Annotated in this window: 60 protein-coding genes, 1 tRNA gene and 5 pseudogenes (1 of these 66 running past the window's edge); 28 read left to right on the forward strand and 38 right to left on the reverse strand. The window is 43.4% G+C overall.

What is annotated here, in order from left to right; translation table 11 throughout:
- On the reverse strand, positions 1-2,830 hold the 5' portion of the coding sequence (locus OCU36_RS07190) for a UvrD-helicase domain-containing protein (protein ID WP_261837388.1). Its footprint begins 62 nt before the window's first position; 2,830 of the gene's 2,892 nt are visible here — the first part of the coding sequence; it begins with the start codon at positions 2,828-2,830; the stop codon falls past the left edge of the window.
- A 153-nt stretch (positions 2,831-2,983) separates the two neighbouring features.
- Positions 2,984-3,139, reverse strand: a pseudogene (locus OCU36_RS07195) (HNH endonuclease); the annotation flags it as partial.
- A gap of 247 nt (positions 3,140-3,386) precedes the next feature.
- On the opposite strand from OCU36_RS07195, the gene OCU36_RS07200 reads away from it, so the two are divergent.
- A protein-coding gene (locus OCU36_RS07200; RefSeq protein WP_261837389.1) for an IS3 family transposase occupies positions 3,387-4,537 on the forward strand; the annotation gives its coding sequence in 2 pieces (ribosomal slippage) (positions 3,387-3,630 and positions 3,630-4,537; 1,152 coding nt in all).
- Between the two features lie 223 nt (positions 4,538-4,760).
- On the opposite strand, the gene OCU36_RS07205 is transcribed toward OCU36_RS07200, so the two are convergent.
- Complete coding sequence (locus OCU36_RS07205) at positions 4,761-5,591, reverse strand: EAL domain-containing protein (RefSeq protein WP_261837390.1); 831 nt, start codon at positions 5,589-5,591, stop codon at positions 4,761-4,763.
- A 339-nt stretch (positions 5,592-5,930) separates the two neighbouring features.
- On the opposite strand from OCU36_RS07205, the gene OCU36_RS07210 reads away from it, so the two are divergent.
- The 3 genes from OCU36_RS07210 to OCU36_RS07220 all read left to right on the forward strand — a co-directional run bounded on the left by OCU36_RS07210 (position 5,931) and on the right by OCU36_RS07220 (position 8,484).
- Entirely contained in the window at positions 5,931-6,851 is a 921-nt protein-coding gene (locus tag OCU36_RS07210) for an IS5 family transposase (RefSeq protein WP_261837391.1), read from the forward strand.
- 135 nt (positions 6,852-6,986) lie between these two features.
- Entirely contained in the window at positions 6,987-7,715 is a 729-nt protein-coding gene (locus tag OCU36_RS07215; protein WP_261837392.1) for a Crp/Fnr family transcriptional regulator, read from the forward strand.
- On the forward strand, positions 7,708-8,484 hold the full coding sequence (locus OCU36_RS07220; RefSeq protein ID WP_261837393.1) for an EAL domain-containing protein: 777 nt from the start codon (positions 7,708-7,710) through the stop codon (positions 8,482-8,484). Before OCU36_RS07215 ends, OCU36_RS07220 begins: the two co-directional genes overlap by 8 nt.
- Positions 8,485-8,575: 91 nt before the next feature.
- Here the strand turns inward: OCU36_RS07220 and OCU36_RS20070 are convergent.
- The 4 genes and pseudogenes from OCU36_RS20070 to OCU36_RS07235 all read right to left on the reverse strand — a co-directional run.
- Positions 8,576-8,690, reverse strand: a pseudogene (locus OCU36_RS20070) (transposase domain-containing protein); the annotation flags it as partial.
- The gene (locus OCU36_RS07225) at positions 8,678-8,935 is read right to left on the reverse strand and encodes an IS66 family insertion sequence element accessory protein TnpB (RefSeq protein WP_261839706.1); all 258 of its coding nucleotides are present in this window, start codon (positions 8,933-8,935) and stop codon (positions 8,678-8,680) included. The gene OCU36_RS07225 and the pseudogene OCU36_RS20070, both read right to left, overlap by 13 nt.
- Before the next feature lie 1,123 nt (positions 8,936-10,058).
- Positions 10,059-10,499: an RNase H family protein gene (locus OCU36_RS07230; RefSeq protein ID WP_261837394.1), complete on the reverse strand. Its 441-nt coding sequence runs from the start codon at positions 10,497-10,499 to the stop codon at positions 10,059-10,061.
- A gap of 76 nt (positions 10,500-10,575) precedes the next feature.
- Positions 10,576-10,791 (reverse strand): AlpA family transcriptional regulator, encoded by a 216-nt coding sequence (locus OCU36_RS07235; RefSeq protein ID WP_019350943.1) that lies wholly within the window; start codon positions 10,789-10,791, stop codon positions 10,576-10,578.
- Between the two features lie 118 nt (positions 10,792-10,909).
- Here OCU36_RS07235 and radC point away from each other — a divergent pair, with 118 nt between their 5' ends.
- The 7 genes from radC (at position 10,910) to OCU36_RS07270 (ending at position 15,523) form a co-directional block, all read left to right on the forward strand.
- Positions 10,910-11,380: a RadC family protein gene (radC, locus tag OCU36_RS07240; RefSeq protein ID WP_017104402.1), complete on the forward strand. Its 471-nt coding sequence runs from the start codon at positions 10,910-10,912 to the stop codon at positions 11,378-11,380.
- Positions 11,377-11,805: a DUF2787 domain-containing protein gene (locus OCU36_RS07245; protein WP_261837395.1), complete on the forward strand. Its 429-nt coding sequence runs from the start codon at positions 11,377-11,379 to the stop codon at positions 11,803-11,805. Before radC ends, OCU36_RS07245 begins: the two co-directional genes overlap by 4 nt.
- 49 nt (positions 11,806-11,854) lie before the next feature.
- Positions 11,855-12,295 (forward strand): DUF2787 domain-containing protein, encoded by a 441-nt coding sequence (locus tag OCU36_RS07250; RefSeq protein WP_261837396.1) that lies wholly within the window; start codon positions 11,855-11,857, stop codon positions 12,293-12,295.
- A 176-nt stretch (positions 12,296-12,471) separates the two neighbouring features.
- Entirely contained in the window at positions 12,472-12,723 is a 252-nt protein-coding gene (locus OCU36_RS07255; protein WP_102494738.1) for a hypothetical protein, read from the forward strand.
- A 148-nt stretch (positions 12,724-12,871) separates the two neighbouring features.
- Positions 12,872-13,207: a hypothetical protein gene (locus tag OCU36_RS07260; protein ID WP_004734952.1), complete on the forward strand. Its 336-nt coding sequence runs from the start codon at positions 12,872-12,874 to the stop codon at positions 13,205-13,207.
- A gap of 107 nt (positions 13,208-13,314) precedes the next feature.
- The gene (locus OCU36_RS07265) at positions 13,315-14,064 is read left to right on the forward strand and encodes a hypothetical protein (protein WP_065678388.1); all 750 of its coding nucleotides are present in this window, start codon (positions 13,315-13,317) and stop codon (positions 14,062-14,064) included.
- Entirely contained in the window at positions 14,051-15,523 is a 1,473-nt protein-coding gene (locus OCU36_RS07270) for a hypothetical protein (RefSeq protein WP_261837397.1), read from the forward strand. The genes OCU36_RS07265 and OCU36_RS07270 overlap by 14 nt, the downstream gene beginning before the upstream one ends.
- A gap of 39 nt (positions 15,524-15,562) precedes the next feature.
- Here the strand turns inward: OCU36_RS07270 and OCU36_RS07275 are convergent, their stop codons facing one another.
- A complete protein-coding gene (locus OCU36_RS07275) occupies positions 15,563-16,201 on the reverse strand; it encodes an inovirus Gp2 family protein (protein ID WP_261837398.1) in 639 nt (212 codons plus the stop codon).
- Between the two features lie 392 nt (positions 16,202-16,593).
- On the opposite strand from OCU36_RS07275, the gene OCU36_RS07280 reads away from it, so the two are divergent.
- Positions 16,594-17,289, forward strand: a complete 696-nt coding sequence (locus tag OCU36_RS07280; RefSeq protein ID WP_261837399.1) for a hypothetical protein — start codon at positions 16,594-16,596, stop codon at positions 17,287-17,289.
- 2 nt (positions 17,290-17,291) lie between these two features.
- Entirely contained in the window at positions 17,292-17,549 is a 258-nt protein-coding gene (locus tag OCU36_RS07285; RefSeq protein WP_261837400.1) for a hypothetical protein, read from the forward strand.
- A gap of 38 nt (positions 17,550-17,587) precedes the next feature.
- Here OCU36_RS07285 and OCU36_RS07290 read toward each other — a convergent pair whose 3' ends face one another.
- From OCU36_RS07290 to OCU36_RS07305, 4 genes and pseudogenes are all read right to left on the reverse strand, one after another.
- On the reverse strand, positions 17,588-17,779 hold the full coding sequence (locus OCU36_RS07290) for a helix-turn-helix transcriptional regulator (RefSeq protein WP_261837401.1): 192 nt from the start codon (positions 17,777-17,779) through the stop codon (positions 17,588-17,590).
- A gap of 178 nt (positions 17,780-17,957) precedes the next feature.
- Positions 17,958-19,145: pseudogene (locus OCU36_RS07295) on the reverse strand (tyrosine-type recombinase/integrase).
- Positions 19,146-19,304: 159 nt separating this feature from the next.
- A tRNA-Val gene (locus OCU36_RS07300) sits at positions 19,305-19,381 on the reverse strand.
- Between the two features lie 263 nt (positions 19,382-19,644).
- On the reverse strand, positions 19,645-20,313 hold the full coding sequence (locus OCU36_RS07305) for a DUF2726 domain-containing protein (RefSeq protein ID WP_261837402.1): 669 nt from the start codon (positions 20,311-20,313) through the stop codon (positions 19,645-19,647).
- 273 nt (positions 20,314-20,586) lie between these two features.
- On the opposite strand from OCU36_RS07305, the gene OCU36_RS07310 reads away from it, so the two are divergent.
- Entirely contained in the window at positions 20,587-20,772 is a 186-nt protein-coding gene (locus OCU36_RS07310) for a hypothetical protein (protein ID WP_017059179.1), read from the forward strand.
- 115 nt (positions 20,773-20,887) lie between these two features.
- Here OCU36_RS07310 and OCU36_RS07315 read toward each other — a convergent pair.
- The 11 genes and pseudogenes from OCU36_RS07315 to OCU36_RS07365 all read right to left on the reverse strand — a co-directional run.
- Positions 20,888-22,342 (reverse strand): annotated as a pseudogene (locus tag OCU36_RS07315) (diguanylate cyclase); the annotation flags it as partial.
- A gap of 154 nt (positions 22,343-22,496) precedes the next feature.
- Complete coding sequence (locus OCU36_RS07320; protein WP_261837404.1) at positions 22,497-23,057, reverse strand: hypothetical protein; 561 nt, start codon at positions 23,055-23,057, stop codon at positions 22,497-22,499.
- A gap of 23 nt (positions 23,058-23,080) precedes the next feature.
- The gene (locus tag OCU36_RS07325) at positions 23,081-23,239 is read right to left on the reverse strand and encodes a hypothetical protein (RefSeq protein WP_017096334.1); all 159 of its coding nucleotides are present in this window, start codon (positions 23,237-23,239) and stop codon (positions 23,081-23,083) included.
- Positions 23,240-23,521, reverse strand: a complete 282-nt coding sequence (locus tag OCU36_RS07330; RefSeq protein WP_249633093.1) for a hypothetical protein — start codon at positions 23,519-23,521, stop codon at positions 23,240-23,242.
- A 2-nt stretch (positions 23,522-23,523) separates the two neighbouring features.
- The gene (locus tag OCU36_RS07335) at positions 23,524-23,739 is read right to left on the reverse strand and encodes a hypothetical protein (protein ID WP_261837405.1); all 216 of its coding nucleotides are present in this window, start codon (positions 23,737-23,739) and stop codon (positions 23,524-23,526) included.
- A gap of 2 nt (positions 23,740-23,741) precedes the next feature.
- Positions 23,742-24,854, reverse strand: coding sequence for an ExeA family protein (locus OCU36_RS07340; protein ID WP_261837406.1), 1,113 nt, complete (start codon positions 24,852-24,854; stop codon positions 23,742-23,744).
- Positions 24,826-26,583, reverse strand: coding sequence for a DDE-type integrase/transposase/recombinase (locus OCU36_RS07345; protein ID WP_261837407.1), 1,758 nt, complete (start codon positions 26,581-26,583; stop codon positions 24,826-24,828). Before OCU36_RS07345 ends, OCU36_RS07340 begins: the two co-directional genes overlap by 29 nt.
- 6 nt (positions 26,584-26,589) lie before the next feature.
- Positions 26,590-27,558 (reverse strand): MarR family transcriptional regulator, encoded by a 969-nt coding sequence (locus OCU36_RS07350; RefSeq protein WP_261837408.1) that lies wholly within the window; start codon positions 27,556-27,558, stop codon positions 26,590-26,592.
- Entirely contained in the window at positions 27,559-27,894 is a 336-nt protein-coding gene (locus OCU36_RS07355; protein WP_261837409.1) for a helix-turn-helix domain-containing protein, read from the reverse strand.
- Between the two features lie 2 nt (positions 27,895-27,896).
- Positions 27,897-28,232 carry a hypothetical protein gene (locus tag OCU36_RS07360; RefSeq protein ID WP_261837410.1) on the reverse strand — a complete coding sequence of 112 codons (336 nt, stop codon included), beginning with the start codon at positions 28,230-28,232 and terminating at the stop codon, positions 27,897-27,899.
- A 21-nt stretch (positions 28,233-28,253) separates the two neighbouring features.
- Positions 28,254-28,472 carry a hypothetical protein gene (locus OCU36_RS07365; RefSeq protein ID WP_017096342.1) on the reverse strand — a complete coding sequence of 73 codons (219 nt, stop codon included), beginning with the start codon at positions 28,470-28,472 and terminating at the stop codon, positions 28,254-28,256.
- Between the two features lie 72 nt (positions 28,473-28,544).
- On the opposite strand from OCU36_RS07365, the gene OCU36_RS07370 reads away from it, so the two are divergent.
- Complete coding sequence (locus OCU36_RS07370; RefSeq protein ID WP_261837411.1) at positions 28,545-29,189, forward strand: helix-turn-helix domain-containing protein; 645 nt, start codon at positions 28,545-28,547, stop codon at positions 29,187-29,189.
- A 141-nt stretch (positions 29,190-29,330) separates the two neighbouring features.
- Here the strand turns inward: OCU36_RS07370 and OCU36_RS07375 are convergent.
- Positions 29,331-29,837, reverse strand: a pseudogene (locus tag OCU36_RS07375) (GGDEF domain-containing protein); the annotation flags it as partial.
- 260 nt (positions 29,838-30,097) lie between these two features.
- On the opposite strand from OCU36_RS07375, the gene OCU36_RS07380 reads away from it, so the two are divergent.
- Positions 30,098-31,204: a M20/M25/M40 family metallo-hydrolase gene (locus OCU36_RS07380; protein ID WP_261837413.1), complete on the forward strand. Its 1,107-nt coding sequence runs from the start codon at positions 30,098-30,100 to the stop codon at positions 31,202-31,204.
- Positions 31,205-31,356: 152 nt separating this feature from the next.
- Here the strand turns inward: OCU36_RS07380 and OCU36_RS07385 are convergent, their stop codons facing one another.
- Positions 31,357-31,779, reverse strand: coding sequence for a DUF3859 domain-containing protein (locus OCU36_RS07385; protein ID WP_261837414.1), 423 nt, complete (start codon positions 31,777-31,779; stop codon positions 31,357-31,359).
- Between the two features lie 65 nt (positions 31,780-31,844).
- Positions 31,845-32,213, reverse strand: coding sequence for an ATP-binding protein (locus tag OCU36_RS07390; RefSeq protein WP_261837415.1), 369 nt, complete (start codon positions 32,211-32,213; stop codon positions 31,845-31,847).
- A gap of 274 nt (positions 32,214-32,487) precedes the next feature.
- Between OCU36_RS07390 and metA the strand changes: the two genes are divergently transcribed.
- Together metA and pilW are read left to right on the forward strand one after the other, a co-directional pair.
- A complete protein-coding gene (gene metA / locus OCU36_RS07395; RefSeq protein WP_261837416.1) occupies positions 32,488-33,429 on the forward strand; it encodes a homoserine O-acetyltransferase MetA in 942 nt (313 codons plus the stop codon).
- A gap of 169 nt (positions 33,430-33,598) precedes the next feature.
- Positions 33,599-34,351, forward strand: coding sequence for a type IV pilus biogenesis/stability protein PilW (gene pilW, locus OCU36_RS07400; protein WP_261837417.1), 753 nt, complete (start codon positions 33,599-33,601; stop codon positions 34,349-34,351).
- Positions 34,352-34,439: 88 nt separating this feature from the next.
- Here pilW and rlmF read toward each other — a convergent pair whose 3' ends face one another.
- Complete coding sequence (rlmF, locus tag OCU36_RS07405; protein ID WP_261837418.1) at positions 34,440-35,747, reverse strand: 23S rRNA (adenine(1618)-N(6))-methyltransferase RlmF; 1,308 nt, start codon at positions 35,745-35,747, stop codon at positions 34,440-34,442.
- Positions 35,748-35,751: 4 nt separating this feature from the next.
- A complete protein-coding gene (locus OCU36_RS07410) occupies positions 35,752-36,249 on the reverse strand; it encodes a M48 metallopeptidase family protein (protein ID WP_261837419.1) in 498 nt (165 codons plus the stop codon).
- Positions 36,250-36,386: 137 nt separating this feature from the next.
- Between OCU36_RS07410 and OCU36_RS07415 the strand changes: the two genes are divergently transcribed.
- The 3 genes from OCU36_RS07415 (at position 36,387) to OCU36_RS07425 (ending at position 38,047) form a co-directional block, all read left to right on the forward strand.
- Positions 36,387-36,623, forward strand: coding sequence for a glutaredoxin family protein (locus tag OCU36_RS07415; RefSeq protein ID WP_004741645.1), 237 nt, complete (start codon positions 36,387-36,389; stop codon positions 36,621-36,623).
- A gap of 86 nt (positions 36,624-36,709) precedes the next feature.
- The gene (locus tag OCU36_RS07420; protein WP_261837420.1) at positions 36,710-37,291 is read left to right on the forward strand and encodes a DUF1415 domain-containing protein; all 582 of its coding nucleotides are present in this window, start codon (positions 36,710-36,712) and stop codon (positions 37,289-37,291) included.
- Positions 37,292-37,471: 180 nt separating this feature from the next.
- Positions 37,472-38,047 carry a nucleoside triphosphate pyrophosphohydrolase family protein gene (locus OCU36_RS07425; RefSeq protein ID WP_261837421.1) on the forward strand — a complete coding sequence of 192 codons (576 nt, stop codon included), beginning with the start codon at positions 37,472-37,474 and terminating at the stop codon, positions 38,045-38,047.
- A 117-nt stretch (positions 38,048-38,164) separates the two neighbouring features.
- Here OCU36_RS07425 and btuD read toward each other — a convergent pair whose 3' ends face one another.
- From btuD to cobT, 8 genes are all read right to left on the reverse strand, one after another.
- On the reverse strand, positions 38,165-38,923 hold the full coding sequence (btuD, locus tag OCU36_RS07430; RefSeq protein ID WP_261837422.1) for a vitamin B12 ABC transporter ATP-binding protein BtuD: 759 nt from the start codon (positions 38,921-38,923) through the stop codon (positions 38,165-38,167).
- Positions 38,910-39,905: a vitamin B12 ABC transporter permease BtuC gene (gene btuC, locus OCU36_RS07435; RefSeq protein WP_261837423.1), complete on the reverse strand. Its 996-nt coding sequence runs from the start codon at positions 39,903-39,905 to the stop codon at positions 38,910-38,912. The genes btuD and btuC overlap by 14 nt, the downstream gene beginning before the upstream one ends.
- Before the next feature lie 127 nt (positions 39,906-40,032).
- The gene (locus OCU36_RS07440) at positions 40,033-41,061 is read right to left on the reverse strand and encodes a succinylglutamate desuccinylase (protein WP_261837424.1); all 1,029 of its coding nucleotides are present in this window, start codon (positions 41,059-41,061) and stop codon (positions 40,033-40,035) included.
- 270 nt (positions 41,062-41,331) lie between these two features.
- Entirely contained in the window at positions 41,332-43,158 is a 1,827-nt protein-coding gene (locus OCU36_RS07445) for a M3 family oligoendopeptidase (protein ID WP_261837425.1), read from the reverse strand.
- Positions 43,159-43,204: 46 nt separating this feature from the next.
- Positions 43,205-43,822 carry a histidine phosphatase family protein gene (locus OCU36_RS07450; RefSeq protein ID WP_261837426.1) on the reverse strand — a complete coding sequence of 206 codons (618 nt, stop codon included), beginning with the start codon at positions 43,820-43,822 and terminating at the stop codon, positions 43,205-43,207.
- A 9-nt stretch (positions 43,823-43,831) separates the two neighbouring features.
- Positions 43,832-44,425, reverse strand: coding sequence for a bifunctional adenosylcobinamide kinase/adenosylcobinamide-phosphate guanylyltransferase (gene cobU / locus OCU36_RS07455; RefSeq protein ID WP_261837427.1), 594 nt, complete (start codon positions 44,423-44,425; stop codon positions 43,832-43,834).
- Between the two features lie 25 nt (positions 44,426-44,450).
- Positions 44,451-45,257, reverse strand: coding sequence for an adenosylcobinamide-GDP ribazoletransferase (locus OCU36_RS07460; RefSeq protein WP_261837428.1), 807 nt, complete (start codon positions 45,255-45,257; stop codon positions 44,451-44,453).
- A complete protein-coding gene (cobT, locus tag OCU36_RS07465; RefSeq protein WP_261837429.1) occupies positions 45,257-46,285 on the reverse strand; it encodes a nicotinate-nucleotide--dimethylbenzimidazole phosphoribosyltransferase in 1,029 nt (342 codons plus the stop codon). Before cobT ends, OCU36_RS07460 begins: the two co-directional genes overlap by 1 nt.
- Positions 46,286-46,682: 397 nt before the next feature.
- Between cobT and OCU36_RS07470 the strand changes: the two genes are divergently transcribed.
- Together OCU36_RS07470 and OCU36_RS07475 are read left to right on the forward strand one after the other, a co-directional pair.
- Positions 46,683-47,378, forward strand: a complete 696-nt coding sequence (locus tag OCU36_RS07470) for an NAD(P)H-binding protein (RefSeq protein WP_261837430.1) — start codon at positions 46,683-46,685, stop codon at positions 47,376-47,378.
- Between the two features lie 185 nt (positions 47,379-47,563).
- Positions 47,564-48,937, forward strand: coding sequence for an L-cystine transporter (locus OCU36_RS07475; protein WP_261837431.1), 1,374 nt, complete (start codon positions 47,564-47,566; stop codon positions 48,935-48,937).
- 159 nt (positions 48,938-49,096) lie between these two features.
- On the opposite strand, the gene OCU36_RS07480 is transcribed toward OCU36_RS07475, so the two are convergent.
- Positions 49,097-49,618 (reverse strand): DUF2058 domain-containing protein, encoded by a 522-nt coding sequence (locus OCU36_RS07480; protein ID WP_261837432.1) that lies wholly within the window; start codon positions 49,616-49,618, stop codon positions 49,097-49,099.
- A 603-nt stretch (positions 49,619-50,221) separates the two neighbouring features.
- Here OCU36_RS07480 and sbcB point away from each other — a divergent pair.
- The 5 genes from sbcB to purT all read left to right on the forward strand — a co-directional run bounded on the left by sbcB (position 50,222) and on the right by purT (position 55,252).
- Positions 50,222-51,646, forward strand: coding sequence for an exodeoxyribonuclease I (sbcB, locus tag OCU36_RS07485; RefSeq protein WP_261837433.1), 1,425 nt, complete (start codon positions 50,222-50,224; stop codon positions 51,644-51,646).
- A 25-nt stretch (positions 51,647-51,671) separates the two neighbouring features.
- On the forward strand, positions 51,672-52,043 hold the full coding sequence (locus tag OCU36_RS07490) for a CidA/LrgA family protein (protein WP_261837434.1): 372 nt from the start codon (positions 51,672-51,674) through the stop codon (positions 52,041-52,043).
- A gap of 2 nt (positions 52,044-52,045) precedes the next feature.
- On the forward strand, positions 52,046-52,723 hold the full coding sequence (locus OCU36_RS07495) for a CidB/LrgB family autolysis modulator (RefSeq protein WP_261837435.1): 678 nt from the start codon (positions 52,046-52,048) through the stop codon (positions 52,721-52,723).
- A 298-nt stretch (positions 52,724-53,021) separates the two neighbouring features.
- Positions 53,022-53,909, forward strand: a complete 888-nt coding sequence (gene cdd / locus OCU36_RS07500) for a cytidine deaminase (RefSeq protein ID WP_261837436.1) — start codon at positions 53,022-53,024, stop codon at positions 53,907-53,909.
- Between the two features lie 167 nt (positions 53,910-54,076).
- Positions 54,077-55,252 (forward strand): formate-dependent phosphoribosylglycinamide formyltransferase, encoded by a 1,176-nt coding sequence (purT, locus tag OCU36_RS07505; RefSeq protein ID WP_261837437.1) that lies wholly within the window; start codon positions 54,077-54,079, stop codon positions 55,250-55,252.
- Between the two features lie 109 nt (positions 55,253-55,361).
- Here the strand turns inward: purT and OCU36_RS07510 are convergent, their stop codons facing one another.
- Entirely contained in the window at positions 55,362-56,015 is a 654-nt protein-coding gene (locus tag OCU36_RS07510; RefSeq protein ID WP_261837438.1) for a thiopurine S-methyltransferase, read from the reverse strand.
- Positions 56,016-56,291: the final 276 nt, after the last annotated feature.

The raw sequence follows: 56,291 nt of genomic DNA on the forward strand, positions 1-56,291 counted from the left end.
TATATGTCGAACAACTCCAGAACTGACCGTACTTCCCATTTCTTAGCTTCATCTCACTTCCACAACGCTTGCAGAGAGGGCGAATGTCGCCACACTCTTCGTTGATGCACTCCTGAAAGCCAGGCTTAGTTGTACTGCTCATTGGGCTGCCACACTGGCTACAAGGGGTTTCTTTGTGCTTACAACGAGGATAGAACGAACAAGACAAGAACTTACCGTAGCGACTAACGCGCTCTTTCAATATTCCTGTTTTACAGCTGCTACAAGAAATTTGTTCAAACAGTTTCTGTACAAACGATGCATCAAATTCATCGGTATCTACGTAGTATTTGTTCTTTATGAGTTCGACAACAAAATCACTGACATCCGTCATATCTGCTAATAGGTACGCTCTATGTTTTGCTCTGGTTAAAGCGACATAAAAAAGGCGCCTCTCTTCAGCAAATTCGTAATCATCACCTTTAGGCAATAGCGCGTCCACCAGCGGAGGGGTTACTTTTTGAGACGGGAAACCATTCTTACCCGTTATTAATCCCATAATGATGACATAATCGGCTTCTTTACCCTTAGAGGCATGGAATGACTGACAATTAATTTGTAATGATGGGTATTGTCTATTAATTTCTTGAAGCTGCTGGTAATCAGGCATTTGATGCCAAAACCTGGCTAGGAGATACACCTTATTCTGCGCTGGTTTACCTGAGGTATGAACGCAAGCCAAAACAGCATTAAGCGCTTTTTCTAGGGGAGATACACTTTGTTCATTTCTACCTTGTCTGAGTATCGATACAGCAGGCTTGTTAACCTTAATCAGGGACTGAATGTCTTTTTTGATTTGTACTGGGTTTCTGGTGACAAATTGCGTTGCCACATCTCCAATCGCACTGTTAAAACGAAACGTTAAATCCAATTTTGTTTCCGAAGTCGCACCGAAATACTCAACAAAATTGGTAGTCAGCTTAACGTCTGCGCCACTAAAGCGATAGATAGCCTGCCAATCATCCCCAACGCAAAACAGCGAGGTACCAGGCAGTGAATCACGCAACGCCTTGACAAGCCTAGCTCTGGGCTCTGAGATGTCTTGAAACTCATCTACTAAGATGTATTTCCAGGACGAAACAAACTGTCCGGTTTGGACATACATCAATGCTTTACTGATCATGTCATTGAAATCTATCCACTGCTTTTCACGAAGAAACAGCTCATACCGATTGTATAGTGGATACAACAGCTCTAATGCTTTCTCTGTTTGCTTAGGATCGATTGAATTTCTAATGACGTTCTCTATCGCAACATCATCAAGACAAGCTGCTTTGTACATATCCACCAAAGCACTAAATAATTTAGCCAATTCTGTTACTTGGCCTAACTGGCGAAGGTTATTAAGTAAATCCTGCGGAGGGATGGGGTTAAATTCGACTTCACGCTCCAACAATTTATTTTCAAGCACCTGAAGAAGCTTTCCAACTTTATGCTGGTGGTAGAACACCTCAACATAACCAGTCTGGTATTGCTTGTGCGTTTGGCGTTTCCATTCAATCGACTCTTGATAGCGAACTTTATCAATCCACGGGGCTGTATTACCGTGCTCATCAGTACCGTAGTATTCAATGTAAATATCGTGGTCTGGTAAATAAAAGTCTGGGTGATATTGACGATATTGATCTGTACTTACGTCAAATCGATAGCTCGCCTCATACTCATAATTAATTCCTTTTCTAAATAACCAGTTAGCAATGACAACCTCACCGTAACTCTTTACCTGATCCCCTTTCAACGAACGGATGTCATTATCAGTTAAGTACTGTAAATACTCACCTTCACTTTGAAACTCAAAAGGATTCTTATCAACAAAATAATACGAGCTGAAGTACTCAAGTAAAGACTCACGATAGCCATCATCAAGCATGAGTTGCTCTAGGTTATCGTTCATCCATTTTGATTTAGCTTTAATGTCGTCTTCAAATGGGGATAGGTTTGGTTTTGAACCTTCGACTTCGGCGATAATTTTCATACCTAAGCTATGGAAGGTGCTGGCTCCCACGTCATCAAAACCCAGTTTGTCTTTGATGCGCTCGTCCATTTCCTTAGCTGCAATACGCCCGTAAGCCAGTAGCAAGATATCATTTGCAGTCGCTTGATCACTATTAATCAGATACCCAGTTCTACCAACCATAACACTCGTTTTACCGGTACCCGCCCCGGCTAAAAGCAGATTGTTGTCGTTATCCGTAATACAAGCGATTCGCTGCTTCTCTGTTAACGGATTAGATTCGACGTTGTCGAAAAACATTCCGTATTCTGTTAGCTGATTTTTAACGTAGGCATCGCGTATATTCTCAATATCTGACGGCTTCCAGGCACAAATTACATCGAGTGTGTGAGCGACCTGTTGGGCTAGTTCGCTTAACCCTAAAGCTGACCGCCATCCCTTCCACCTTTTCGCTTCTTTATTTGCGATGGTTTGAAAGCTTCGAGTTTCAGACGTTCTAATAAAACTTGCGGCAGAGGCATTTTCCACTTGGTCCAAAAATGGAATCAGTTTCTGAGCGTTACTGTTGGCCCAAAAAGGAAAGAAAGTGTGTTTGTGTCGATGTGTAAATAGGTAGCTCAACATCGGAACGGACAAACCGGCGTTATTTGTTTCAAACGACAAAACGCCACCTGAAAAGCCTAATTTGGCTACTGGAGGAGCAACTATCGTATCCCACTTGTACAACGTTTTTATATTGTCTTTGAAGATGGTAATACCGTCTTCGTTAACGTTTACCTGTTGTCGCTTGCCAAGAAGGTGTGCCAAAAAGTTGGTTTTGAGGAGAAGTTTCGTCATTAAAAATACAATCGCAAAGTTGGAATGATAACGTTATATGCAACTGTAGTTTACATGACAAAGTATGAACTATAGTGATCTACATCGGTATTGAAGGGAATAGAGCTCTGACTTTTATCCAGAGCACTCTGAAGGTATTGAGCAAGTATTCAATTAGCGTCCTTTAAATAACTCGCCTCGATGATAACGAAGGTATGGTCTGTGATCCGGCATGATTCTAAATGCCATATCTTCCTTCAAACCGATCACATCCGGGGACTCCAAGTAGCTTGAAATGAGTACCTTTCCGTGATCATCAACGGAGATGAAACGCTTTATCTACAACAGTGTTTTCGTTGTAACAGGAGGTATTTTCAGACTTAAACTGACCCATATATCAATCTCATTCGTTGATACATGAGTCGGTTGGAGATGATGATAAGTCTTAATAATTGTGACTTGGGTTGCTGCGCGTTATTACGGTAGCAAACCAGGGTTATGCCTTTGAACGTAACTGATCCGCACCAAAAGTTTTGGACACTGAGTTAAGTGAGTACAATCACTAACGAGGTGAACAATGACAACTAAGAAAACACGAATCAAACATGCTCCTGAATTTAAAGCTGAAGCACTTAAGTTAGCAGAGAAAGTGAGGGGCGCTGCGGCTGCACGGCAGCTATCGTTATATGAATCCCAGATCTATGGATGGCGTAAAGCCGTCAAAAAAGACGCGAAAGTCAGTGATAGAGAAAGAGAGCTCGCCACCGAAAATGCCAAACTCAAACGATTATTGGCAGAGCAAGCTGAAGAGCTAGATATCGTAAAAAAGGCCGCCACCTACTTCGCGAAAAATCTAAAGTAGATTGCTATGAGTTTATGCTCAAACACCTTATGCAATATAGGATTGTCCGTATGGCTAAGGTGTTTGGGGTTTCTCGAAGTGGGTTTTATTACTGGATTGATAATCGCAATAAAGTCACTCAACGAAACGAGCACCGCAAGCAACTTGATATCAAAGTTCGCGAAGTCTTTGATGATAAAAAGGAACGTGATGGTGCAAGGCGTATTCAAAAAGAACTTGAAGAAAATGGTAATAAGCACGATGTAAAAACCATCGCCGCGAGCATGAAGCGTCAGGGACTCGTTGCGAAGGCCGCCCGTAAGTTCAAAAGCACGACAGACAGTAAGCATAGGCTTCCCGTTGCCCCGAACTTGCTTGACCAAGACTTTAATGCGACAGCCCCAAATCAAAAATGGGCTGGAGATATCACCTATCTCGCGACTAGCGAAGGCTGGATGTATTTAGCTGTTATTATCGACCTGTATTCACGGCAAGTCGTTGGTTGGTCAATGAGTACAAGAATGACCGCAACTCTTGTCTGTGATGCGCTATCAATGGCTTTGTTCCGCAGAGGCATGCCAGAAGGAATGATTATCCACAGTGATAGAGGCAGCCAATATTGCTCAAAAGACTACCGAGACTTAATCGCAGCTCATAATTTAAAACAAAGTATGAGTAGGAAGGGAAATTGCTGGGATAACGCCTGTGTTGAAAGCTTTTTCCACACAATGAAAGTAGAAGCCATCCAATACGAGCCGATAATGACGCGAGAAGAGATGCACCAAGCGCTTTTTGAATATATCGAAGTTGATTATAATCGAACAAGAAGGCACAGTGCTCTTGGGTATCTAAGCCCAGTTAACTTTGAAAAACAATATGTCGCTTAATGCGGTGTCCAGTCTGACTGGAGCAGATCACATATCAACGACTCCACTTGTGCATACAGCGTCATTAGTTAATAACTAAGCGCTCGGATACCATCCAGTATTAGAGAAAGTAAAATCAGGGGATAATCTACAGCTCAATGTTAAACATTACGTGGTCAAACATCCTCACTGATTTTAGAGCTTGGAGGATAGCTAATCATCCAAAACTTCAAGATACAAGTGGTCAACTAAAAAGCGATTCGGGTTCCATGTTGTTATCGTATAAAGTTATTGCATTTTCAACAAATCGTTGAGTTTGTAGCATCGAAAGTGGTTTAGAGAAATAGAACCCTTGAATCAAATCACAACCTAACATCTGCAACTGACGAAACTGATCGTAAACTTCTACACCTTCCGCCACCACTTTGATATTGAGACTGTGCGCGAGTTCGATTGAACTTCTAACCGCGGCCATGTGTTTATAGCTACGGAGCATCTGCTTAACAAAATTCATATCAATTTTAAGCTCTGTAAACGGACCTTCAACTAACCGAGTAAGGGAGGAGTTGCCAGTTCCAAAGTCATCGATTGAGAGCTGTATTCCTTTCATTCTAAGGCGACTCATTACCTTAAGTAAGTCACAATTTCTTTTCGGTGCTCGAATTTCAGTGAGTTCCAATATCAAATTGCTAGGTGGAAACGCAAACTTGCTTAAAGCATTAATCACTGCCTGTATAAAGCCACATTCGGTCAATACCAGAGCTTCTACATTGACACTAACACTGAGTGAATAACCGCTCTCGTGTAGCTTTTTAACAGCAGATAACGCTTTTTCTAGTACGATTTTAAATAGATCGTAACTTCGACCAACTTGGTGAACTACGTCTAAAAAGTAGAATGGTGATAGGATCCCATAATTTGAATGATTCCACCTGACCAAGGCTTCTAACCTGACCGTTCTCCCTGACTTTATAGATGCTTGAGGTTGAAAATAGACATCAAACTGATCATTAACAAATGCAACGTTAATATCCGACTCTGTGGGAGAAAACTGAACGATATGATCTTTATTCATATACAACCCCTTGTCTCAAAAATTCAGTTTGCATATCTTCGCTGCATCTGTATGTTCCCTAAAGAACACTTCCAAAATTAATTACGTGTTAATTTCCATAAAATCAAAAAATGGCTTTGTTATGGAATTCAATGGAACTAAATCAAAAACCTACGGCCCGCTCAGCTACGTCCACTACTTCTCGTAGAACTATACCTAAACATCTTACAAAACAAACAATTGCAATCAATCAATAGTAAACCTTGGTTCATATAGCTATGGGCGTTGTTGCGTAATTCAATGGAACTAAATCAAGAACCTACGATCTGAGCAGCTACGTCCACTCTATCTCGTAGCCCTATGCCTAAACCACGTTACAAAACAACTAACTGGAAGCAATACAACCAATCACTCATTAACCGTGGTTCTCTGACCTTTTGGATTGATGAAGAAGCAATAAGCGGATGGGCGCAAAGCAAACAGAATAAGCGCGGGAGGCCGCGTCGGTTCAGTGATTTAGCTATCACGACAGCACTCATGGTCAAACGAGTTTTTTCTATGCCATTGAGAGCGCTGCAAGGATTTATCGACTCGATATTTAGGTTAGCCCATGTACCGTTAAGTTGTCCGCATTACACCTGCATCAGTCGTAGAGCCAAGCAAGTTGAGGTTTCATTTAAGACTAAAACGAGAGGAGCGATACAGCACCTAGCTATTGATGCTACTGGCCTTAAGGTTTATGGCGAAGGTGAATGGAAAGTCAAAAAACATGGGACGGATGGCAAGCGTAGAGTCTGGCGAAAGCTGCATATTGCAGTCGATACCAACACTCATGAGATCATTGCCGCCGAGCTAAGTTTATCGACGGTTACAGATGGAGAAGTACTCCCGAACTTACTGAAACAAACACGCCGAAGTATCCTTAAGGTGTCTGGTGATGGCGCTTACGACACGAGAGCGTGTCACGCTGCTATTAAGATTAAGGGAGCTATTGCGCTTATTCCCCCAAGAGAAGGGGCTGCCTTTTGGGAGCGTGGTCACCCTCGAAATCTCGCCGTGGGTTGCCAGAAATTATACGGCTCAAATAAGTATTGGAAAGAGCGGTATGGATACCACAAACGTTCACTCTCAGAAACAGCGATGTATCGAGTTAAACAGTTGCTAGGAGGGAAACTGAGCTTAAGAAATTACAATGCCCAGGTGGGTGAAACTTACGCGATGATAAAAGCGTTGAACAAGCTTACTGGGTTAGGTATGCCTGAAACTTGTCGCATTGACTAAGAAACAAGCGAAACGGGTTGGCTCTATCTCTAAATTTAATTACGCAACAAAGCCATAGCTATGTTCTCTAGGGAACATATAGACACCTATTTAATTGTTACCATAGCCAGAAATAACCTAAGGTTTTAGTCACGAATGAATATAGAAGAAATAATATGGCCGTGCTTGTTGCCTACACACCTAAAAACCGCATTACTTGATATTTCAGTCATCGTCACAGATTTTAGTGGTATCAAAATCAATATTGATTATTTACAACTTGACGGTGTTTTTTATATCCATTCTGGAAATTTGCTTGTGGGTTACAGCGCAGAAGAAACAAATACCTCTCTCGGTACTATTTTTGGCCAAAGCACTTGGTTGGGTTCTTCAAGTCTGTTCTCTACGAACAACTTCATTTTCTTAGCTGAAGAACTAACGCCAATAACAATGCTTTACTTTCCAAAGGCCAAGATAGAAAGTATAGCGGAACAAGAACCTAGCCTCTATAAGATGCTGTTTGAAATAATGAAACAAAATGCACCTAGGTATCTACTCTCATCTCTTAGTTTCATTCACGGAAAACACATAAAGCTCGCTTACACCTTATATAACTATCTAAAGCTAGCGACTAACGAAACCATGTTCGTCCCGACGGCTCTTACTATATCCCAACAGCAGTTAAGTACGATAACGGGAATTTCTCGACCTAGAGTCAATGAAGTTCTTAAATCTTTTGAAAAAGAAGGGATCATTTATATTCAGAGAGGAAAAGTCATCGTGGAGGACCAAAAAAAATTACGAAAAAAATTCCAACACATAAACATTTTATCGAACGTCTTAGTAGTCAAACCCATGGAAAATAGCCAAGTTAATTATGAATAATCCAACAAGAGCTCACCTAAAAGAGTGTATAAAAATGGGTGAATTTAAGCCATATTATCAGCCATATTTTCAAAGTAATTCATCTGTCATAAAAGGTGTTGAATTGTTGGCTCGATGGATCGTTTCCGATACATTAGTGCTTACATCAAAAGAGTTCATCCACTATATTGAAAAACACGAACTCACCGCCGAATTATCTTTATCATTGCTCAGACAAGCATTGCCGACTCTCAAGAAATTGGAACAAAGTGTCGTACCTTTCTCAGTATCAATTAATATCTCTATAGTTCAACTTCGTGATGCAACCTTCATCGAATCATTTTTGGATTTACTTGCTCACCATAACTTCCCTGCCCACAAAATAATTTTAGAACTATCTGATTGCAGAGATTTATATGATAACCCTTTAATCAATGATTCAATCAATAACCTTAAAGATAAAAATATAGCGTTTGCTATCGATAGTTTTGATCTAAGCAACACATCGATAAATAAGCTATCTTCACTTTTATTCAATGAATTAAAAATCGACTTTTCAAATATTAATGACGTAAGTGACCCAATAATGATGAGTGTTTTCTGGCAGACATTGGTTTCCGTTGCTACTAACATGGAACTTACGATAACCGCAAAAGGAATTGAATCTTTGAATCACGCTTCTATTGCAAAAAGCTTAAAATGTCATTATCAACAAGGCTATCTTTTAGCCCGCCCAATGGCTGATTGCATACTGGATTATATTATTGAGAACAAAAGTAAAGGCAATTAATAATGTTAGTTGAGGTTTAGCTCTATCGATACTGGAGATCTGAGGTATCCGCCTCATGAACCCACGGGGCAACTTGTCAGTGTTTGAAGTTCTAAGGTAGGAGTGCGTTGATATCAGGCTCAGATTTCGCCAGCTTCTTCATGCACTATGATTATATAGTCATAGAGGTTAAGACCATTGGCTTTCGCGGTCTCTATGATGCTGTAATGAGTTCAACAAGATAGGTTACTGGCGGGCCTTGAGGAATACTCAGCTCCACATCATTGATGAGAAGTGTCATGTTAGCCGTAGCTATCTGCGCCTGATACTTCGTTGTCTTTTCGATAATTTCGGCTCTAACAAATCCGACAGATTCCGATTGGTTTGCTGGTTGGAGTTGACGCCGCTTGGCGAAGAACGTGGATGAACTCACGCGCTGTGTGTTATTGCTGCTTTCATATTGTTCAGACAGTGCTTACCATTCTAGGTTAGTGCGTCGTTTTGCCATTTCAACTATCCTTTGGGTTGGAGAGTTGATCTTATTTTTCGTGCTGAAATATTAGAATGCGGGTTTATGTTGCGCTTACGATCTGAGAGCTCGATAAATGTTTCCATCAATTTTTTACTGATATGGAACTTTAGATTTTAGTTCTAAACATATCTGAGATGAATGTAAATTCCTCTTGAGTAACAAGTTCTCGCTTAGAACTGATCTTTTTTTCAATCTCTTTATTTAAAATTTTTAAATCGTTTTCGTTAAGCTCATTCAACAGTTTTAATACTTTTTCAACAACAAGACAGTAACCATCCACAACAAAAACCCAACCGCAAATTAATTTAGATACAATTTTACTACATAACTTGTATGCTAAGTGTCCCCTAAAGAACATTGACAGCAGATAAGCATTATTTCCTCATTATTGCGAAAGCTCTCATAATTAGACGCAAATACAATGAGGTAGACCACCTCACCGTCTTTGATCTAACGAATATCACTTAACACACATTTCGAACAAATAAACGCCTAAAGATTTATAACTAATGTGAATGGGAGGTTAAGATTAATAACTGACTCTAATCCATGCCTTGTGACTCTTGTTGATTAGTCTGATTTTGTGAACAACTTCTATATATGACTTTAATGAGTTCCGTTTCACTTGATGGTCGACCACTATTTTTGAACTTGACCAATACAATTCACCTAAAAGTCACCAAACATTCCTCGATAAATTGCAGAGTATTTTACCGAATAATAGTATGCACATAATATCTAGCCATACCATTCAGATCGAATAACCATTTGCTTGTATTTCGAAAAATTAAAGTTCAATTTTAATAATCATGAAATTACTAACACTCAGTCTTAGTAAACACCGCAATACTTCCTTTTATCCTAGTTTGTTGAGTGACATATTTATGATACGGTAGCAAACGAGCCTTATGACCTGATTTTATACTCATGGTGCGCATTTATTCCTGAAATGAAATACCGTTGCTAGAGTAACTTTCTTAGGAAAAATCATCTCTTTTCCTTTTAGTCGCTTCTCTCCTATAGCGAGTTATAAATAGAAAAAACCATCGTGGACTGACAAAAATCACAGCCTAGTTCTAGCCATATCCCCCGCTCTCCCCATCTGTTCAAAACCCCAGACCTTATGTGCACGCCTTACTTCAACAAACTTACTCGCACGAAGCTTATCGATTCTCTTCCACAAATGACTATTCGCTACTGGCTTCTTATCAGATTTTCGCCACCCCTTTGCTTTCCAGTTATCTAACCATTCATTGAACCCTTTCACACAATATTCACTACTCGAATACAGGCAGTCTCCATCTCTGGCATAAGCTATAGCTTCTATCAATGCGATAAGCTCTAACTCAGCACTATCGGCAATCTCACCGACTAATAGATTATTTTCGTCAACTAACTGCCCATCGTAGTTATAAACACTGATACCAATCCCACCCTGTAGGTTTGATACGTTTCCTTTTGATGTTGCGATACCGATATAAATTGCACAGTTTTCTTCATTCATGGTCTTGCTCCTTTGTTCGAGTTTTGGCCTACCATTTTGGTAATGCCTTAATTGGTGCAGTGGCGTTAATTCAGTCTTAATGGCTTGGTCTTTCAGCCAAGCGCATTTCCATCCAGTTATTCACCTCTTCTTCTACCCAAGCGACCGCCCTATCTCCCAAGCTTACCGATACAGGAAAATCACCTTCGTCCATTTTTCTGTATATCGCCGAACGGCTTAATGCGGTTTTCTCAATCACTTCTTTTAGCTTTAAAAATCTCATGGGACGTTCTCCTATGTCTGTGGTCCTCATGGGATAAGGAGATAGTGTTAAAAAAAATGAGGCTGGCTCGGCTTACTCTGATTCAAACCTTTTTGAGGTATATGTCATTAAAGTGAATGACCTAAAGCCTGATTAAAGGAGAACCAAAATGAGAACACTTTCACCACCACTACTCTCGCAGCAAGAGCATGAACATCGTGTTCTAGAAAAAGCCGCTGAGATATTAGAAGATCGTTATGTACGAGGAGATGTATTTACCAATCCACAAGCTACCCGAGACTATTTGCGATTTAAGATAGGCGGCAGTGAACGCGAAGTGTTCGCCGTCATGTTGCTAGATAACCAACACCGATTAATTGAGTTTGAGGAGTTGTTTCAAGGGACGATTGATGCGGCAAGCGTCTATCCAAGGGAGGTAGTAAAGACTGCTCTTAAAGCCAATGCGGCGGCGGTTATCTTTGCTCACAACCATCCATCAGGCGATCCTGAGCCGTCCCAAGCAGACAGGCGCATCACGACCAGATTGCAAGATGCTTTAGCGCTCATTGATGTTCGAGTTCTGGATCATATTGTTGTTGGGGAACAATGCACGTCGTTTGCGGAAAGGGGCTGGTTATGATTGAGAAACACTATGGTGACATCACCCTCAATAGCAAACTCCACCAGCAGTTAGAGCAAACCATCGCTCGCTACTCAATTCCTAAAGACACGACACGCATTGCACTCAACTGCCGAAATACAAGCTACTACAAAACAAAGGAAGGGGTCGCCCCTGTAGAGATTCAGTTAAAGCGGGAGAATTCACGCTCTGATTGGAGCTTGGTTTTCGTGGCCAATTTTACTTATCAAGACCAAACCACCGACTCGCTCGATGTGTATCTCTATTTCCACCTACTTAATCACTGGTGCTATCAACCAGATGCGGGGGCAGCGAGCCTGAGCCACCCTGTCACAACAAAAGTGTTCCAAGCCTGGATGTGCGCTTTCCATGATCATTTAACTCAGCATGTCTTCGATGACATACAGCTCACTCAAGTCCGCTAAGGCTAACCAATCACCCTACTCGTTCACCTAAACTCAAGGAGGCATCATTATGTCTACTCTGCTCTTTCACCCATCCAGTTTACCCGTGTCAGACAAACTTCATGCACTGTTAAACAACCATTTTCAACAACAATTAACCCAGAGTGAGTCAATAGCCCAAAGTACTTACCTGACGTTCAACTTTCGAGATAGTTCATACAGCTCAGAGGCTGGTGGATTTCACCCTGTTGAAATCGCGATAACACAGATCTCCAGTGGTCTATGGAATGTCGAATACATCACTGATTTTGCTTACGTTGGAAATGTGTATCCAGAATTGGCGCGATGTCTAGACTTTGATTTTCGAGACCAAGCGTTCTTTACAGAGTTCGGGGGATGGAGCCCAATCAAGGGTAACTATTCCGCTGTAGAGATGTTCGAGCTTTGGCAGGATAACTTCTTAAGCTACATCGATATGGAAGCGTTTGACTCTATATCTATCACTTCGTAATGAGAGAACAACCCGTCCGGGTCTATGTCACGATACAAAGGCACCGGACCACTACAGCCATCAAAAGTCGTGCTTCGGAGAGAGCTAACCCTATATGTAGCAAGGCCTGAATGACTTTTCATCATAGACTCCCACCCCACGACTTATCACGACATTACCGATAAGTGGTACCAATCATGCCCAATATCTCCCCATTAAAAGAGCAGCTCACAAAAGCGCTTATCAGAGCCGCTCTCGCGAGTTGTCATTACCTTAATGAACAGTATCAGCACTTTAAAAAGGAGGTAGAGCAAAGCTCAGATCACGAACTGTTTGAATTCGTTCAACGCCTTTCTTCGGCTCACCTAAAACGGCTCTTAGCCACTATTGAGTTGATGAATAGAGGTTACCTACTAAGTGAAATTCTAGAAGCAGCAAAGGATAAATAATGGCCTTTCCCGAGGTCATTTAAATTCAAATATACAGCCCATTTCACATAATCATTATCCGCCATTTGAGTGAGACGTTATTTGTCTCACCCATCCTTATCCTAATGCCATCAGTGATGGTTCATAGACACCCAACTAAGGATTCACAATGACCACAAGTAATGTACTGCATCATACCAATGATGAAGAGCTCATCGCTTTAATCCAACGAAAAGAGTCGTTCACCTTAACTCGGGTAAAAAACTTCTCTCAGACGGTGAAAAAGATTGAACGGCTTATAGAGGCTCAAAATCTATCTTGTCGAATATACACAGCAGGTCGCTCTACAACGATGGCTGCCACTTTGGCTTCCGGTCCTGCTGTCATTTTTGGCCTAGCTTCAGCCGCCGCAATATCGGCGCATAATTTAGCCACAAGAAACCCAGACTATGAAATAGCTAAATACCCTTTCGCAGACAAACTCGTCATTAACTACAAGAAGTAATCGTATCAGGCTGTGTGGCCACCAGCCGATCCCTAATCACGTTGATTCTTTAGCTCATCACTCAAAAGTGTTGAGGTGATTGATCACGTTTAAATTTTGGTGGTCCCATGCCCTCTAAACCCAACAAGCAACGCATCGAACATATTGAGTTGGTGTTTGAAGTTTACTCTCTCATCCCAACTCAACGAAAGATCACAGTTAGTGAAATTCATGAACGATTAGCGAGTACTGGGATTAAGCGTTCGAAACGTACCGTACAACGCTGCTTGAATATTCTGACGGATTACCTAGATATTGAAAAAGACGATAGAACCCTGCCCTATAGCTATCATCGAAGACCCCAACCAGGTGTATTCATGGGCCCTAAAGAATCTGTACTTCTTGAGTTTGCTTTTGAGAGTTTAAAAGCAGCACTTCCTGAAAGTTATCTACCAAGTATGCAAGGCGCATTTGCACCCTTTTTGCTAATGGACCACAACCAAGGTCCACGTATTGATATTCGATACACGTTAATAAATCAGAAAGAAAATTATGACGAAGCTCTTTTTGACAAGCTTTGTCTAGCAATCTATTACCAGCGTGAAATTCGCCTCCATCTCAACAGCGAACAAACTCTCCAGTATGTCTGTCCACTTGGGCTTGTGTTAGAGAGTGAAGCCCTTCAATTGATCTACCAATTCGAAAGCCATGTTTGCGCCATCCCTCTCAATCAAATTCAAGACATCTACATCAGTACATTCGGGTTTACCTATCCAAAGGGATTTTCACTATCTGAGGTCATTACACCTAAACGAGAACCAACACTTATAGCCAAATGTTCAAACAACCACACAAGGAATGATCATGAAAAATACTAACTTACTCAGAACAACTCTCGTCAGCTCTATCGCTTTCGCTCTGACAGCTTGCGGAGGTGGTGGCGGTACTAATCCAGGTACTCCGTCTGCTCAAATCGCAGGTGTGGCTATCGATGGCTATGTCGAGGGTGCTACTGCGTTCCTAGATTACAACTTCAATGGTGTACAAGACGATAATGAACCTAGCTCTACCACAGATCAGAACGGTCGTTTCGATTTTGCTATTGAAGAAGATGACTTAATCTGTAAAGAGTACTCGCCAATTATCGTCGATGTGCCTGCTGGCGCGTACGATAGCGATTATGGGTTAGTTAATAAACCTTATCGCTTAACCTTTCCGCCCTCATTCTCATCTGGCAACGTAGGCGAAGATGTATTTGCTACGACTCCATTCACTACCGTAATTTGGTCAGCTGTTGAAACAGACCTATTACAAAGTGGCGTAAGCAACTGTAAAGAGTTGGCTGCGAATACTGAAGCGCAAAACAAAGTTGCACGTCTAGTCGCCGAGAAGGAATACGAGTTGGGTAACCGCTACAACATTCCGGCTAACGAGCTATACGCAGACTTCATCGCTTCTGGTAACACCGAGCAGCATCAACTAGCCCAGCTTCTAACCAGCGGTCTAGCAAAAGGCTACGCTGAAACTTCAGCTCTAGTCGATGCGAACCCTAACGCTTGGAAAGCTACAGTTGAGTACTACGTTGAGAAAGACGACGCAGGCAATTTCACTAAGTGGTATCGTGAAGAACGCGTGTTTGATGCCGACACACATTCTCTACGTGTATTTGAAGTAACTGCTGACTTAGAAACTATAGGCCGTCTCATCGTTTACCGTAACAAAATCAAAGCCGAAGAAGGCGCAGTGCAAAAATACACTGATGACCTAATCGACTACCTACCAGAAATCAGCAAATACGGTTGTGGTTTAACTAATAATTACGTACAGAACTCAAAAGACTACGGCAACGACACCGTTACATTCTCTGTATCAGCTTCTGTTCTAGTTGACGACCATACTGCATGTGCAGATCCACTCGTGTACTCTTCTAGCGTACCTTACGCTAACGTCATTCGTGAATTGAAAGACGGCAATGTGTTACTACAAGCTGGTATGTGGGGTTTTGACTTTGGTGACAATGCTGTTATCGATGACCTAATCAACGATGGTTTGTACTCTAACATCACAGACCCAACAGTGCTGGACCAGTTCTCAACTTGGAACTACTCACTGGACTCAACGGAATCTTACGGGGCATCACGTTGGACACGTACATCACTTGTAAGTACAGCTGAGAAAAATGTCATCACAGACGTGAACAGCAAAGGTATCTGGATTATACGTACCACTTACCCTAACGGCACTCACCAAACCCAGTGTGGTGACTCTCTAGATACTTTAGTGGACGTGGCTAATATGGGTATGTGTGAAGAACTGCCCATAGTGCCTGCTAACTAATCATAACGAGTCGAGAGGGGATGTATCCCCTCTCTTTTTTTATTTTATTGAGCAACCAAAACTTCTGTTTCCAGTACCAAATTGCTTGGTGCGTACTTTGGCAAAGTAACTGAGACGACGAAATAGCTCGTCAAGAACAGAAGAAGACCTAAGGCTATTTACATCGATGTGGTATACACAATTGTCAGGAAAGTGCACTAAACGACCGCCATCATCAAGATCAGTATCTAATGCCCGACACCATGCCGTTTTAATTTTGTGAGATAGGTTGTTTCGGTTAGAGAATGACCCCAGGCTGTTATATACATCCTTGTTAAACAGCAGAACAAGGTGATAGTGATGATGTAACGCTTTATCTTTTTCCTTCACCCATACATACCTTAATCGACATTTCCGTTTCGGTTTCCCTGCTCTTGCTTTCCTTCTTAAATCAGCCTGTATTTGCGCATCCAACGAAGCAATGAAGTTTTTCATCAAATATGATTCTTCCATCACCATAAAAAGCGGTAATCGCAAATCAACTCTTACCGCCATCGTTCTAGGATGATCATCCAAAGCTAAATCCAGCGTGTCATAAATCCTTTGTAGATAATCAACTAACAGGCCTTCTTTCTGTTTCAAAACAGGTAGGCCATTGAACTCATCGTTATGAGTGACTTTCTTTTTTAGTGTTTTCATTTTCTATACCTCTGGTTAATTCGGTATAGAAAGGTGGATGATTGTTAAAAATAATTTCACTCCACCATAGAGGTATATTAACCATAACCGCAATCCCCAATCTCAACTTTGGATAAGGAAAGACTTGTTCCTTACCCACCTCAAAACTAGACCTGGCAAAACACTTCAGATGAGCGTAGTAGTGTAAGTTACCGGCCAATCCGTTCAAAACTGATAACTCTGAAGTTATCTAACTCCCGCTCAAGAGGCTACGTCGTGCATAAACCTAGGTACAGTCGTAAATGAAACACTTTGAACTAGCTCTATATACAATCCAAAAACACTGTAAAATAATTATAAAACAGCTTATAAATCAACCAACAATCACACAAAAATACTACTAAGTAATCACTATGCCAAGATTTGATAAACCGATAGAAAAAGTAATGTACTTTGAGTTCCTTGAACAATATGACATATATCAACTTGCGGGAATTTCCCAACATCTAAATCACAAGCAAAGCGCTGACTTTAATTTTCAATCAAGCCAAAAATTAACTTCGGAAAGGTATAAATCAGAAATAGTGGGGTACTTCAAGAATGCATCGGACATGCTAGGCGGGTTACACAATACACCAGAGTCAAAAGTCAGAACGATTGCCTATGATGTACTTTCATTGAGCGATATGCGGTTTTCCACCACAAAAGACACTCGACTTATAATCTACATATTTACAAAAATTGTGACAAATAACCTCATTCAACATCTACCAGAAACACCGCCAAACACTATCACCGATATTAATTCGATGCTGAATTACCTCATCAATGCATTCATCTCATCACAAATACAAGTCGAGAAAAAAAGAGAGTTAATCAATAGTATAATTGACGTGTACTACAGCTCATCAGAAGCGTTTAAATTTAACTGGCTTGACGATAAAAATGATGACCAGGTGGCGTGGGTAGTTGACTATTTCCCCAAAATATCCTCAGTAAAGAGCATCGTTGCTGAATTGCCAAACGTAATGAACATCAATGAAAGTCACACTAAAATCGTTCCGGCTATTTTTCATTCACTAGATATTAGCGACGCTGAAAAAAACTGATCATGATGAACTTCAAAAGAGCATGGTCGCAGAAGAAATATAGGGAAAAAACCACAAGGGAAAACAAAAAAGCCTTAAATATCGTTGTTGACGAAACGGTATCAATCCAGCTTCATCAGCTTTCCAAACAATTTGACATGCCCATCAACCAGGTAATCACTTTGATGACCAATCAGTTTACTAGTAAATCTGAAGAATTAATGAGAAGCATTGAAGAAGATAAAAAAAATAAAGCCACACAATTCTCTAAGCTTCTATAGCATGCTTGGAGAGCTATAAAGCTCTCCAATATTTAATTTCACCTGTTTAGCACTCGTTGGCGAACCCAGTCTTGAACCTCACCTTCTACCCATGCGACGGCTCTATCTCCAATTGGCACCTGTGATGGAAACTGCTGTTTTTCTATAGAGCGATACATTCCCGACCTTGATAAGCCAGTCATTACTAGTACTTCATTGAGACGAATTAAGCGAGTGGTTACGTTTGGCATATTGACACCTTACAAGTGAGTGGATTTCACTTAAATGACATATGTCTGAAATTATTTAGGTTATATGTACCATAGAAAACCGTACTCTACGTCAAGCCAATGCCTTTCAATCTATTGCAGGCCTGAAGTTACACTGTAACTCTTATTTGCTGGAGCATCAAATCACAATACATACCTATTAACCCACTACCTTCAGGCTCTTTTTACCACTCATCGACAAGCTCCCCGAAGCAGCTTCTTCGATATGATCACTCCACCACGCCATGAGAACTTTACGGCGTTCAAGGTAGTCAGTTCGGTTGTATGCGCTTCTTACCTTATCTCTATCCACATGAGAAAGTGCGGCTTCTATAATATCTGGATCGAAGTTTTGCTCATTTAAGGTGGTACTGGCTAATGCGCGCAAACCGTGAGAAGTTTGCCTACCCTTCATGCCCATTCATACCAATGCCTTGTTTGCAGTCTCTTTGTTGATGTGATTGTTGTTACTTTTGTCAGCAGGGAAAAGGTATTCACTATCACCCGTGATGAAATCAATCGTTTCTAATAGGTCTAAAGTTTGTTTTGTTAAAGGAACAGTGTGTACTCTACCTTTTTTCATTCGTTCAGCTGGGATAATCCAAAGCATCTTTTCTCTGTCAATTTCATCCCAACGTGCCCCAGCCGTTTCAGTCGGTCTTGTCATGGTATGAAGTTGCCATTCTAGCAAGCAGCGAGTGATGGGTTTAATGGATGCGTAGTTGATTGTTTTGAGAAGCTCTGGAAGCTCATCAGGGGCTAACGAAGCTTGGTTGGTTACCTTAGCAGTCTCAAATGCTTTACCAATGCCAGCAAGCTTGTTGTGTTCAATCACACCCGTGTTGACTGCAAAGGTCATTATCTCATTGAGGTTACGACACAAACGCCCTACTGTTTCTAATTTACCTTGATTCGCAATGGGTTTAATTGTTTTTATCGCTTGTGGTGCCGTAATGTCACCAAGGGGGAACTTACCAAGATCAGGTAAGAGGTACTTCTCAATTCGTTGCTTTAGCTTCTTAGCCGTTTGCTCTTTGACGCTTGTTCTCTTCACTTCAATCCAGTCATCAAATACCGACTGTAACGTATTCGCCAATTCTAACTGTTTTTCTCTAAGAGTAGTGTCACGGTGCTCTTTAGGGTCAATACCATCAACAAGTAGTTCTCTCGCTTCAATAGCTTTGGTTCGAGCTTTGGCTAGTGAGACGTCAGGGTACTTACCTAAGGCTAGGTTCAAGCGCTTTCGTGAAATGGGATGATAATAAGAAAAACGCCATAGCTTTGTTCCTATAGGCTTAACCTTCAATGATAATCCATCATCGTAACCCCCCTGAAGTAACCTCGAAATTGCTTAGATCTTAAAAGACTACTTCAGAGATTACTTTAAACGGTGGATTTTACAACACATCACGGGATCTCTTGGGACCAAGAAATGGCTAAGAGCCTGATAAAACAAGGAATTGCAGGTACAAAAAAGCCCACACTAGGTGGGCTTTCTTTTTGAATTTGGTGCCCGCTACTGGACTCGAACCAGTGACACCTTGCATGTCATGCAAGTACTCTAACCAACTGAGCTAAGCGGGCAATGCTGTGAAACTTATCTAACCGCTTTACTAAGTGGCTAACGCTTCAGAACGAGATGGATAATAACGAGTGAATGGGTAGCGTGCAAGGATAAATTTGCACAAAATTGATCGTTTGCTTTTAAAATAAACAATCAGGATAAATTTCAAACACATTCCAGATCAACGACTTGAATTCGATCACATTTTAAATCCATTTGAGTATTTCGATAATGAGACGTGCTTGGTGCCTTTGTGACCTCCGATGGCACATTTTATCCGAAATTAGTCTTGTTCCTCTTCGGATTCAAACACCACATTATAGTTCTCGGTATAAGTACAGTTAGGCTGGCGACTGCAAGTGAAAAATCGTCGACCTTTATGGTCACCTTGGCTTGCAAGCTTGATGATCATCGGGCTACCACACTTTTTACAGAATCGAACTTCTTTGGATGGTTCGATTAAATCGATGTGCGCTGCCAGTAACCTCTTCAAACGGCTCACTTGGTAGCTGTGCTTAATTGAAGCACCAATCAGGGGTAAACCTGCCGATTTACAGACGTGAATCAGTAGCTTTTCGCGGTCGACTTTCCCTTTATTGAGTTCTTTGCCGTTATCAAGTTCAATGATCACGCGAGGTTCTAACGTTCGCGGATCGCAAACAACAAAGTCGAAATAGCTACGTGAGATCTTGTTGTTGGCGATAAACCAATTCTTCTTGTTGTTCGTCTTAGCAGGAACAAGTACGTTCGACATGCTGACTTTCGCAAACACTTCCCCATGGTTACCCACAGCAGATTTTAACGCATTATAGAATGTCGCCTGTTGCGCCGACATCAACGCACCTTTCTTTTGATAAGCGTGGTCTTTGGTGTCATCGTGTTTCACCACATACTTTTGAATAAAGTAAAAGAACACAACCAGAACAATTACAACGATAAAAATATTAGTCATTTTCCAACACAATCAAGTCTGTATAGGGATTAAGAGAGTGGCTAGCGTATGTAGAAAAGCATCACCTGGCAAGCAAAAGAGCGAGAGTTGCCAACCAGAATCACGACCTTTGAGCGCAGTGCTTAGCGAGAGGTCGCTCCTTCGCCAGATGCACCTCTCCTATTTTGATAATCAAATCATCAATTACACTCTAGATTGATTTAGATCAATTTACCTAGATTTGTGATCAACTAGCCTGAAAAACGTTAGGCAAATGTTAATAAGGAAATTGATATGGAACTTAAACAAGACCCAAGATGTTATACCGACGTATGTGTAGATGGTAAATGGTTCCACTATGACCACTGCGGAACCCAAGCCTATATGTTAAAAGGCGGCGCTTCGGCAGTGATTGAACTCGCTAGCGAACCTGCGACAGAAGGCGAATTGGTTGAAATGCTTCAAGGTGTCGCTAAGTAATCCAGCAAGCCAAATCAAAGTATGAATTAAGCGAATAAGAGTAGATAGCTCTATTAGTTCAGGTAAGTGCTGAAGTTCAGGTTCTTGATTACAGGGGTCAACCAAGTTTAGGCACTCAAATGATAACGACTTTATTACGCCCTGACTGCTTAGCTTGATACAAAGCATCGTCTGCCGATTTCAAGTGTTTCTTATAGGTTCGGCTATTCAACTGTTGCTCCGTTAGATGAGTCGTCGCACCAATCGATGTGGTTAATTCTAATTGGCCAGAATGCGTTTCAATCGGTCGGTCAGCGATCGTTTGTCTTATCAGCTCAAGCTCTTTAACAGGCTCTTGATTCCCAGCTAGCAACAAAACAAACTCTTCCCCACCCCATCTTGCCACTACATCGTTTGTTGATAAGATTTGATCTAAACGCTTAGCGACTTCCACCAACACTTGGTCACCGATATCATGCCCATAAGTATCATTTACTTGTTTGAAGCGGTCCAAATCTAGAATAGCGAGCGTATACCCGAACGACGACAAATGGTTCGGCAACGGCTGAGTTAACCGTTGTTCCAAGTAACGCCTATTGTATAAGCCTGTCAGTTCACATCTTGTTGATTGCTTGAGTAACTCTTTATTGGTCTTCTGGATCGAGCGTAACCTAATCAAAAGTAATGCGGCGCTGATCATCACCATGATACCCAACGCAACAACGATTCGATTCCGTAACTGCTGCTTATCTAATGTCAGCTCACCCAACTCTTTTTCTGCGTTAAGCAGTTCGTTTTCTTGAGCTAATGATGCTGTAGCAAATTCTTGCTCGAGTAAAAAGATATCACTCTGGCGCTTATCAAATAGCAGCGCTTTGTTACCCTTGTAATAGAGTTTGAAGTAACGGAGCGCGTTCTCGCTGTCGCCTCTCGAATCATAGTATTCTGCAAGGGTTCTTAAGCCGAGGACCTTCCAGCTGCGAGTCCCCACAACATCGAACATTGCAGACGATCGTTTAAGATCAGCAAAAACAAAGTTATCTCGGTTCAAACCAATGTTCGCTAAAGCTCTGTTTAAGTAACACTGACCCAGCTGAAGTGTATATTTGTCCACGCCCGGGTATCTAAGACACAAGTTTGCGACTTGCCGTGCTGACTCAAAGTTCTGTTCCGCCAACAACACATCACTCTCTGCCTTTAATAGGATGATTTTGTATCGCTCACTCACGTTATCGCCATTGAGTTTCGCCGCACTTTGATATGCTTCTCGACCTTTGACCAAATCACCACTGCGCAGATAAGCAAAAGACTCATTCACATGCAGCACGCCGATGGTAGACGCTTCAAGTAGTCCGCTCTTGTAATAGAGTTTTTTGGCTCTTTTAATCAGCTTGAGCGCCTTAGGCCAGTCTTCCAAATAGATATAAAGCAGTGCCATATTTGACACTAACTTGCTGTTGTAGATGTGTTGAGGGTACTTCTTACCAAGGTCTAAACCTTTATGGAAAAAGTATTGAGCTTCAGGAAAATCATTGCGGATATTGTTAATAACACCAGCCGTGTTATAGGCCTTAATCAACAACTCTTCATAGTTGTGCAGCGCCGAGATAATACTCGCGAAATTTCAAGATAATTAGATTTTTTTGAATCCCGTGCAATGGGATGAGCATTGCACCTGAGGAAGTGAATATACAAAAAAGCACGAGCCTAAACTCGTGCTTTTTTAAACTTAATTTTTAGTTAAATTAGAGAGAGAATCCAAATTTCTCTTCGAACGTTTTCTGATAAGCACGAAAATCATCACTTCGAAGTTCACCGAAGACCTGAGTAACGCCACTTCCCAGACCATACCTTCCTTTTGGTGAGCTTGTCCCTGATTGAGAAACGATCACATAGTCCTTAAGCAGCTCGATAGTTTCTGCGGGGATCTCTTTTATCTTACCTACTATGTCATCATGCAATAAATTGATAATTTGTTGCTTGATGTCTTCAATTTCTTCTTGCAGCACTTTCAAATCAAGTACGCTTGTACTTGAAATAAAGGTTTCAAGGTTACGAATGACTACCTCACAAGCCTCTAGCTCCGCTGTCGCTCTATCAAACATCGATTTAGCTTCTGCTACATCATCTTCTGAAAAGACTTGGTGTAGTGCGTTCTGAGCGTCCGTTACATTACGTTCAAGCTGCGTATGCTTTTGCTTACGTTCACGTAATTGGTCTGGTTTTGCACTTCTGCGATCATGGTCAAGAGCTTGTCTTTGCTCTTGAAGTTTAGATAATTTAAGTTTTAGCTCTTGGATTGACATGTTTTATCCTTAACAGGTTACATTTAATGAGTTGTTTTAGTGAATTGCTTTGTTTTATTTTCATGGTCGAATGCTTGATTTTGTAGTTCGCGCAAAAGCTCAAGCACTTGCTTAGCTCCTAAAGCGGACACACGACAAGCAAGTTCGTGACTTTCAGCAGCGCTAAGAAGTGGCTTTTTCATTTAAACCTCTCCCGTGCGGTCTTGATAGCATCGAATTTCATTCCCCATACGAATCAGTCCTTCAGCGACTTGCAAGCAGCCTGTCAGCCCCTCGATAGGGGTGTGTTGGAGTTGATTTGCAGCATGAACGTGCAATAAGTAATCCTGTAACAAAGTCAGTATTGCCGTTCCATCCTCAATCATCGATGTAGGACTTCCCAATAGCAGCTCGTCTGAATATTGGTGAAGCTGCGTCCAACTGAGGTCTATATCAACGTTTGTTTTGTTTGATTGCGTATCCATACTTATTGCTCCTTAGTCAGACGTACTGCGTTGATAATTTCTAGGCTAGCAGACAAAGCGTGGCCTAAGTCTTTTGCATCAATTTCATGTAGGTCTTCGCATTTATTGATGAGTTGAGTCACAAGAGCAATGTTACCTAACGCATACTCCTCAAGGTCTACTGCGTTCCATTCAGTGACTAATACCGCTCGTACACCTTTTTGATTTTGAATGTTCATGCTTATAGCTCCTTAATGATGTCGTCAGTCACTTTGTCTTCACCTAACGAAGCACAAAGGTTCATCGCCTTGGTGATGAGGTTGTTGATGATCTGAGGGTACACAAGGCTCCCAGAGTTAGTACGTCGAGTCTTTAAGCGTTCTTTTAAGGCAGGGGCTGAGCTGCTGTCCATGATCTTGTTATAGTCACAGCCAGCACGTTCAAACTTATGTTTTAGGTAAGCTTCAATATCATGATCCAGTGGTGGGACTTCGACCACCATACAGCGGCGGATAAACTCTCGAAGCTCATAATGGCGGCGTTCGTCAAGGCGGTGAAACAGCTCTGTTTGACCCACAAGTAAAATCCCAAGGAGTTTAGAAAATCCGTCCTCTAACTCCCAGAAACGCTTAAGGTACTTCATAACAGGGATAGTCAAATCGTGCGCTTCTTCGATAATAAGTACATGTCGTTGACCACCTTTCGAGGCCGTCATTAAGAGGCGTTCAACCTGTCGTGCTTTGGCTTCCATGCTGCGTTTCGGTGTCTCGCTGCTGATATCGTTAATGATGGCATCACAAATACCCGCTGCCGTGGCACGCGTTTTATCAATGATTTTGGGCTGAATGACAGAGATATCACCGTCATTGTGCAATTCATCCAGCAATAGGCGGCGTAGAACGCTTTTTCCTGCGCCTGAGTCGCCCACAACCGCTAGAATGCCCTGATTACGCGACACGTCTTTCATTGCTGCCAGTACGTAACGGGTATCTTCGTTCATGAAGATGTCACGAACCGCGCGAATGTCGTTGATAAACGGGTTTCTGAATAGCTTGAAGTGTTTCATGGCTTCTTGTGTTAACATTTGGTTCTCCAGTTCGATGTCCTGATTGATTTCTTCTTGCTGGGGTTTAGGTTGGTCATTGGTTGCAGCCTTTGACCAACCGCTTATACCCTCTAGCCCTTGTGATACGAAAAACGCATTCACTTTCTGTTTAAATTCTTCTGCTTGTCGCTTTGGCGGTTCATTTTGACGAACGGCCTTGTAAACCGTGCTGTAATTCATCGTTAAATAATCAGCTAACGAGCGGATGGTTAACCCTGCCTCATCTAGCCGCGTTCTGAGTGTGCTCATTGGCTTCTTGCTCCCACAATTCAATAAATATCTGTAATTCGCGCTCAGAGGCTCCCTGAGGGTGTTTTTGCTTTAATATGGCCCTAATGGTCGTTAACTCTTCTCTCGATGGGTTGAGGGCTTTTTTAAGGCGATTTAAAGCCCCTATAAACGTTGTTTTATGCTCTGTTAACGCTTGTCCCTCAATATCCATGGTGGTGCCTTTTCTTGATAAGAACGACGGCGTTGATCGTTGCTCAATGTCAGCCATTGGATTAATGGCACCATCGAAGGCGGGCGTACGCCCTTTACGAACTTTCTTAATCGCTCGTGGGTTGTCCGTGCCCCATGCAGCGGTATCAAGTCGCTTACGGTTAATGTCTGATTGCGTTTCTCGAACGGCTTTGTGTTGCTCACCGATAATCGGGGCTTGTAAGTTAAACCCAGCGGCATCACGTTCAATGGGCAATGCTTCATGCGTGTGCTCTCGCCCTTGTTCGTCCATGCTAATCACTCGAATTGCAGGGGCTTTATATGGGTTCACAAACACTTTGACTTCATCCCCTGCGATGATGTGGGGGATATGCGTTAACGAATAATCCAATGACGCATAGCCTTTCGGTGCAAAGCTGATACTCAACTCATTCGGACGTACCTTTCTTACTTCTGGTTTGGTTTGCTGCATCATGCTTTTCACCAACTCTATGTTATTGATTAAACGTAAGTGTTCCGTCCGTATGGTCTGCCACAATCCAAAGCGACTGCTCTTGTGTCGGCTATGTGCTTTCAACGATTGGAAGCCAATAGACCACTTGATAGCGTATTGATTTAACTCTTCAATCGAGTTGATCGTGATAAAAGCAAGGCGACTCTCAAATCGACACTCGACAAGGTTGTGAGTTGATTCCACCTGACCTTTTGCCCAAGGGCGACCAGGCGTATGCGCAATGTGTTTAACCTCAAGCATGTCCAGCATATGGCGCGTTTGGTGCGCGATGTTGGCAGAGCCTGCATCCCAGATAAGCAACTTAGGCACGCCATACATCAATTCATTCGTATTACGCTCACAAAAGGCTTCAAATAAAAACTTGGTGATGGTCTCTGTGTTTTCACCTGGTGCCACGTAGTAGCGCAGGAAGAAAGCACCGCTGTAATGGTCGGTAGCGAGATAGCGCAGCACACGTTCATTCACGATACGATCAAGGTTTTTAGGCTTGTTCTTGTAGAACTCGTCTTCTGCCATGACTCGCAAGCCTTTCCCTCCTTTGAGGTAATACAGCACACAAATAGACACATCGAATTGCCACGCATGATTCGGGTGTAATGAACGTTGACTCGTTGTGGTTTCCATTACATTCAACTGGTTAGGGTGAACTCGAAAGCGACTGAAGGCGCGTAAGACCGTGGATTCTGAGACATCCCTAGTAAGGTGCTTATTTGCCAGTGCAATATCAATTGCATCACGAATGGTCATTAGTCGCTTACCACTGTCTCGTTCGCTTTGACGCATCAAGTTAGCGAGTAATTCAGTTTCAGAGCGTGTTAACGCTAATTCACCACTGTCAGTGCGTTTTTTGCGACCTGATACCCAACCTAAATCAGCAAGCTCTTGATACAGCTTGTTTTTCGAGATACACAGATGCTCCGTGGCTCGCTGAACAATCGTCCCTTTATCACCACGTCCTGCACTGTCTAACTCAGCCATTAAGCGCGTGAGGTATTGTGCTCGCTCTAGCTCAAGTGCATTCATAGTGGATTAACCCTCGCTATCCATCAGCAAAGCACTCTCTTCATGCCATTGCTCTAAATGCGTCATGACATGAGCAGCGATACCCATATCCCCAGAAAGGCTTAGAAAACGCTCTAACACTCGAAAGAGTGTATCTTCACACGCTTGATCAATATCGATAGGGTGGTCATTGTCTTGAATGGTTTGAATCGCATCAAATAGACGCGCTAAACCGCTATCTACCGCAAGTGCCGAAATATTCAATTGCTCTAACAATTGGCTGTTCAGCTCTTCTTCTTTCTGGCGAGTCTGCGCAGGTGACAGAGGCTTATCTAATTTTTTAGATAAACTGTTTATTTTCTTATCTTTATCAATAAGTAAGCGTTCATTAGACTGCTTTTCTTGCGCCAAGCTATTGACCTCATTTTGAAGTGCTTGCTTCTCTTGACGATGTTTCGCAGACAACTCTTCAATGATTTCTAAGGCTTCATCACGGTCTTGAACTTTGACAACTTCACCTTCTACGATAGCCGTTAGCTCTTCTTGGGGAAGCTTACGAAGACGGCGTAAATCTTTGGTTGTCACCCCTAAGGTTTGCATTGATTGAAGGGCTTTTTCACCAAATAGAGAAAGGTTCATTAAGTCCTCATCAACCTTCGATTTTGACGTACCACATAATCGGCAAAACTCATCCCAAGTGCCTTTAAGAACAACTACATTTTCGACGCCATCGGAAGTATTTGCAGGGTGGTTAATCGTTCGACCCTTTAATTCTCTATACCTTTTCGTTTCTTTCATCTCTTTAAGAGTCGATAAACTGACGGTCTCGGCGAAAACTGCAAATGACTGTGCCATTTGAACTCGGCCTAAAAACATACCAATATCAATGCTTGCCTCTGCTGAAGTTGCCATGTTTAATGCTTCAGCAGCATTCAACTCTTGAGCATCACTCAATGTTTGCTGCGCCACTGCTAATTTTTTCATTTCATCTGACATCTATAGCTCCTCACCCGTCAAATCTTTAAATTCAGACCCAATGGCCTCTACTTGCTCGCGTACAGCATTTCTGTAGCTGAATGCTAACTTGATGAAATGGTTAGAAGGCTTCCATAACATCGACTTCTGCCCTCCAACGGTATCGACCCATCCGCTATCGACAAGAACTTGTAAATAACGATGAAGACTCGCTCTAGGAATGCCAGTGTGATCGCCTAACTGCTTTAAGCTTGTTCCTTCAACGCCTTGAGAAACCATAAACGCAAGGAGATCAAGGGCTAGTCGTGTTGGCTTCAGGTTGTACCCTATTATAGAACTCTGAAATTTACTCTTCATGTTTATTCCTCACGCAGTTGTTTGTGAGCAAGTAACTTTCTAAATCCACGATTAAAAGAAGATTTTTTGGGCATTCGCTCTTCGCCGAACTGATCTACACACACATCAAAAACATCACGTTGCGTCATAAACTCTAAGTCTAAGGACAAGAGGAATTCATATACTTCTCGATCGGACTCGATAATAGACAACCGACGTGTAGGAGCTTCAGGCATGACCCAATTTCGAAATAGTTCTTTACCAACATGTTTTACGACCATTTCAGCCTCTACAATGCTGAGGTTGGATAATTCAGTGATAATTCGAGAAGCGGCATTTTTCATTCTTAGATTTTTCATAAATTAATTACTCTATTTCCTTTAATTATCTTCCGTCGAAATTCCAGATTCTTGAATCAACTTTGCTCTTAGCATTTTGGCTTTAGGGCCATCCCAAGAGCCAATTAAAGCAGCCCTAGCATTTGAAGGGGTCACGCTGTTGTTATGGCACCACTTCGAAAAAGATGTGCCCTGGGCAATGAACGCTCCCTTTAGTAGATTGAATTTTTGGATAGAAAGAGGGGCAGATGAAATTTTCATGTTTATTTACTCCGAATATTAAATTAGACTAATCCGACTAATTAACTACAAATAATAGGCGGATTACCCACAATGTCAACAGAAAATGCATCGTTTAAGTCTAATTTTGGTTTGAGAGTAAAATCGGCCAGAAAGAATTTAGGTTGGAGTCAAGAAATACTAGCTAAGGAGTTGAAGGTATCAAGAGACACGTTGAGTCGATATGAAAGGGGTGAACTTTCCCCTTCCTTAGAAGTATTTAGTCGGATGTTAGAGCAGTTTTCGGTACTTGAAATTCAAGCTGAAGATCTTCTAGTTGAAAGAGAACAACTTCAGAAACAAACGCAAACAGTTTCCTCGTGGGGCTGGGCGACTGGCTTTTCATTTTTGTCAGGAGGTGCTTTTACTGTCGGAGCTACATGTCAAGACATCACTCGCTTGCTAGAGGTTATGATAGATAGTTTTCCACCAGATCACCCTTTCGAAACAACAGTTGATGAAATTAAGGAATACTTATCTAGTCAGGATGATGCTGACCAACAAGCAAAGGAACAACTTGAATTTGAGTTGGAAGTACCAATAGCTCAGCAAGCAGCCAGTTTGAAGCCAGAGTTCCCTAAAGAGCAAAAGGGGAAAGTCGATAAGATTTTTGACAAATACTTGGAAGAGAAAACAAAAGTAACATCTCTACAGCAACAGGTTGCTAAACTACAACAGGAAATGTCCGCTAAACATTAACTCCTCCGCTTAAGATAGGCATTTCATTTGAGATGCTTATCTCAAAACTCATCCCTTGAGACACCTAAAAGGTCAACGTGATCCCTAATCCATAGTCCTATTATCCTGACGGGAGCCTAGTATTATCTTGGTTCTATACACATAGTGGAGCGATTCCGCGATATCTATCGCTGCTCTGATTTGGATTTCAGACTCCGCTAGCTCGCCCTTACTGATGTATTCAATCGCCAATTCAACGAGAGACTGGGCCTTTAACCAACCCATATGTTCGTGTTGTGCGAGTGCTTTAATCTGTCTTACGTATTCGGAAACCGCTTTGGTATCCAACTTGTGTTGCGCGAGGTTCGACAAAATCATCAATTCGTAAGCACGATAGATGGCTTTATCTTGGTCTGGAAACTTGGCCTGGAGAGCCTCGAGTTGTTGGGAAGCTAAATTAGGATCACTACGAGATACATCGAGAATGTTAATCAACGCAGATCCATATTGAGAGAGTAATAACTCTTTCTCTGGACTATAAACACTCGGGTTTTCAGGGCGAATATGTTTTAAATCGTCGTCATAAGTTGGATAGAGCAAATACAGCCCCAACACGACACTCATCAGTAACACTAAAAGAAATGAACCTAACACATTGTTTCTATTCATTTATCAGTGCCATTATTGATTGCATTCCAATTTAATCGACGTATGTTTAAAAGCGGTCAAACATTATACCCGACAGATATACAGATTAAAATCCTGCACACTGGTGGATCTGGGTTGGATTTTTCTCACTAATTAGAGTAATCAGGCAACTTTCTTGATTTAACTCAGACAATCATCTACCTCATTGGCGTTATAGTGATTTTCCTGTTCCTATAGCCGTGACTTCTTAAGAACGAGCGGAAACATAATGAGAATTAACAATGACCCAAATAAATGAACAACGTCTTGTCGACCATTTCTGTGATCTTGTGAAAATCGATAGTGAATCACGCAACGAAAGAGCCATTGCTGAAACGCTGGCTGAACAGCTAGGCGAATTAGGTTTCGAAGTCAGCAAACTGGCGGTGCCTGAAGAGGTGTCTAACGGATTCAACGTCTATGCTCGCCTTGATGGCACACTGCCAGGCAGCATTGTATTCAGTTGCCATATGGACACGGTAACGCCGGGTATTGGTATTGAACCCATCATTGAAGACGGTATTATCCGTTCAAAAGGCAATACAATTTTAGGTGGTGACGATAAATCCGGTATTGCGGCGATTATGGAAGCGGTTCGTGTAATCAAAGCTGAAAACCAAGCGCATAAAACCATCGAGATTGCGTTCACGGTATACGAAGAAGGCGGCCTGTTTGGCTCGCTGAACTTTGATATGTCTTACATTCAATCTAAGCACGCTATTGTTCTTGATACCGGTGGTCCAATTGGTACCATCGTAACCGCAGCGCCTGGTCAACAAAAGATTTTAGCTAAAATCAAAGGTCGCCCTGCTCATGCTGGTTTAGCGCCAGAAGAAGGCATCAGTGCCATTCAAGTGGCAGCCGATGCCATAACCAAAATGAATCTACTGCGTATTGACGAAGAAACAACAGCAAACGTAGGGATTGTTGAAGGCGGTCAAGCAACCAACATCGTTATGCCAGAGCTTAAAGTTGTCGCAGAGGCTCGTTCTCTAAATGGTGAGAAATTGACAGCGCAAGTTGAACACATGATTTCAACCTTTGAAGAGAGCGCAAAACAGTTCGGGGCAGAAGTGGAAATTGAATCGACTCGTGCTTACGATGCATTCGTAATCGCAGAAGATCATCCGCACATTCTTTCTATCAAATCGGCGTTTGAGAAACTTGGCGTAAAAGCGAACACCAAACGTAGCGGTGGCGGCAGTGATGCAAATAACTTCAATGCGAAAGGCTTAACAACGGTTAACCTTTCAACGGGTATGGCAAAAGTGCATACGACCGAAGAGCATATTGCAGTGAAAGACATGGTTGCAATCACTGAGTTTGTTGTCGCTTACGTAACACAATAATCTCATGAGCGATTAGGGGGTTGCTGTTGACTCTCCCCCTATTCATCACTAAAAAGCCGAGACATCACAATGATTCTCGGCTTTTTGTTTTTTAATTTTTGCTTTCGGCTGTTCAAGCTGGAGGCTAAAGTTCACCGGAACGGGATACTCGGCTAAAAGCCCCTGCGCTTCCAGAACTGCCCTTCGTCTTTCGCAACGAGTTCGAATGTTTTATCGGCAATGATATTGCCTTTGAGCTCAACGGTCATTCGCCATTTGCCCAACTTGTTTGAGACAGGAGCCCAAATGGTGTCGCCTAGATAGAAATCCCAGTCGTTGTTACTCACATACTCTTCCCCAGCAAACGGTTCGAGAACTTCGCCTTCGTCTGTGGTGATATTGGGGTGATAAATGCAGTAGCGAATTTTCTCACCTTTGGCTTTTTTAATATTCAAGATGTAGCCAAATTCCACGTCAATTTCTGCGTCGACAATGGTGGTGAACGCTTGAATTTTTGGAAGATGTTTGGATTTGGAGTCCCACGTCGTGTAGATACCGTAAGATGTCATGTCGACGACTGCCGATCGCTTTGCCATTATGTATTACCTAATTTTCATCGTTCTTTGACATTGGCGGTTTTAGCCAGCCAAAGAACAAAAGCCTATTCTTGCCAATCTTTTGCCATACGCTTAATCACAGACGGTTCAATATCATGAATGCTGCCAAATTGCTCTCGGCACACCTCAATGACCAAATCCGCTTGATATTGACGAGCGAGCTGGCGATACGCTTTCATCTCCCATTGTTTGATGAAGGTATTTGACACCACGACATCCAGCCCCTGCTTCAAGCCGTTTTCAGCCATGTTCTGACACCACTCATGTGCCTGTTGCAGCTGTCTAGAGTCAAACCGATATTCGCCTTGGTCGTTCACAAAGTACATATCAGCTTCAACATGTAATGCATGGTAAGTTTTTGCTTTCGTCGACTTCCCCGAACCAGGTAGCCCTCGAATGAGTATTAACTTCATCTATCGCTTTATCATTCAATTCTAAACCATCAAGTTACCTAAAATACCAATCGATGACATTGATAACAATCACTCGAACTAGATCCATAGAACAAATAGGCAAACCTCTGCGAATTTGGGTGCAACACGCGCGCACCGCCCCCCAAATGAGGCATGACAAAAAGTATCAGAGACGAAATATGCCTCTCGATCCACTTTGCATATCGACAAATGTATCAAACTATTATAAATTTAGCGGTATAGACGTCTAAATATCTATCTTAGGGAGAAAACTGTGCCTATTCGCATTCCAGACCAACTACCAGCATCCGATGTTCTGCGTCAAGAGAATATCTTTGTCATGCCGGTTTCAAGAGCATCGACACAGGAAATCCGTCCACTTCGAGTCTTGATCCTTAACTTAATGCCAAAAAAAATTGAGACTGAAACTCAATTTTTACGCTTATTGTCAAACAGCCCACTTCAGGTAGACATCGAACTTCTGCGTATTGATGATCGACCAAGTAAAAACACACCAGCAGAACATTTAGATAACTTCTATCGTCAATTTGAAACGATAAAAAGCCGTAACTTCGATGGCTTGATCATCACTGGCGCACCGCTTGGTTTAGTGCAATTTGAAGATGTCATCTACTGGGATCATCTCAAAACCATCATGGAATGGGCAAACAAGCATGTCACGTCAACGCTCTATGTCTGTTGGGCGGCTCAAGCGGGTTTGAAATTACTGTATGATTTGCCAAAACGCACTCGCAAAGAGAAGCTCTCTGGTGTTTACAGCCACGAGATACATAACCCATACCACCCTATTTTACGCGGGTTTGATGATACTTTCTTAGCTCCGCACTCTCGCTATGCTGATTTCTCTGAAGAGTACCTCGCTGAGCACACTGATCTTGATGTTCTCGCAACTTCTGATGTCGCGGGGGTGTATCTAGCGGCGACCAAAGATAAGCGAAACGTGTTTGTAACGGGTCACCCTGAATACGACTCTCATACACTTCACAATGAGTACATCCGAGATTTGGGCGAAGGCATGGAGCCTGTGATTCCAATCAACTACTATCCGAACAACAACCCAGACAATAAGCCGATTGCTAGCTGGCGTAGCCACGGACATTTGTTGTTCTCAAACTGGCTAAACTACTGCGTTTACCAACAAACGCCTTACGATTTAGAGCACTTCAGTGAAGAGAATTTCACTAAAGACGATTAAACCATAACGCGTCTTAGACCATTCGATATCAAGTTGCGTCCAATCGGCGATGAATCATCCGCCCTTTGGACGCCGCTTTTTATGGTGAATGGATCGCATTCCAAAACAGATTTATCACTTCAACTCATGCGATTTCATATGATGGTTCACTCTTCATAAGGAGCTGCGCATGCCTGCTAAGTCGTTATCGTCAAAATCCACATTATTATCAAGCCTCTCGTTACTCATCACTCTCTCTCTGGTGGGGTGTGTTTCAGTGACTGAAGGGCCACTTCAGGTAGAGAGCGACCCAATTGCGATGTCTGAATCTCGTATTGAGTTAGGCTTAGGTTATCTAGGACAAGGTAATATGATGAGAGCCCGTGAAAACCTAGAACTGGCGGTCAAGCATGCGCCAAACTATTACCGAGCGCGACTTTCGATGGCACATTACTACGAACAAGTCGGTGAAGTGAATGAAGCAAGATCGACCTATCAGAAAGCGCTTCGTTTGGATTCCAAAAACGGTAATGTACTGAATAACTACGGTACGTTTTTGTGTAAGCAAGGCGAATATGAACAAGCTGATAAATATTTCAATCGCGCCATTGAACAGCCTTACTATTATTTGGTTGCTGCCAGTTATGAAAACGCCGCGTTTTGTGCGTTTAAAGCGGGTCACATTCACCAAGCGAGGCACTATTTTATCAAAGCCATCGACCACGATCCCAACCGCGAGAGGTCGATATTACAGCTTTCAAAAGTTGAAGTCAGTGAAGCCGACTATAACAACGCACGACTTCGGTTATTCAAATTCCACCAGCGATATGGTTACCAAGTGCCTTCACTTAAAATCCTCATCGAACTGGAACGCAAAGCCGGCAACCGCGCGCTTCAGCAGAAATATCAAAGTCAACTGGATAAACTACTGACGGCAGCCTAAATCGATATTAACTCACTGGCCATGACAACAACGGGCTTGCTGACAGTATCAGCAAGCCCGTTTTGAGTTTAACGAAGGTTGTGTCTTGTTATTTCAAATGAATCCACTGTTGGCGCTGTTCGTCGTCCATGAACGTCCATGCAACAAAGCGACTGACTTTTTGACCTTGTGACATCTCAACCACCTTCACTTGTTTCGCTCTCAGTTTACCAAGCTCTGAACGGATCATATCCACGTTATCTTTCTTCGAAATGAGCGTGGTAAACCACAATACCTGTGTAGCAAACAGCTGACTCTCTTTTGCCATCTTTAAGATGAAAGCCGCTTCGCCACCTGGGCACCACAACTCGCTTTTTTGGCCACCAAAGTTCAAAGTCGGTTTATTCGCTGTCTCTACCCCCTTCTGTGGCCTTGTGCTATTTTTACGCTCAGGCTTAAACGGCATACCCGCTTTCTTGGCACGATTGGCGGCTAAGTTGTCTAGTTTACGCTGAGAACCTTGATCCGCTTCTTGCTGCGAAGCGTGGAAAGGCGGATTACAAATAGTGACATCGTAACGCTCATTATCCTTAATCACACCTTTAAAAATCGACTCCGAGTCGGTTTGCAAACGAGTACGGATCTTACCCTTTAGGTTGGCATTACTTTCCGCAATGAAGTTCGCAGTTTTCACGGACACCGGATCGACATCAGTACCCGTGCAGCGCCATTTGTATTCGGTTGCACCAATAATAGGGTAAATACAGTTTGCACCCACACCAATATCTAATGCTTTAACCGAAGCATGGTTATAAGGTTCGCCCTGCCCGTCGCTATTCAATATGTCGGCAACTCGATGAATGTAATCAGCACGGCCTGGAATTGGTGGACACAAGTAACCCGCTGGAATATCCCAATGCTTAACGCCATAGTGGTGAGCCAACAACGCTTTGTTGAGCAACTTAACCGCCAGCGGATCGGAAAAGTTAACCGTGTCTTCACCGACGGGGTTCTTAATGAGGTGCTCTTTGAGCTCCGGCAAGGCTGCAATTAATAACTCAAAGTCATAGCGACCGGTATGCTGGTTTCTTGGGTGCAACCCGCTTTGAGGCTTTTCTGCCGAACGTCTTTTCTGGGCGGCGTTTTTATTAAAAGCCGTTTTATTGAAAGAACCCTTATTCGATGATCCTTTATTCGCACCCTGTTTACCTTTGCTATCTTTTGCAAAAGGTCGCTTTGTTTTGTTGTTACTGGCGCCTTTAGGGGAACGGTTTTTATCAGATGTGTTCTTTGTAGAAATACGCTTGCTATTGCTTTGCTTACTCGTACCTTGCTCAGCTTGAGCATCTTTTGTTTTTGCTGATGAGGTACTGTTTTTCGACAGGCTTAGCGTGGTTCGGTTTTGTGATTGGCTCATTGGGCTACTTCTTTAAATCTAAATAGATCATGAATAAACGGGCATCTAACTCTAATTGGTGATAGTCCGGCTCCATGTGACAGCATAGTTGGTAAAAGGCTTTATCGTGTTCTTTCTCTTTGATATGTGCCAATTCGTGTACCACCAGCATTCTCAATAGAGGCTCTGGTGCATGCTTAAACACACTGGCAATGCGAATTTCATTTTTTGATTTGATCTTGCCACCGTGATTCTTCGCAACGTAAGAGTGAAGGCCTAATGCATTATTGATTAGGTGTATCTTGCCGTCGTAAATCACTTTGCTGATCGGTGGTGTTTTTTTCATGTAGCGATTTTTTATCTCAATCGCATAGTCAAACAGGGCTTTCTCGCTTTTTATTTCATGATTTTTTGGGTAGCGAGCTTCAAACCACGGCACCAATTTACCCGTCTCAACAAGTTGAGTTACAGGATCAAGAATGTGCTTAGGGTAGCCTTGAATATAACGTAACGAAGGATGCATGCTGAAAGACCGTACAAGTTACACCACGACAATACGTTGTGGTCTTGAAAATTGAGCCGCATAGTGTAACTGATCACACTTTTCTAATCACCTAGGATTCGTTACACTTTAGCGAGATTCACCAAGAGAATGAAAAAATGAAACGTGTTGTACTGTATGTCGCCGACAAATGCCCGCACTGTAAAGATGCCCAAAGGTATTTAGACTCTAAAAAAATTGTTTACCGCCTGACGAATGCAAAGATGCAACGTGGTCGCAAAGAGTTACAAGCGATGGGAGCTCGCTCGATCCCTGTGCTGAAAATCGGCGACCAAATAATGGTCGGATGGAATCAAAAGAATTTCGATAAGATGTACAACTCAAAGAATACATAACGTGGCCGACTCTGAGCCTTTCAATTAGTGCTTTTGATTGACCACCGTTCTGATATCCTACGAAAAATTTCAATTCGGACCCTGTTATGTCGCACACTCAAAGTACTGATCTTCAAACCCTCGATCTTCAAACTATCCATGATCAAGTAAAACAGTGGTTAGACGATGTCGTTATTGGCTTGAACTTGTGCCCATTCGCAGCCAAACCACAACGTAATAAGCAGATTAAGATCGTGGTGAGTGAAGCGAATACGGAAGAAGCGTTATTAGAAGAGATCATGACGCATTTCATCGAGTTAGATAACACCCCGGTCGCAGAATTAGAGACGACTTTGGTGGTTGTGCCTAACATGTTGCAAGACTTCTTTGATTACAACATGTTCATCGATTGGATCGAAGCGCTGATCAAGCAACAAGATTGGGAGGGCATTTATCAAGTCGCCACCTTCCATCCCGACTACTGCTTTGGCGGCGCTGACCCAGAAGACGACGAAAATCTGACGAACCGTTCTCCGTATCCGGTCTACCATTTAATTCGTGAGGCCAGTATGGAAAAAGTGTTGAAGCACTACCCTAACCCTGAAGCGATTCCAGATACCAATATCGCACGAGTTGAGTCTTTAAGCCCAGAGGAACGTCGTCAACTGTTCCCTTACCTTTTTAGCTAAGGGCTGGCCGAGACACCGCGAGTTTGACTGCTGGTGTTTGCACAGACCCGAAACGTAATCATCGGTGGCGTTATCCGCCCATGACCGGATTGGCCCGGTGAATAAAATTCGACTTTGCGTTAGCACCCTATACTCAGCTTTGGTAAAATATCCCCTTAACGAAACAGAATGGATAGGAAAATGACCCTTTCTCAACTAAGCCAAGAAATCTACGATCACCTTTACCGCGACATTGAAGAGTTTCGCAGCACTTTTGATCTGCCTGTTGCTGCGCCTGAAACAATGGACGAAAAAGACGATACGCTGCACACTTCTCTAGCGATCGAAGAACTGACAGAGCTAGCAGAAGCAGACTCTAAAATCGAGCAAGCAGACGCTATCGTAGACAGCGTTTACGTTTTGATGGGGCGTCTTGTTCACCTTGGTCAAACTCAAGTTGAAGACAACTTAGCGATCAGCTACCTAATCGATCTGTTGTTGAATGTGGCTAAAAACCGTTCTATTGACTTTTTGCCTTGCTGGGACGAAGTACACTCAAGCAACATGAGTAAAGTATGTCGTAACGAAACTGAATACGCCGAAACAGAAGCTTTCTATGCTGAGCAAAACATCAAGTTGATGTCGGTTCAAAAAGGCGAATACATCATCGCTAAGTGTGCGGAAGATTTTGTTTCTCAAGGCAAGACAGTCCGCCAAGGTAAAGTACTAAAATCAGTACACTACCGACCAGCGAACCTTGAGCCTCTCACAGCTTAAGTCTGCTTACTCCCGTTGCTTAAACCGACCAGCGGACTAAAATAGCAAACGCCACGTTTTAATAACGTGGCGTTTTATTTTTATGCCAGTGAACTTTAGTACAACGCTTGCTTGGTGTTAACCGAATATCAGATAGGTTTGAGCATCAACAGAGCAACTTTTGACTGGGGTATTAAATACCAATTCAAGCTGCTCTGGAGTCAACACGTGCTCGGCACTGCCTGAAGCTTGCAGTACACCTTTATTAAGCAACAGCACTTGGTCTGCATGCCTTAAAGTTCGGTTGAGGTCGTGGTTCGCCATGATCACCGCAATGCCCTTTGCTGCGACTCGCTCAATAAGCTTATACAATAGCGCTTCTTGGGCGATGTCCAACGGAGCGGCAGGTTCATCTAAGATCAATAGTTTGCCGTAAGGGTTCAACGTCGGCCAAATCTGCAAACACATTCCCGCTAAGCGAACTCGCTGCCACTCACCACCAGATAAGGTCTGGATCGAGCGATGAAGCTTGTCAGAGATATCTAACATTTGGCCGAGCTCTTGCAAAGCGGCATTTATTTCAGCATCAAGCCCGTGTGATGAGCTTGGTAATGATAACGCCAGGTATTGGAACACCTCTAGATTGAACGCTGGCCTGGCACTTTGACACAAATAAGCGCGGTGCAATGATAAGTCTTGCAACGACAGTTCAGCCAAATCTTGGCCGTCGATGTTGATGTCGCCTTGGTAGTCGTTTCCGATCCCCGAGATGGTTTCCAGCAAGGTACTTTTACCACTGCCATTGGGGCCAATAACATGCGTCACTTGCCCTTGTTTGAGTTCAATGGATAGTGGCAGTAAACGAACGCCAACACTTAGGTTCTTAATTTGAATCATGATTTTTAATTAGCATCCAAATGAAGATCGGCGCGCCGATACTGGTGGTCATCACTCCTAAAGGTAACTCTGCTGAATCAAGCAAGGTTCTCGCGCCAATGTCAGCAAACACCAACAGAGCCGCCCCTGCAACCGCAGACAAAGGAAGAAGGTATCGGTTATCAGTTCCTATCGCTAAACGCAATAAGTGTGGCACAACTAAACCGACAAAGCTGATCACGCCACCTAATGCCACTGCGCAACCCACTAAAATTGACACAGCGAAGATCAAACGCCAGCGCAACTTAGCCACGTTAACGCCTAATTGAGCGGCATGCGTCTCCCCGATCATCAGCTTATCCAGTTTACTGCCTTGTAAGCACAACCAGATAATCACAGGAATCATCACTAATGTGAGTGAATGTTGATACCAAGTCACGCCACCCAAGCTGCCCATCAGCCAATACATTAATAAGCGCAAGCTCAGGTCGTCACTAAAGTAGAAGGCCCATGTCACCATCGCGCCAGACAAAATACCGAGCGCAACCCCCACCAAGAGTAACTTGGCAGTGGTCAGTCGCATCGTTTTTACCATGCTCACCAAAATTACGGTGAAACAGAGCGAACCTAACACAGCAGCAACCATAAAGACTTCAGGTGTAGGAGCAAACGGTAGGAAAAACAGCACAATTACCATCGCGAGGCTCGCACCACCAGAAATACCCAGTACGCCCGGCTCTGCCAGAACATTGCCGAGCAATACTTGTAAGCTAGCCCCAGACACGGCTAAACCCGCGCCGATAGCAATAGCCGCGAGTAATCGAGGTAAACGTAAATCAATCAGTAACTTTTGTTCTAACGTAGACAGGGAGCCAAAGGGGAAAATGAACAGATCGCCAACCATTAGGTAAATGGCACTCAGCGCGACAAGCAGTGCTGCCATCAGGTAAATCGCTTTCGTCCATCTGCGCTGTTTTTGGTGAAGAAGTTGTTGGAAATCCATATCAAGCTACTTTAAAAATGTTCGCGTAACCTTACCCGTATCCCCAAATAAACTCAAGGCTCACACCGTCATGTGAACCTTGATATTTCAACCCGTTGAGCGGTTATTTTAATCTAACTAACCGTTATTAATCGTAGACGAGCTGACCGTGGTCGAATCGCGTTTCAACTTCACAGACCATCAAAGCGGCTCGTTGGCCTATCGCGACGTTTCGGTTAGGGAACACAACCGCTTCGTTTTCATTCTTCGCCATCAAGGGTTTATCTCCATCATGACCAAATACTTCACCATGTTTAAACGCGGTAAAGTTCTCTACATCATCAGAAAACATGAAATCAAAATCATCGTGTAAACGAACAATGGTTCGGCTCACACGATAAGTAATGGCTTTCTTCGGCAAATGCTCTGGCTCTACCTCGGCAATCAGGTTGCGCATCGCTAAATCAAAAGCAGTGAGTTTATCAAGCTGGTTGTCCCCAATCCGAGCGACTTGCCCTAATTCCAGTGTTAGTGCTTGTGCTGCAAAGTTTTCAGCACTGTACCAACTGAATGTACTTGTTGGTGCATTCGATAGCAGCACCGCTTCAATGTGAGCGCTGTCGATGAAGTCAAACAAGGCTTTGCTGCGTATTTCGTGACGAACTTTAGGGCTCACGGCGAACGAATAATGCTTAGACAAACGGATGGCACAATGCAGATCCAAGTGCCAACGAGTCGCAGGCTCCGTTTGCTTATAAAACTCGGTCACCAAGTGCTTTAAATTCTTGGCGATATCGACTTCTCGATTGCTTTGGTGCGGTTTTTCATCAAACAGACGATTCATGTTTTCATCAAGAAAGCGGGTGTGTGCATTGGTTGCTTCTGGGTGAGCGATAATAAACAAACATCTCGCGTTCACTTCCTGAAAGCCAGTTTCTATATCCTCAATGAGTTTATCAATCAGCTCCATAGGTGAAGTTTCGTCACCATGCACACCGGTTGAAAAAATGATGTTCTTGGTTGTCGAGTTATAATCCGCGGGAATCACTTCCAACACACCGCGTTGATGAAGCTTTATTTGAACACCGTTGCTTAATACGGTCTGTCCTGCAAACACTTCTTGCTCTAGATCTAGGCTGTCAAAAAGAAATGATTGGCGAAAGCGGGTCTTCGTCATGCGCTACTCCTTAATTGCACGGCCGTATGTTAATAAATTGTTCTTGCAAATAGTGTTGCTAGGATCGCACTTATCAACAGAAGTTCTGTTATCACTCACAAATACTGTCCATATGCTTTAGATTTCTGGCTTACCAACAAACCGACGTCTGTTCCCAATGATAGTTTTCTATTCTATTTGAAATGATCATTTTAATTTTAGTCATTTCAGCAAGATAAGAGCCACGTAAGCTAACACAGCTCCTACCTGCTATGAACAGATTAAGATCAACTAATCATCTTGATTGAGCAATCTTTCAAATTCGTCGATTTGTACTTTGACCATATCGATACTTTGTTGCCAAAAATCGGCTTCAGTCAGATCCATCCCAAGGTGTTTTTTCACCACGTCTTCTGCCATCATGCTCCCTGTATCACGCAATAAAGAGACATAATCACTGTAAAACTGCTCACCTTTTGCATCGCGCTGTGCGTACACGCCTTTGCTGAACAGATAACCAAACAGGTATGGGTAGTTGTAGAAGCTCACTTGCGAGATGCTAAAGTGTAACTTGCTTGCCCAGAAATAAGGGTCAGCCTCTGTCATGGCCTCCCCGTACCACTCTTTCCATGTGGTTTCCATTAGGTCACACAGCTGCTGAGCCGTGAGCTCGCCTTTTTCACGCTGCTCATAGAACGCTTTCTCAAACTCAAAACGAACCGGAATGTTGACCATCAAAGCAAGTGAAGATGAAAGTTCTTCCCACAGCATTTCAAGTTTCTCATTGCGTGTTTGTGCTTGTTTTAATAAGTGATCACGTACAATATTTTCAGCAAAAATTGAGGCAGTTTCAGCTAGCGTCATTGGGTATCGAGTTTGACACAGCGGCATGTCTTTCATCACCCAGTTATGGAAAGCGTGGCCGAGTTCATGCGCCAATGTCATTAAGTCTGATCGGCTGCCACTCCAGGTCATGAACACTAGCGGCGTGCGTGTGGCAGCAAACTTAGTACAGTATGCACCTAACCGTTTGTTGGCTGCCGGCGCGGCGTCAATCCAGCCATTCTCAACCATCAAAGCGACGAAATCAGCCATCTCTGGGCTCACTTCAGCAAACGCGGTCTTGATGACGTCGATCGCTTCATCAAATGGGTAAACCTTAGATTCGCTGTCCCCAAGGGGTGGCATTGCTGCTAAATGGTTCCAAGGCTTCATTTCGTCTAGCCCGTGAACGCTTGCCATCAACAGACCTGCTTTCTGGCCGACTTCGCGATTGGCTTTAGCAACCGACATCATTGTGTCTAGCGTTTCTGGCACAATGCGGCTGCCGTGTAAGCTTGGATCGAGGAAGTGTACATCGCTTATTTTCGAGCGCTTTTTGTTTTCCGTCAGTCGCCAACCCGCCAATGCATTCAGAATCGAAGCAAAAGACTCTTGATAGGTTTTCATTGCGCCTTGAACCGCGCGCCATGCCGGTTCTTGTTTGTCGAATTCACTGCCATACAACAAACTCGCCGCTTGCGAGAACCCGAGAATTTCCTCACGACTTTCAAGCTCTTTACCTTCAAGCTCGCTACCTTCAAACTTCAGAGACAACTTCAATGACCCCGTCAGGTTATCGTACAAACGTCCCCATCCGTCACGTCCATCGACTTTCATTGCTGCTAACAACTGCTCTTCAGCAACACTGAGTCGAGTGCTTGACAGCTTACGAGAGCACTCGATAGCAAAGCGCTGCCCGGCAACGTCCGCACTCTCATGATCTAACACGGCATCAATAAATTCAGGTTCGGCATGGATTAATGTGTCTTCATAAGCGTTGAAAGCCTGAGTCAATTCAGAACTCAACTTCGCGACACGGCCAAGCAGTGCTTTGGCTTCTGTGTGCGTCGCATCTACCGATGCGTGGCAATTGGCGAAGGTGCTGATGGTGCTCAACAAGGTGCCTGCCGCCTCTGATGTTTGAATGGCGTTTTGCATCGCTAGAATGATGTGACGCTTTTCAACGTGTAGATACAATAGCTCAATGCACTGTTGAATGAGTTCGATGTCCTGTTCAATTTTTGCATCATTAAGATCGCGATAAGCGATGCTTAGATCCCAACTCGGTGTCGTCATGACTAAATTCCTTTCACGTAGGTCGTAATACTGTCTTTCTTTATACTCAGAGAACCGGTAGCCCGACCGCCTTCACGCTGACAAAGCGTTGGGCAAACTGAGTGATTTGAATATGGGTTATTGAGGCATTATCAATCGACAATTTCGAATACAAACTCGGGTTTTTCCATTCTATATCAAGACAATGCGCCAAGATCATTCGAATTACCCCACCATGAGTCACCAGCAGTAGATTGTCACCTTCACTGGTTAGAAGTTGTGACCAAGCTTGGGTAACTCTGTCGTGGAAGCTTTGTAAGCTTTCTGCGCCTGTCAATTGATGATTTGCGGGATCTTGCCAGAACGTTTCTAACATTGACCAGTTATCTTTCAGTTCATCAAAGGCGACCCCATCAACGTCGCCAAAGTTCATCTCCTGAAATTCAGGTTCTACCCATAAAGGCAGTGACAGACGTTTGGCGCACAAGTCGGCTAAGTCGCTGCAGCGTCTTAATGGTGAAGTAATGACACGGTTTAAAGATAGGTTTTGCTCAACTAGCGATTCACCAATACGTTGCTGCATGTCAGGATGCACCAATACGTCGGATGAACCATTGAGTGCCGGTTGCCCCTCCACCTTGCCATGTCTCAACAAATAGATATTTTTGGTGGTTCCATTTTCCATGTTCTCAACCTAACCTTCGAAATATAAAGAGTGATTTGACGGCTTCAAATGCAGCGGTAATCCAGCCGCAATCAAGGTCACTCGGTCGACAACGCGAGCTAATGCTTGGTTCATCCGCCCAGCGTTATCAACGAACAAGCGGGACACTTTACCTAAAGGCACAACACCAAGCCCAACTTCGTTAGACACCATGAAGATTTGAGCGGAAGTGTGTTCAACACTGTCGACCAAGGCTTCAACTGCGGATTCCACTTGTGCGTTAGTCGCTTCTTCACCCAGTTCGAATATGATGTTATTGAGCCACAAGGTTAAGCAATCAATCAACACAACATCGTGTTCATTAAAAGTCAGGAGTTTGTTGGCTAAGTCAATCGGTACTTCGTGTTCAATCCAGCGTTGATCGCGTCGTTGTTGATGATGTGCAATTCGCTCACGCATTTCATTGTCCAAGTACGTCGCAGTCGCAATATAATGTAAACGTCCATCGGATAACCCCTTTAAAGCGTGAATCGCTTGCTGCTCCGCATAACTGGACTTACCTGAACGCGCACCACCTAAAATCAGGTGATGGTTTAACGGGGTATTTGGATTGTTATTGGTCATGTTGGCCCTTAATGCAGTCGCGCCTTTACAGTAAGCCGTTGTAAAAAGCGGCAATAAAAACGATGTAGATCAGCAGTTCCATCAACTGTTGAGCCGCACCCAAGCAATCGCCAGTAAAACCCCCAATACGTGCCATTAGCCACTTTTTGAAACCCACTCTAAAAAGGTAAGCCACTACCGACAGGACAAACGTAAACGCTAAACCAAACCAGAGGCTTGGCAATACCCCAACAATCATCAGAAAAACAAGCTCGTTTTTAGTTTGTTTATTGGCAAGTGGCTTACTTTTGCTCGTGTCCAAGTCACTGACATAAGGCATATCGTAAATAAGCGAGGCTGCAATCGCACGGCTAAAGGTGTAACTGGTGACAATGACCATAAACAGCCCAGTCATGCTGATCAGTTCATTCAATAACACCCACTTACCGAGCAGTGCCATGATCAACGCAGACGCACCGTAAGTACCAATGCGACTGTCTTTCATGATGCTTAAACGGCGATCGAGAGTCATACCACCGCCGATGCCATCGGCCATATCGGTTAAGCCATCTTCATGGAAAGCGCCGGTGAGCATCAAGCTAAAGCTCATCATCAAAAAAAGGGCTACCGTGCTCGGTAATGCCGCATCAAGCAGTAAAAATACACCGCCACACAACACACCAAGCAACAAGCCAACTGTGGAAAAGTAACGGCCAGAACGATTCATACGCTCCGATGAGTAAGGGGTATTTTTCGGCATAGGCAAACGAGAAAAAAAGCCCAGAGCCAAACAGAAAAGCGCCCATTGATAGATCATTCGATCTTTTAGTGATCGCTTTGATGCATCACTCATTAAACCGTGACTCCCGCACTCTCAAAACTTGCCATGTTGTTGTAAAACTCGACGGCAGCACGAATAATCGGCATCGCGAGAGCAGCCCCGGTACCCTCACCTAATCTCAAACCGAGATCGAGCAATGGTTCAGCATCAAGGAGCTCTAATATTATTTTGTGTCCCGCCTCCTCAGAACGATGCGCAAAGATCATATAGTCACGGCAATTTGGCTCGATTAAGGTGGCGACATACGCGGCAACAGACACTATAAAACCATCAACAAGAATTGGGGTTCTGTTTTGGTAAGCGCCAAGGAAACCACCAATCATTTGAACGATTTCGTACCCTCCAACTTGTGCAAGAACATCCCTAGGGTTTAGACCTTTGCAACGAGCGACGCCTTGTTCCACAACCATTTTCTTACGCACAAATTGTGCGCTATTGATCCCCGTTCCTAACCCAACACATTCCTGTGCCGTGCGATTGGCTAATGCACTCAAAATCGCAGAGGCGCTACTGGTGTTACCGATGCCCATCTCACCAAACATGATGAGATTCGAGCCATTACGGATCATTTTGCTGACCAATGACTGGCCCAGTTCAATCCCAAGCTCTACCGTGTCCGGCATCATTGCCGCTTGGTGAGCAAAATTTTCAGTTCGAGTACCCAAACGCTGTGAAATCAGCATTGGGTTATCGGTCTCAACGGGCAACAAAATCCCCGTATCGACGACCGTGATATCAATATCATTCACCGTACAGAAGCAATTAATGGCAGCGCCGCCCTGTAAGAAGTTCAACACCATTTGTTGAGTCACAGCACTTGGCGCAATACTCACGCCTTCATCAGCAATACCATGATCCCCTGCAAATATAATGATACTGGGTCTATTTAATTCAATATGCGCTACTGCGGTGTCTTGACCTTGGCTCTGAATTAAAGCCAGTTGGTGAGCGACCTTTTCCAATAGACCAAGTGCACCTAGCGGCTTAGTCTTTTGGTCTATACGGTGTTGGATGTACTGTGAATATTGGGTATCTAACATAATTTACGTACACTTAGTCATCAGAGACAATTGTGGATTCAGGTTGCATAAACTGAGTGCGTTGTATTAGCACTTATGGCGATCACTAAAGGATAGATCTGAGAGGGCGCGCGAATATTGACGTTACAACTCCTAGCTCATCCTTGTCTATGTGAAGTTGAAATCAGTTTACGTGTTAACAAGAGACGTAGCTATGATTAAGTAACAGAAATTATCGAGAATGTTCGTAATTTAAACAGTTTAAACGCATTGGTTATTCAATCTGCAACATGGTATAGCAAAAGTGATCGTCGGCTTCAGCCCATTTTATCCAACACGCATTTATCAACGTTCCATTCGCTTAAAATTCAAACTGTGCTTATATTAAACAATCACTTGCACAAACATAAGAGTCGTTATGAATATTCTGGGTGACAAAACATCGGTCGTTGTGGCCGGTGCAACCGGATTGATCGGCCATCACGTCATGACATTACTTATCGACGAGCCCGCAATCGAAAAAATCTATGCGTTATCTCGAAGACCGCTCGATTCACAATTTCACTCACATAAACTTACGACTCTTATTCATAATGACCTACAAGTCACGAGCTGGGATGAGACAAAAACGCCCCCGACTCTCGGCATCATTTGTTTAGGCACAACGATGAAAAAGGCCGGTTCAAAAGAAGCGCTACGTAAAGTCGATGTCGAGTTAGTGACTCAAGTAGCCCAGTCTATGAAGCTTCTCGGAGTTCAAAGGTTGGCCGTCGTATCGAGTTTTGGCGCTTCACCCGCTTCCTACTCACACTACCTTCGCTGCAAAGGGCAAATGGAGCAAAACTTAAAACGCATTGGCTTCCAACAACTATTTATCGCTCGGCCGGGACCGCTTATTGGTGAAAGAGAGGAACCAAGAGCCGATGAAAAATGCTTACAAAGGATCTTCCCTCTGTTCGCTCCACTGATGTTTGGTCAATTCAAAAACCTACGCCCGATTCAATCTAAAGCGGTGGCGAGAGCCATATTATTCAAGTTATTCGAAAATAACTTCAGTCAGGTAGAAATTTACTCATCCACTGACATGCTCAATTTATTAGCAAAATACCACTAAAAAGCTCACCGATTCATCACAATGTTGAAGATCCAACCATCCTACTGGGTAGATATGACGAATCGTTCTATTAAATTACTTTTCCTTACTTTACGTTTTGTTACAGGTCGCTACTGTAGCTAACAGTATTTGCGCCCATATACCTATGCGCCCTATCGATTTAAAGAAATTCATAAGGAAAACAAATGTCATTTTCAGCTATCGCTGCCTTAGCGGTATTCACTGGTATCCTCTTTTTGCTCTACGGACAACAAAAAACAGGAAAAACACTATCTCGCCTTGTTTTATTAGGTTTAGTTTTCGGAAGCGCATTTGGCCTTGGCTTACAACTGTTATTCGGTGAAGGCAATCCGGTTATCAAAGAGATACTAGAATGGGTAAACATTGCCGGTCGTGGTTACGTGGGCTTATTAAAAATGGTCATCATGCCATTAGTACTCGTTTCAATGATTGCAGCGGTTGTGAAGCTTGAAAAAGGCGGGTCATTGGGCAAAATTTCTGGTGTCACAATTGGCGTACTGCTGGCTACAACCGCGGTTTCAGCTATTGTTGGTATCACCGTAGCGCACACGTTCGGCTTATCTGCTGAAGGTTTGACGGAAGGCGCTCGTGAAACGGCTCGTATCGCAACGCTAGAGAGTCGTATTGGCAGCGTCGCTGATTTAACGATTCCACAAATGCTGGTTAGCTTCATTCCAACCAACCCATTTGCAGACCTAACAGGATCTCGTTCGACTTCTATTATTGCCGTCGTTATCTTCGGCGTACTGACGGGTATCGCGGCTCGTAAAGTCATGATGGAGAAAGAAGAACTAGAATCGCCAATCCGCACATTCGTTGACGCCGCTCAATCCATCGTAATGCGCTTAGTTAAGATGATCATGGCATTAACGCCATACGGCATCGCAGCTTTGATGGCGAAGGTCGTTGCAACATCAAGTGCCTCTGACATTTTGAGCTTACTCGGTTTTATCGTCGCGTCTTACGTGGCTATTCTTATCATGTTTGCTGTGCACGGTATTTTGGTCTCTTTTGTTGGTGTGAGCCCAAAAGAGTATTTCCAGAAGATCTGGCCGGTACTGACGTTCGCTTTCACATCGCGCAATTCTGCGGCAACGATTCCATTGAACGTTGAAGCTCAGATCACGAAGCTTAATGTGCCACCGGCAATCGCAAACCTATCTGCCTCTTTTGGTGCGACGATTGGCCAAAATGGTTGTGCAGGTATCTACCCTGCGATGCTAGCAGTAATGGTTGCGCCAACGGTCGGCATCAACCCTATGGATATCAACTTCATTCTGTCGCTTGTCGCCATTATAACGGTAAGCTCATTCGGTATCGCTGGTGTGGGTGGTGGTGCAACCTTTGCTGCACTTATCGTACTTCCTTCAATGGGTTTGCCGGTAACCATTGCAGCACTGCTTATCTCGATCGAACCTCTTATTGATATGGCACGTACGGCGCTTAACGTATCGGGCGCAATGACAGCAGGCACTATCACTAGCCGTCTGCTCGAGAAAAAAGACAAGCAAGCAGAATTGGAACCAACGAATACATAACTCGATATCAAGGCATGTTGTTAGGTTAGTTTCACTCCATTAAAAAGCCCTGATGTATCAAACATCAGGGCTTTTTTACGTTTCGTCGTTATTGATAAATGGTGAATTAAGATCAGGCTGGTTTAGCCGCTATTTCACTTAAAACAACAGTGTCAAACGTTACCACATTAAATCATCTGGAATGACGAAGTCTTTATACGGGTCATCCTCGTCGACTTCGTCCGAGCTTGATGTCTGAGTATCCACAATAGATTCTTCATCTCGCATTGCGATCTTATTCGCTACCGAAGTAGGGATAACAACATAGCTTTCGCCTTGACGAGCAATACTTAAGAGACCGTTACTGAGTTGCTTTTGAGTCAGCTCTTCTACGTACAGGTATTTCACCAAAGTACCGTCGGTGAAGTTGTATTTTATCTCACCATTTTTCTGCTCGAGCTTGTTCATTTCAATCAATTGCTTCACCTGAGCTTTAATCTCTTTACTCAGCTGCTGTTCTTTCAATTGTTGGTTTAACTCTTTATCTTTCGCTTGCTGCGCCAATTTAGCTTCTTCAGCTGCCGCTTTTGCTTCACGAGACTGAACGCGAGATTTTTTAGAGCCTTTCTTCGCCTTCTTTAATTTTTTTTCATTTACCAAGCCAGCTTTAAGCATCTGCTCTTGGAGTGTTAACTTTGCCATGACTTTCCCAGTTAAGGATTAAAAACGCCTCTATCATACCTGCTTTTCAGGTTTCTGTTTACTGAACAAGAGTAAATTACTGAACTATCATCAAATCAGCTTAGATAGTTCCAAACCGCTCGAATGCTTTTAATACTTCGCCACATCATCCATTTCTGAGTAGCCGACAAACGAATATATCGATAGATACTGGCTACTAATCGGTTCTTATCATTTGTCTCAATCGGGTCAGCACTTTCAACCAGCAACGCTCACATCAAGTTACAGCGTCACCATATCAAATACCTCTTTTATCTGGTGACGATTCCAGTGTAGAAAAGAATACTCAAAGCGTTGTAAAACAGCACTTACCTTGAGGGATACATAGACAGTGAGACTTTCATTTCAATCTAATCAAATTCATCAATAACAGGTGGAATTTGCTAAGAAGTAACCAATCTCAGATTCAAAACCCTACTTGCCGTCTCAATCGAGTAGGATTGCACCGTTTTCCTGCAATTTATTTAGGATCTGGGTTGCACGCCTACCGCATACTGTCAGATACTGAACAAAACCAACTTTCAGCTACAGTAAGCGCTCCCCGCCTGCTGTTCAGGACATTCTATGAGTTTAGACAATCAGCCAACCTACTTCTTTTTCGACTACGAAACATGGGGCGTAAGCCCAGCGAAAGATCGCCCAAGTCAGTTCGCAGGTGTTCGTACCGATCAAGATTTTAATATTATCGGAGAGCCTCTGGTTATCTATTGCCAACCTCCTGCTGATTATCTGCCTGCACCTGAAGCCGCATTAATTACTCGCATCACACCACAAAAAGCCCTGTCCCAAGGCTTACCTGAACCTGAATTCATCGCCAAAATTCATGCTGAACTTGCTAAGCCCAATACCACCAGCCTTGGCTACAATAGCATTCGTTTCGATGACGAAGTCACACGATATACCTGTTATCGTAATTTTATCGACCCGTACGCATGGAGCTGGCAGAACGGTAACTCTCGTTGGGATCTACTGGACGTGATGCGCGCCGTCCACGCACTTCGCCCTGAAGGCATTGTCTGGCCAGAGAACGAAGACGGTTACCCAAGTTTCAAACTGGAAGACCTATCAAAGGCCAATGACATTGAACACGAAAACGCGCACGATGCGATGGCCGATGTTATTGCGACTATCGAGTTAGCGAAAAAGTTGAAAGCGGCACAGCCGAAAATGTTTGACTACCTATACAACATGCGCCACAAGCGTAAGCTGAATGAGTTAGTCGACATTGTAAACATGACGCCTCTAATGCACGTTTCAGGCATGTTCGGTCGTGATTGCCACTACACGAGCTGGGTGGTGCCTATGGCGTGGCACCCAACCAATCAAAATGCGGTTATCGTGGTTGACTTGGCTAAAGACCCTAGCCCATTGCTTGAGCTTGATTCCGATGCCCTGCGTGAAAGGCTCTATACAAAGCGCAGTGAGCTATCAGAAAACGAGCTTCCAGTTCCGATCAAACTTGTACACTTGAACAAGTGTCCAATTCTTGCACCAGCAAAAACCCTGACGGCTGAAAATGCCGCAACTATCGGTATTGATCGACAACAGTGTCTCAATAACCTAGCACTATTACGTGAACACCCTGAAATTCGCGAAAAGCTGATCGGTTTGTATTCACAAGAACGTGTATACGAGAAAAGTGACGACGTCGACACCCATCTGTATGACGGCTTCTTTTCACCCGCCGATAAAACCGCAATGAACATCATTCGTGAAACCGACCCAAATAACTTATCAGCGTTAGACATCACTTTTGGCGACGAACGTATTAAACCGTTACTGTTCCGTTACCGTGCTCGACACTTCCCATGGACACTTGATGAGCAGGAGCAATTGAAGTGGGCAAACCATTGTCGTGAGTTTTACGAAAGTCGCTTGGAAGAGTACATGTTAAACCTAGAGAATCTCGCACACGAACATGAGAGCGACGAAAAAAAGATGGCGATCTTGAAGGCGGTTTATCAATACGTAGAAAACTTAGCCAGCTAATTCCACTATCAAGAGATGTTACACTTTGAAAGAACGTTTAATCCAACTCGTCTACTGCTTGATCTCCTTTGCTTTGATCCTAGGCGCCCTCACAGCAGGTAACGCGTTACAACACCTGTTAGACACCGCTATCCCGGGCAGTATTTTTGGCATGTTAATTTTATTTGCTGTCATGGTGATTGGTATTGTTCCTGCACACTGGGTACAACCCGGTGCTAGCTTGATCATTCGCTTTATGATTTTATTATTTGTTCCGATCAGTGTCGGGTTGATGGAGCACTTTGACGAACTTATCGCAAATGCATTGCCCATCTTAGCCAGTGCCGTGGGGGGGACGCTGATCGTCTTGGTTTCTTTATCATGGTTCTTAGACCGCTTGCTTTCGAGAGGTCAATAATCATGTGGATCCTACTGACCATCGTGGTGTTTCTATTTGCTCGCTGGATAAGCCAGAAAGTGAACTCGCCACTGTGTAACCCATTGCTGATCAGCATTGGGGTTATTATTCCTATTCTGCTGTTTTTCAAAATCCCCTTTGAAACTTATTATGCGGACAACACTTGGATTACCTACATGCTTCAACCTGCGGTCGTTGCACTTGCTTACCCGCTCTACGAGCAACTGCCGCAAATCCGCACTAACTGGCGTATCATCACCTTAGCTTGCACACTTGGCAGCGTAATGTCGATGATCACAGCAGCCTTGATCGCCGTCGCTTTTAAAGCCGATTTGAGCTTAATCGCAAGTTTACTCGGTAAGTCAGTCACCACACCTATCGCTATGGAAGTCTCCAGTCATTTAGGGGGCGAAGCCGCGATTGCCGCAATTCTGGTGCTTATTGTGGGTCTGTTTGGGGCCATTTTCGCTTACCCTATTTATAACCTAATCGGTATTAAGAGTCCGATAGCACGAGGGTTAACCATGGGCACAGTATCGCATGCTCTAGGAACCGCAACCTGTGCAGAAAAGAACCCACAAGATGCGGCTTTTAGCTCTCTCGCGTTAGTACTTTGTGGTGTTATAACCTCGATTATCGCGCCGAGCATATTTGCTATCGTCGTTTGGCTCTACGCGTAATCCGATGGGCTGGCATATTCATTTTTAATCTCTCGAAAGCCCAACAAAACGCTGATGACATAACATCTACTTGGGCTTATTCTCGGCACTCACCTAATCATGCCAAGCGATTGGGCTCAAATTTGAGTCAATAAATGCGATAGGCATGGTCATATTGGTCTTTGCAATCGATTTCATCTGTGACCTCACTCTAATTATGCAATAGAATGTAACAACAAGATCGCAATAGTGACTTGAATCACGGATTATTCTTGAGTATTGCATAAACTTAAAGCCTAAGGTTAATTAAGGATTCAACATGAACAGTCGTATTACCATGGCGCTGGAAAGTGCTCCAGCATCAATTAGGACACTTTTGAGTGACATCGTATTTTCAGATAGCTTCGATGCAACGTTATCTTCAGAGCAATTTGCTGATTTACTGCAAGCCAGCGGTTTAACTGATAACGAGTTACGTGTTGCACTGCTTCCTTTTGCCGCCGCTTATTCTTACGCACCGCTCTCCGAGTTTTATGTTGGCGCTATCGTACGTGGTTTGTCTGGGACTTTGTATTTTGGGGCAAACCTTGAAGTCGCCGGCGCTCAGTTAAGCCAAACTGTGCATGCAGAACAGTCAGCGATTAGCCACGCTTGGATGAAAGGTGAAGAAGGTATTTCCGACATCACGATTAACTTCAGCCCTTGTGGTCACTGTCGCCAATTCATGAATGAACTTACGACAGCAAAAGAGCTTCAAATTCAGCTTCCACAACGCACTGAAATGTCTCTACAAGACTATCTGCCGGATTCATTTGGCCCCGCTGATTTAGGCATTACAGAAGGCTTGATGACGAAATTAGATCACCAATACACATCCGCAGAGACGAGCCCAATTATTGTGAGCGCACTTGCCGCCTTAAACCGCAGCCACGCCCCTTACACTAAGAACCTAAGTGGCGTTTCATTACAGCTGGCAACGGGTGAAATCTTTACGGGTGCGTACGCTGAAAACGCCGCCTTCAACCCTAGCCTTCCGCCATTACAAGTTGCACTCGTTCAACTTAGACTGGCTGGCTTCGATTTTGAGCAAATCGAAAACGCAGCCTTGGTTGAAATCGCTGACGGAAACATCAGTCACTTAGCAGAGACTCAGTCGACATTGGAAGCGATTAACCCTGACATTCCAGTGAGTTACTTAGCAATTTAAGCACATTCCATTAACAAAACACGCAAAAAAGCAGCCCATATTATTAGGCTGCTTTTTTTATACTTCTAATTCATACCACAGACCGCGCAAACGTTTGCTTTTATCGGTCAAATAAGTATGATCACACCGTTTTCAATCACTCGTTTAAAAGATCGGAAGGAATGTCTATGTTTGGTACCGCTATTCGTGAAAATGCTACTCGTGTACTTCTATTAGGTTCAGGCGAACTCGGCAAAGAAGTCGCTATTGAGTGCCAACGTTTAGGTTTGGAAGTGATTGCATGTGACCGTTATGAAGACGCACCCGCTATGCAAGTGGCGCATCGCAGTCATGTGTTCGATATGTTAGACGCTGATGCGTTAGAAGCCATTATTGAGCTCGAAAAACCCGATTACGTAGTACCAGAAATCGAAGCGATTGCCACCGGTAAACTCGTGGAGCTTGAAGCAAAAGGATTGAATGTCGTTCCAACAGCGAACGCGACGAAACTGACGATGAACCGCGAAGGCATTCGTCGCCTAGCCGCAGAAACGTTAGAGTTGAGCACATCTCCGTACCGTTTTGCTGACACCTTTGAAGATTTCGCCGCTGCGGTCGAATTTGTGGGCATGCCTTGTGTCGTGAAACCCGTGATGAGCTCTTCAGGCAAAGGCCAAAGCGTCATCAAAACAGAAGAAGATATTCAAAAGTCTTGGGATTACGCGCAAGATGGTGGTCGCACTGGCGCGGGTCGTGTCATCGTTGAAGGCTTTATCGACTTTGATTACGAAATCACACTATTAACCGTTCGAGCAGTAGACGGCATTCATTTCTGTGCGCCTATCGGCCACCGCCAAGAAGACGGTGACTACCGCGAGTCATGGCAGCCACAAATCATGTCAGACAACGCTTTAAAAGCAGCGCAATACACCGCAGGGCAAGTGGTTAACGCACTAGGCGGTTACGGTATCTTTGGTGTGGAACTGTTTGTTAAAGGTGATCATGTCATTTTCAATGAAGTGTCCCCTCGCCCACACGATACCGGTTTAGTAACCTTGATGTCTCAAGACTCATCTGAATTTGCGCTGCATGTACGCGCATTTACGGGTATGCCAATTAAATCCATCACGCAATACGGCCCGTGTGCATCAGCGGTTATTCTGGGTCAAGGCACATCAACAAACATCCGCTTTGAAGGGCTTGCAGAAGCGCTAGATGCACCACAAACGCAAGTTCGTCTATTTGGTAAGCCAGACATTGATGGTCGCCGTCGCCTTGGTGTCGCGTTAACTCGCCGTAATAGCACAGAGACCGCGATTGAAGATGCAATTGAAAGCGCTTCAAAAGTAAAAGTCATTTACTGATGGTGTCTCTATCTGAGCCATACAGCCTTCACCTCTGAACAATAAAAATACGGGCTATTTAGCCCGTATTTTTGTCTTTTATCTTGTCATCGAATTCAGCAAGCTAAACCTAAGCAATAGACTCAATCAAATACACCTCTTCACTGAATCGAGACAAACCTTTCTTCGTAATCTTTGGGTGTTTATCGTCGGCGATATCTTGATTTAACAACGTAATTTTATAGCCGACAAATAACCGTTCGATCTCTGACAGAGGTACGCTAAACGGAGGCCCCGCCATCTCGCTTTGTTCGTAATCCAATGTCACCAGTAAGATCGTACCACTCGGTTTCAACAGTTGCTTCAAACGCGCGACGTACTGAACTCGCATCTCTTCAGGTAATGCCACCAGCGAAGCACGATCATAAATAATGTCGACCGGCTGGATTGGCGCGGTGAAATAATCGCCCGTATAAATACTCAATTCATCGAATTGATAAAGCTCGTGCTGACCACTGATTTGAGTCACTGTTGGTGTGTACAAATGCTCAGAGAAAAAGGCACGAACCGCAATTTGGCTTAATTCAACACCTTGAACCTGTTCGTGCTTGGTTGCTAACCAAATTAAATCTTCACTCTTACCACAAAGAGGCACGAAGACACTTTTGTCGTAGCTTGGGTTAGTCTTTTCCCAAAATTCGATAAGAAGCGGGTTTACATCTTCAAGGTGGAAACCAATTTGGTTGGCAGCCCATTTATTGTGCCAAAATTCAGGATTATTCATCTTTCGTTCATGTTAAACAGTGATAATACAAGGGTACAGTATCGATGAATAAGAGCAACCTTCGCTGAGTTTTAACGTAAAAAATAGCAGAGTCAGAATAGCAAACAACACCCGTTGAGAAAGTTGACTGCTGCAGTTCAAAGTTCTCAAAATATGGGAAAAATTACTTAAATAATTTGTCTATATCTTCACATTTTAAAGCAATATTAAACGTTAGAGTTGGTTTCTATCTTAACAGGCCCCATCTAATATATAGCGAGATTAGTTGGTGTCGTT

Source organism: Vibrio artabrorum, from assembly GCF_024347295.1.
Lineage (GTDB): Bacteria > Pseudomonadota > Gammaproteobacteria > Enterobacterales > Vibrionaceae > Vibrio > Vibrio artabrorum.

Coding starts and splice junctions, on each gene's coding strand:
- OCU36_RS07205 (WP_261837390.1), bottom strand. CDS start 5,591: ATGAATAAAGATCATATCGTTCAGTTTTCTCCCACAGAGTCGGATATT.
- OCU36_RS07210 (WP_261837391.1), top strand. CDS start 5,931: ATGCCTAAACCACGTTACAAAACAACTAACTGGAAGCAATACAACCAA.
- OCU36_RS07215 (WP_261837392.1), top strand. CDS start 6,987: ATGAATATAGAAGAAATAATATGGCCGTGCTTGTTGCCTACACACCTA.
- OCU36_RS07220 (WP_261837393.1), top strand. CDS start 7,708: ATGAATAATCCAACAAGAGCTCACCTAAAAGAGTGTATAAAAATGGGT.
- OCU36_RS07230 (WP_261837394.1), bottom strand. CDS start 10,499: ATGAATGAAGAAAACTGTGCAATTTATATCGGTATCGCAACATCAAAA.
- OCU36_RS07235 (WP_019350943.1), bottom strand. CDS start 10,791: ATGAGGACCACAGACATAGGAGAACGTCCCATGAGATTTTTAAAGCTA.
- radC (WP_017104402.1), top strand. CDS start 10,910: ATGAGAACACTTTCACCACCACTACTCTCGCAGCAAGAGCATGAACAT.
- OCU36_RS07245 (WP_261837395.1), top strand. CDS start 11,377: ATGATTGAGAAACACTATGGTGACATCACCCTCAATAGCAAACTCCAC.
- OCU36_RS07250 (WP_261837396.1), top strand. CDS start 11,855: ATGTCTACTCTGCTCTTTCACCCATCCAGTTTACCCGTGTCAGACAAA.
- OCU36_RS07255 (WP_102494738.1), top strand. CDS start 12,472: ATGCCCAATATCTCCCCATTAAAAGAGCAGCTCACAAAAGCGCTTATC.
- OCU36_RS07260 (WP_004734952.1), top strand. CDS start 12,872: ATGACCACAAGTAATGTACTGCATCATACCAATGATGAAGAGCTCATC.
- OCU36_RS07265 (WP_065678388.1), top strand. CDS start 13,315: ATGCCCTCTAAACCCAACAAGCAACGCATCGAACATATTGAGTTGGTG.
- OCU36_RS07270 (WP_261837397.1), top strand. CDS start 14,051: ATGAAAAATACTAACTTACTCAGAACAACTCTCGTCAGCTCTATCGCT.
- OCU36_RS07275 (WP_261837398.1), bottom strand. CDS start 16,201: ATGAAAACACTAAAAAAGAAAGTCACTCATAACGATGAGTTCAATGGC.
- OCU36_RS07280 (WP_261837399.1), top strand. CDS start 16,594: ATGCCAAGATTTGATAAACCGATAGAAAAAGTAATGTACTTTGAGTTC.
- OCU36_RS07285 (WP_261837400.1), top strand. CDS start 17,292: ATGATGAACTTCAAAAGAGCATGGTCGCAGAAGAAATATAGGGAAAAA.
- OCU36_RS07290 (WP_261837401.1), bottom strand. CDS start 17,779: ATGCCAAACGTAACCACTCGCTTAATTCGTCTCAATGAAGTACTAGTA.
- OCU36_RS07305 (WP_261837402.1), bottom strand. CDS start 20,313: ATGACTAATATTTTTATCGTTGTAATTGTTCTGGTTGTGTTCTTTTAC.
- OCU36_RS07310 (WP_017059179.1), top strand. CDS start 20,587: ATGGAACTTAAACAAGACCCAAGATGTTATACCGACGTATGTGTAGAT.
- OCU36_RS07320 (WP_261837404.1), bottom strand. CDS start 23,057: ATGTCAATCCAAGAGCTAAAACTTAAATTATCTAAACTTCAAGAGCAA.
- OCU36_RS07325 (WP_017096334.1), bottom strand. CDS start 23,239: ATGAAAAAGCCACTTCTTAGCGCTGCTGAAAGTCACGAACTTGCTTGT.
- OCU36_RS07330 (WP_249633093.1), bottom strand. CDS start 23,521: ATGGATACGCAATCAAACAAAACAAACGTTGATATAGACCTCAGTTGG.
- OCU36_RS07335 (WP_261837405.1), bottom strand. CDS start 23,739: ATGAACATTCAAAATCAAAAAGGTGTACGAGCGGTATTAGTCACTGAA.
- OCU36_RS07340 (WP_261837406.1), bottom strand. CDS start 24,854: ATGAGCACACTCAGAACGCGGCTAGATGAGGCAGGGTTAACCATCCGC.
- OCU36_RS07345 (WP_261837407.1), bottom strand. CDS start 26,583: ATGAATGCACTTGAGCTAGAGCGAGCACAATACCTCACGCGCTTAATG.
- OCU36_RS07350 (WP_261837408.1), bottom strand. CDS start 27,558: ATGTCAGATGAAATGAAAAAATTAGCAGTGGCGCAGCAAACATTGAGT.
- OCU36_RS07355 (WP_261837409.1), bottom strand. CDS start 27,894: ATGAAGAGTAAATTTCAGAGTTCTATAATAGGGTACAACCTGAAGCCA.
- OCU36_RS07360 (WP_261837410.1), bottom strand. CDS start 28,232: ATGAAAAATCTAAGAATGAAAAATGCCGCTTCTCGAATTATCACTGAA.
- OCU36_RS07365 (WP_017096342.1), bottom strand. CDS start 28,472: ATGAAAATTTCATCTGCCCCTCTTTCTATCCAAAAATTCAATCTACTA.
- OCU36_RS07370 (WP_261837411.1), top strand. CDS start 28,545: ATGTCAACAGAAAATGCATCGTTTAAGTCTAATTTTGGTTTGAGAGTA.
- OCU36_RS07380 (WP_261837413.1), top strand. CDS start 30,098: ATGACCCAAATAAATGAACAACGTCTTGTCGACCATTTCTGTGATCTT.
- OCU36_RS07385 (WP_261837414.1), bottom strand. CDS start 31,779: ATGGCAAAGCGATCGGCAGTCGTCGACATGACATCTTACGGTATCTAC.
- OCU36_RS07390 (WP_261837415.1), bottom strand. CDS start 32,213: ATGAAGTTAATACTCATTCGAGGGCTACCTGGTTCGGGGAAGTCGACG.
- pilW (WP_261837417.1), top strand. CDS start 33,599: ATGCCTGCTAAGTCGTTATCGTCAAAATCCACATTATTATCAAGCCTC.
- rlmF (WP_261837418.1), bottom strand. CDS start 35,747: ATGAGCCAATCACAAAACCGAACCACGCTAAGCCTGTCGAAAAACAGT.
- OCU36_RS07410 (WP_261837419.1), bottom strand. CDS start 36,249: ATGCATCCTTCGTTACGTTATATTCAAGGCTACCCTAAGCACATTCTT.
- OCU36_RS07415 (WP_004741645.1), top strand. CDS start 36,387: ATGAAACGTGTTGTACTGTATGTCGCCGACAAATGCCCGCACTGTAAA.
- OCU36_RS07420 (WP_261837420.1), top strand. CDS start 36,710: ATGTCGCACACTCAAAGTACTGATCTTCAAACCCTCGATCTTCAAACT.
- OCU36_RS07425 (WP_261837421.1), top strand. CDS start 37,472: ATGACCCTTTCTCAACTAAGCCAAGAAATCTACGATCACCTTTACCGC.
- btuD (WP_261837422.1), bottom strand. CDS start 38,923: ATGATTCAAATTAAGAACCTAAGTGTTGGCGTTCGTTTACTGCCACTA.
- btuC (WP_261837423.1), bottom strand. CDS start 39,905: ATGGATTTCCAACAACTTCTTCACCAAAAACAGCGCAGATGGACGAAA.
- OCU36_RS07440 (WP_261837424.1), bottom strand. CDS start 41,061: ATGACGAAGACCCGCTTTCGCCAATCATTTCTTTTTGACAGCCTAGAT.
- OCU36_RS07445 (WP_261837425.1), bottom strand. CDS start 43,158: ATGACGACACCGAGTTGGGATCTAAGCATCGCTTATCGCGATCTTAAT.
- OCU36_RS07450 (WP_261837426.1), bottom strand. CDS start 43,822: ATGGAAAATGGAACCACCAAAAATATCTATTTGTTGAGACATGGCAAG.
- cobU (WP_261837427.1), bottom strand. CDS start 44,425: ATGACCAATAACAATCCAAATACCCCGTTAAACCATCACCTGATTTTA.
- OCU36_RS07460 (WP_261837428.1), bottom strand. CDS start 45,257: ATGAGTGATGCATCAAAGCGATCACTAAAAGATCGAATGATCTATCAA.
- cobT (WP_261837429.1), bottom strand. CDS start 46,285: ATGTTAGATACCCAATATTCACAGTACATCCAACACCGTATAGACCAA.
- OCU36_RS07470 (WP_261837430.1), top strand. CDS start 46,683: ATGAATATTCTGGGTGACAAAACATCGGTCGTTGTGGCCGGTGCAACC.
- OCU36_RS07475 (WP_261837431.1), top strand. CDS start 47,564: ATGTCATTTTCAGCTATCGCTGCCTTAGCGGTATTCACTGGTATCCTC.
- OCU36_RS07480 (WP_261837432.1), bottom strand. CDS start 49,618: ATGGCAAAGTTAACACTCCAAGAGCAGATGCTTAAAGCTGGCTTGGTA.
- sbcB (WP_261837433.1), top strand. CDS start 50,222: ATGAGTTTAGACAATCAGCCAACCTACTTCTTTTTCGACTACGAAACA.
- OCU36_RS07495 (WP_261837435.1), top strand. CDS start 52,046: ATGTGGATCCTACTGACCATCGTGGTGTTTCTATTTGCTCGCTGGATA.
- cdd (WP_261837436.1), top strand. CDS start 53,022: ATGAACAGTCGTATTACCATGGCGCTGGAAAGTGCTCCAGCATCAATT.
- purT (WP_261837437.1), top strand. CDS start 54,077: ATGTTTGGTACCGCTATTCGTGAAAATGCTACTCGTGTACTTCTATTA.
- OCU36_RS07510 (WP_261837438.1), bottom strand. CDS start 56,015: ATGAATAATCCTGAATTTTGGCACAATAAATGGGCTGCCAACCAAATT.